Genomic DNA, 50587 nt, shown 5'->3' on the forward strand with positions numbered 1-50587 from the left:
GTGCCGGTGCCGTTGATCGTCGCCCCGTTGACCGTCAGCTTGCCGTTGGCATCGACCGTGACGTTACCGGCATTCGCAACCGTCGAGCCCTGGTCGATCGTCAGCGCACCGTTCGCCAGCACTTCGATCGTACCGGTGCTCGCGTTCGTGACCGTCTCGTGGTCCAGCGCGTTGCCGGTGCCGCTGACCTTGAAGGCCGCGTTGTTGTTCAGGATGCCACCGCTCAGCACCGCAGCGCCGGTCAAATCGATCTCGCCATTGCCGGTGACCGTGCCGGTGCCGTTGATCGTCGCCCCGTTGACCGTCAGCTTGCCGTTGGCATCGACCGTGACGTTACCGGCATTCGCGACCGTCGAGCCCTGGTCGATCGTCAGCGCACCGTTCGCCAGCACTTCGATCGTGCCGGTGCCCGCGTTCGTGATTGTTCCATGGTCTAGCGCGTTACCCGTGCCGCTGACCTTGAAGGCCGCGTTGTTGTTCAGGATGCCGCCGCTCAGCACCGCAGCGCCGGTCAAATCGATCTCGCCATTGCCCGTGACAGTCCCGGTACCGCTGATCGTGGCGCCGTTAACTGTCAGCTTGCCAGCGGAATCGATCGTGACGTTGCCGGCATTCGCGACAGTCGAGCCCTGGTCGATCGTCAGCGTGCCGTTCGCCAGCACCTCGATCGTGCCGGTGCTCGCATTCGTGATCGTCTCATGGTCGAGCGCGTTGCCGGTGCCGCTGACCTTGAAGGCCGCATTGTTGTTCAGGATGCCGCCGCTCAGAACCGCGCCGCCGGTCAGATCGATCTCGCCATTGCTGGTGACCGTACCGGCACCATTGATCGTGGCGCCGTTCACCGTCAGCTTGCCGTTGGCATCGACCGTGACGTTGCCGGCATTCGCAACCGTCGAGCCCTGGTCGATCGTCAGCGCGCCGTTCGCTAGCACTTCGATCGTGCCGGTCGTCGCATTCGTGATCGTTTCGTGGTCCAGCGCGTTGCCGCTGCCGCTGACCTTGAAGGCCGCGTTGTTGTTTAGGATGCCGCCGCTCAGCACGGCAGCGCCGGTCAGGTCGATCTCGCCGTTGCCGGTGACAGTCCCGGCACCGTTGAGCGTGGCGCCATTGACTGTCAGCTTGCCGTTGGCATCGACCGTGACGTTACCGGCATTCGCGACCGTCGAGCCCTGGTCGATCGTCAGCGCGCCGTTCGCCAGCACTTCGATCGTGCCGGTGCTCGCATTCGTGACCGTCTCGTGGTCCAGCACGTTGCCGGTGCCGCTGACCTTAAAGACCGCGTTGTTGTTCAGGATGCTGCCGCTCAGCACCGCAGCGCCGGTGAGATCAATCTCACCGTTGCCGGTGACCGTGCCGGTGCCGCTGATCGTGGCGCCGTTGACCGTCAGCTTGCCGGTGGCGTCCACCGTGACGTTGCCGGTGTTGGCGACGCCGGAGCCCTGGTCGATCGTCAGCCAGCCATTCGCCAGCACCTTGATCGTGCCGCCGGACGTGTTTGCGACGGTCTCGTGGGCGAAATCCGCCGTGCCCTTGACGTTGACCGCCCCTGAATTGTTCAGCGTGCCGTTCTTGAGGACGCTGCTGCCGTCGAGTTCCAGCGTGCCGGCGATGGTGACCGTGCCGCCGCTGATGGTGGCGGTGTCGACGATCAGCGTCGTGCCGGCATCGGCCTTCAGCGTGCCGCCGGCATTGTTAATTCCGGCGAGCGTCTTCAGCGTGCCGCCGAACAGCTCGATCGTGCCGGAATTGGTGATTGTGGTGCCGTTGGCGAAATCGCCGCCGCCCTTGAGCGTCAGGTAGCCGGCATTGGTGAGGACGCTGCTGTCCAGGAACTCAGCCTTGCCACCAACCGAGATCGTGCTTGCCGTGAAATTGGTGAGCTTCGAATCGGCCTTGAGGCTGATCTCGCCCGCAATCGTCAACGCACTCTTGTTGATGACTTCCGGCGCCTTGTGGCCGACCGCGGTGTCGTAGTCGTTCATCGTGATCGACTTGGCAAAGGCTGCCGTGTCGATCGTCACCGGATAGGACGGCGTCAGCCCATGCAGCTGGTCGGTGATGACGATGACGTCGTCATTGATGGTCGGGACCGTGCCGGTTGCCCAGTTGGCCGCATCCTTCCAGAAGCCGCCCGAGGGAGCGCCGGGCTTGTCGGTCGCGATCCACACCACGGCGGGAGCGTCGGTGCCGGTGATCGTGACGGTGATGGTCTGCTGCGAGGTGGCGCCTTGCGCGTCCTTGAGCGTCACGGTGTAGACCAGCGTCAGCACCTCACCCTTGGGGATGAAGTCGGCGAGATAGACCGGCAGGTCAGCCAGCGACCAGTTGATGGTGCCGGTGCCGTCTCCGGTGCTATCGGCGCCCGCCGCGATCGCGACCGACATCGCGCTCTGGAACGCCGCAAGCGGCCCCGGCGGAACGGTGCCGTCAGGCAGGGTCGCGCTGCTCAACGCCACCGACACCGTATGCTTGTCGGTGAGATCGACGTCGTCGAAGCTCAGCGTGCCCGACGTGGGAACATCGCTGGTGAGCGGGCCACCCGGCACGCTGGTGCCGCCTTCGAAGATGATGGTCGGAACGCTGGTGGTGATCACCGGCTTGTCGTTGGTGCCGGTGATCGTGATGGTGATGTCGATGGTCGACGTTTCGGGATTGACCGAGAAATTATTGTTGACGCGGACCTTGTAGGTCAGCGTCAACGTTTCGCCCGCCGCGAGGAAGTCGAAGACGTGGTCGGGAATCGTGTAGGTCCAGACCGCCGAGCCGTTGTTGTTGTTACCGGCGGCTGCGGCCACGCTGAGCTGGATCTGCGTTGCCGCGATGTCCTGCTTCTGGAGTGCAGAGAGCGCGCCGGTGACATCCTGCTGGCCGGCGTTCTTGTAGACAAAGTTCGGCGCATCGCCGAGGTCTATGCTCACCGTTGGCAGATCGGCCAGGTTTTGATCGACGAAGGTGATGCGACCGGAGATGGTATCGTAATGAGTTGTGTCGCCGGTCGTGCCCGCGCGCTCGATCATCTCGAACGCCGTCTTCACATTGCCGTTGAGATCGAGGCTTTGACGAACGGGCGGGCCGGGAATGCGGGTGCTGGTCGACGGATTATGGCCGGTCCCCTGCGATCCCGGCTCAGGGAGATGCGTGAAGGTCGCGGTCGCGGTGGCACCGGTATCCGTCTTGATGAAGACAATGTTGCCGGTCTGCGTGATCGAGTCGGTGAAGTTCTGGGTCAGCTTGGTGTTGCTGTTGTTGTCCGTGAACTTCAGCGTGAACACGTCCGTGATCAGCTTCTGGATGTCCGGCGACATCAGCGCATTGGAGATCGAGACGTTGCCGCCGCTGATCTGGATCATCTGGCCGGCCTGGTTGACCGTCGCGATCGGCAGCAGCGTGACCTTGTCGAACAGGATGTAGGAGCCCGTCGTGCCGTTCGGCTCGACCAGCACCTGGAAGCTTGCCTGCGGCTGCGGATCGCCGCCGCCAGCGGGAACGACGAAGTTGATCTGGCTCAGCACCGCCGTACCGCGGATGCCCATGGTGGCGACCGGCGTGTCGACCTTCATGTCGCCGTGCTTAGCGGTCTCACCGGCAACGAAAGTGATGGTGCCTGCGACCAGACTGAGCAGAGAGGAATTGTTCGACCCGTTGGGGTCGTAGACCATATCGTTCAGCACCATCCGCGCATTGGAGGACAGGCCGAACACCGTGCCGTCGATGAACGTAATGCCGAGCGTCGAGTCGCCGCCGGTCGAGACCACGTCGCCCTTCTCGACGTTGTCGCCATTGTTCAGGATGACGGAGACGCCGTTACGGACCGCGGTCGCGCTGCCGGAGAGCTTGGTGACGTGGCCGATGACCTGCGCGGCGGCAATGCCTGAGGCGGCCTGCGCGTATTGCACATGGCCGGTGAGTGCGTTGACGACGTCGCCGGTGAGGTGCGCGCCGTCGGGCGAGGCGATCGCCGCGCGCTTGTCGCCCCTGAAATAATCGTGAACGACGAAATCGTGCCCATCATGAGACAGCACGAGATCGAGACCGGCGCGCTTGAAATCGCCGTTGAAGATCAGGTTCGGGTCGGGAACCACGAATGCGCCATTGGGCACGTGGCCGTGTGCCTTCGCAGTAAAGGAATCGACATGGCCATCGGCGGGCGATCGGGAACCCAAGCCGTCCAAGGAAATCGCGGCGTCAAATTTGCCAGCGTAATTCAATCCGGGCACCAAAAAAGGAGTTAAAATCTAAGTAAGTATCGCTTGCCTAAACTTGCATATCATTACCAAGTCCTTAGCGAAACCACCTATTGCTTGTGTGATTTCGCATCACCAAGCGGTCGATGCTCTCGGACGGCTGGGCACCTGCAGGGAAGCCAAAGTAATCTTTCAAATACTCATAAGTAAAGTAGCGCTTATTTTCGCTCATTTTCAGTAACCTCATGTATTCTATTGCAGAAATCTGGCAATAGATACTTCTGTCATCTTTTGTTCGTGGTGCCCCGCACCACCCTGCGGCAAATACGGGGCCAAATCTGTGATCCAGCTAACAGAACTTGCGAAATAGCCAACCGTTAGCCATAGGGCGCAGAATCAGTTCCACGACAACTTCCGCCTGCGATTGGTCCCTCTTCGCGGCAACCGCCGCCCTCCTAGCGGGCGAATCGTAAAATTTTACGCAATATGAGCAGGCCCGTTTCAGCCTGTTGCCCGGTTTTGGGACCCCAGCCGGGCGCGTTAAGCAGAACAAAACCGCCCGCCTCGCACTATCTCCGCGAAAGCAACAAAGCCCGGCACGTGCAGGTCGAGGGGGACCTGGCGAAGCCGGAAGGGGATGTCAGATGGAGACCGCTGCTCGTTCGCGCGCTTGGCGCGCTATCCTTGTGCTGTGCGGATTGATCCTACTCGGATCGGCCGCCGAGCTTCGCGCTGGCACGCTACTATCGCCGGGAGCCGGCGTCCTCGTGCGTAAATCCGCCGAGCCGTTCGGCGTGTTCGCCTTCGCCATCTCAGCCGGCAGCCTGCAAGAGAAATGGCTCGCGCTGAGGTCCAGGCTCGACGATGACATGGTGCAGCTCGCGCTGTGCGACGGCGACCGGAACAATTGCGCTTCGCCCGCTGCGCTGAAACTGCTCGCGATCGTCGACCAGGCCCGCAGCCGTGACGGCCGCGCCCGGCTGGGCGAAACCAATCGCGCCATCAACCTCGGCATCCGCGCCGCCGATGACGGTTCTGAGGACGTCTGGAGCTCGCCGCTCGCGACCTTCGCGCGTGGCGCCGGGGATTGCGAGGACTATGCCATTGCCAAGCTCGCCGCTCTTAAGCTCGCGGGCATTGCCGCCGAAGATATCCGCATCGTCGTGGTGCGCGACCTCAGGGCCGGCGAAGAGCATGCGATTGCCGCTGCACGGCTCGACGGCCACTGGCTGATGCTCGACAACCGTCGCATGGCAATGGTCGAGGACGACGCTGCACGTAGCTACCAGCCGCTGTTCGTGCTCTACCAGTCGGCCGTGTTGAAATATGTCGACGAGCCCGTGCGGTTCTCGATGATCGCCGCCGAGGCGCGTTGATCTTGTTGTAGCCGGTAAAAAGTACGCTTACCCCACAAAGCCATTTCGCCGCGCGATTCGGGACGCTAGCATGCCCGCGGCTATGCGGGGGCGACTGGAATGCGGTTCATCGTGCTGACTATGCTTGCGCTGCTGGCCTTGCCGGCGGCTCCAGGCTTCGCGCAATCCAGCCCGTCCGACCGCTCCGTCGCCGACAGGCTGCCGCTGTTTGCCAAGAACAACTGCCAGCAGATCCGCGATCCCGGCAATCAATTGTTCTGCGGTGATGCCGAGCTTGCCGCCGCCGCCGAGAAGCTGAGCACGGGAATCGAGGCGCGGCTTGCCCGCCTGCCCGATCGCCTGCCTGGGATCGAGGAGAACGCGATCTGGATCCGCCAGCGCAATCTCGGTTGCGGCATCGTCGGCCAGACCGCGATCCGCGCCGAAGATTTCGACCGGGTGAAGGCATGTCTTCTCAAGGTGACCGATGAGCGCGCAGCGATCGTACGCGATCCGGATTTCGACTGTCTCGCCGCCAACACCGCCGCGGGCGCGCTGATCTGTGCGGACCCGTCGCTGGCGCTGGCCGAGACTGAGTTGAACAGCCAGGTTCTCGGCCTGATCGGCAAGCTCGATCCGACCGCGGCGCGCTTTGCCTTCGCCGAATACGGCCGGTGGACGCGGGAGCGCGATCGCAAATGCAATCTGGTTGGCAAGGAGAACGTGCCGCTCGGGGAGCTCGAGTCCGCGGAGGACTGTCTCGCCGGCTATCTGAAGCACAAGGCTGACGAGATTGGCACGGCGAAAGGCGATCCGAAGAAGGTGTTCGGCCGGCAGGTCGCAGCCCACTCGCCCGACACCGATGCCGTCGATTTCTGCGCCGCGCGAATCCACGCGGCCAATTCCTGCGGCAACTTCCTCCGCATCAACCGCGTCTACGCACTCGACAGCCAGGTGGGCGAGCAGGAGGCGCAGGTCACGGGCGAGATCGAGATGGCCGTGCTGGCGCCCTTCGCCACCTGCAGCAAGATCGCCACGACCTGTACGGGCACCTGCTGGGATGCCAGAACGGGTCGTCCGCAGCCCGGCGTCGGCAACAAGGAGCGCTCCACGGACGCCTTCAACGTCACACGCCGCCTGCGGATCCAGCGCACGTTTGCATTTGTCAAAGCCGCCGATGGCTGGCGCTGCCGGGAAGACGAACTGGCCCCGGTGAATTCAGGCACCGCGGGTGGAGGATCGTAGGGCTGTGTGCTCTCCCTCTCCCGCTCTTCGCAGGGAGAGGGTTGGGGTGAGCGGCTACTTCAGCGAACCCGGTGACAGTTAGATTCTTGGGAGAGCCCCCTCACCCGGATTTGCTGCGCAAATTCCCGCCTCTCCCCGCATGCGGGAAGAGGCGAAGAAATCAAAACATCAGATTGTCCTTCACCAGAACCCAGCGGCCGCCCTTGACCTGCTGCACCTGGGTGATGGTGTTGGCGAGGTGGTCGGTCTTGGAGAATTTGGTCGGCGGCGAGTTGAAGATGTCGAGGAACTTGTCGCCCGATTCCAGCGCGTCCAGCATCTTCTGGCCGGTCAGATCCTTGCCCGCCTTGTTGGCGTAAAACGCGAACGTCATCACCGCATTGTAGCCAATGATGGCCTGCGTGTTGGCATCGGTGCTGAACATCTTCTTGTAGTTGACCAGCCAGTCCTTCACCTTGCCCTTTGCGGTGTCCTCGTAGGGAATCTCGAATCCGGACGCAGCATAGAGGCCTTCGACCGCCTCCTTGCCGAGCATGGGCACCTCCATCACGTTGGTCGGCGTCGCGCCGAGAAAGGTGACCTCCCAGCCGAGCTTCTTGGCTTCCGTCATCGCGCCGATGGGCTCACGGAGCACAGCGCCGAGCACAACGAGGTCGCAGCTGTCGGACTTCATCTTGGCGATCTGCGCGCTGAAGTCGGAGGCACCGCGCTTGTAGCTCGTGATCGAGGCCGGCTGCACCTTCATGGCAGTAAGCTGCTGGTTGAAGCCGTCGAGCACGTTCTTCCCGTACTCGTCGTCCTGATGCATGATGCAGGGTTTCTTGAAGTTCTTCCACTCCATCATGTATTTCAGCGCCGCCCGCGTACTCTCGACATAGGGCAGCAGATTGTTGAACTTCAGCCGCTCCTGCGGCTTGGCGGGATCGAACTTGAACGTGAACTCCGCCGCCGTCAGCGGGAAGAGCTGAAGCACGCCGGCGTCGAGCAGGATATCCTGCGCCGCCAGCACGGTCGGCGAGCCCATTGGCCCCACCATCGCGAAGATCTTGTCGCGCTCGATCAGCTTCTGCGACGCGAGCACGGCCTTCTTCGGATCGTAGCCGCTGTCCTCGACCACAAGCCGAATCTTTCGCCCCTGGACGCCGCCGGCGGCGTTGATCTCCTCGACCGCCATCTTCATGCCGTTCGAGACTGGCACACCCCAGCCCTTGATCGGCCCCGACAGATCCTGATGGGTGCCGATGACGATCTCGGAGGCCGAGATGCCCTCATTGGTGACCTTGGTCTGCGCCGCGGCAGGCAGACAGGTGAGCACCACCGCGCCTGCCGCAAAGCCGAACGTTTTCAACGATCTCGACATTGAAGTCTCCTCTCCTTGGGGCCCTTATGATGCGAAGGGTGGGGCCTTCACTCCTTCGCTGTTATTCAAACAAGATTGTTCAAGCCACCGCCCGCGCCGGATACATCGCGTCGATCTCGGCGGCATAACGCTTGTTCACGAAGCCGCGCTTCAGCTTCATGGTTGGCGTCAGCTCTTCGTCCTCCGGGGTGAGCTGGCGTTCGATCAGATAGAATCTCTTGATGGTCTCGACGCGGGCGAAATTGGCATTGACCGTTTCGATTTCGCGCCAGATCAGGTCCTGGATCTCCGCCGCGCGGCACAGGCTGGCATAATTGGTGAAGGGGATGTCGTGGTCCTGCGCGAATTTCTCGACATTCTCCTGGTCGATCATCACGAGGCAGGTGAGGTATGGCCGCTTGTCGCCGATCACCACGGAATCCGAGATGTAGGGCGAGAATTTCAGCTGATTCTCGATCTCGGACGGCGTGACGTTCTTGCCGCCCGAGGTGATGATGATGTCCTTCATCCGGTCGGTGATGCGGACGAAGCCCTCATTGTCGATGGTGCCGACGTCGCCGGTATGCAGCCAACCGCGATGGTCGATGGTCTCGGCTGTCCTCTCCGGCTGGTTCAGGTAGCCCATGAACAGGAAGTCGCCCCTGATCAGGATTTCCCCCTCGGGTGACAGCGCGACTTCGCCCCAGGAAACCGCCTTGCCTACCGAGCCGAGCTTGATCCGCTCCGCCGGCATCATGGTGGCGACCCCGCAATTCTCGGTCTGGCCGTAGACCTCGTGAATGTCGATGCCGAGCGCGAGATACCAGCGGATCAGCTCCGGCGCGATTGGCGCCGCGCCGGTGAAGGCGATGCGGCAACGGTCGAGCCCGATCATGCGTCGGATGTTGCGGAAGACGAGCCGGTAAGCGATGCCGTTGGCGAGGCGCAACGGCAGCGGCGGCGGCTTGCCTTCAATCCTGCAATCGACCATGCGATAGCCGATGTCGATGGCGCGGCGGTAGACCCATTGCTGCAACGGCGTCGCATCCTTCAGCGCGATGGTGATCGCGGAATAGAATTTCTCCCAGATCCGCGGCACCGCGAGGAAGATGGTCGGCTGCACCTCGCGCAGATTGTCCGGCACAGTCTCCGGACTCTCGGCAAAATTCATCACCGAGCCAAGCGCGACCGAGATGTAATAGCCGCCGATCCGTTCGGCGACGTGGCAAAGCGGCAGGAAGATCAGCCGGTCCTCGTTCTCGCGCGCCGGAATGAAATCGTTGGCGTGCCGCATCTGGTGCGTGACGCTACGGTTGGCGTGCATGGCGCCCTTGGGCGGACCCGTGGTGCCGGATGTATAGACGAGGACCGCGAGATCGCTTGCGCTACGACTGTCGACCATCTCCTGCCACAGCGCCTCGCGGCCGGCCATGTGGTTGCGCCCCAGCGCGCGAAACTCGTCGAGCGACATCACCATCTCATCGGAGAAGCCGCTGAGGCCCTCCATGTCGAACACGATGATCCTTCGCAGAGACGGGCAGCGTGCGCGACAGGCCAGGATCTTGTCGAGTTGCTCCTCGTCCTCGGCGAAGATCACCTTCGTCCGGGAATCGTTGACGAGATATTCGACCTGGGATGAGGCATCGGTCGGATAGATCCCGGAAGAGACGCCGCCGGCGCACAGAATGCCCATGTCGACATGGACCCATTCCGGCACGGCGTTGGCGATGATGGAAGCAACGTCGCCAGGCCTGACGCCGATGGCATGCAGCGCGTAGGCGACCTCCTTCGAGATCTCCAGCCATTCGCGCCAGCTGGTCGGCTGCCAGATCCCGAATTTCTTCTCGCGTATAGCCGGCCTGTCGCCGCGCGTCTCCGCGGCGCGCAAAAAGCTTTTCGCGATCGTGTCAGCGACCGTCAGCACCGCCGGTCGGGCCATGCACGTCTCCTCCCTGTCGCGTTCCCCTCCGCTGCCTGCCTTGCCGGCGGTCTATATTGGCGGATGGGCATTGGTATTTAAGGCTTTTTCTAACGCCAAGTCTTCCCTTAACGCCAAGTCTTCCTCTAACGCCAAGTCTTCTTCTTTTTCCAGCGCCGCTCGCCTCGTGCGCCCGCTTCCTTGGCGCCAAGATAGAATTCCTGGATGTCCTTCGAATGCATCAAACGGTCGCAGCTGTCGTTCATCACGATCCGGCCGATCTCCAGTACATAGCCATAATGCGCCGTCTCCAGCGCCACCTTGGCGTTCTGCTCGACCAGCAGGATCGACATGCCCTGCTCCTCATTGACGCGACGGATGATCGCGAAGATTTCCTTCACCAGGATCGGCGACAGCCCGAGCGAGGGCTCGTCGAGCAGCAACAGAGTCGGCCGGTTCATCAACGCGCGGCCGATCGCGAGCATCTGCTGCTCGCCGCCGGAGAGCTGTCCGGCCGGCTGGTTGATGCGCTCCTTCAGCCGCGGGAAATAGCCGTAGACGCGCTCCAGATCGTCCGCAACGCCGTTACGATCCTTGCGCGGATAGGCCCCCATCATCAGGTTCTCGCGCACGGACAGGAACGGGAACACCTCGCGTCCCTCCGGCACGTGGCTGAGGCCCAGCCGCACGATCCTGTCCGCCTCCATGCGCTGGATCGACTTGCCCATGAACTCGATGGCGCCCTTCTGCGGATCGAGAATGCCCGAGATCGTCTTCAGCACCGTCGTCTTGCCGGCGCCGTTGGCGCCCAGCAGCGTGACGATGCGGCCGCGCGGCACTTCGAGCGAGATGCCGCGGATCGCCATGATCGGCCCGTAATAGCTCTCGATGTTGGAGAGTTTCAGGATGATATCTGGTGTCGCCACGGCATCCATCGCGTCAGGCTCCCAGATAGGCGGCGACGACATCGGGGTGCTGCTGCACTTCGGCCGGCGAGCCCATCGCCAGCACCCTGCCGTAGTTCAGCGCGATGACGCGGTCGGAGACGCGGTTGACCAGCGACATATCGTGCTCGACCATGAGCACGGTGACGCCGAGCTCGCTCTTCAGGTCGCGGATCCAGAACGACATGTCGTCGGTCTCCTCCACGTTGAGGCCGGAGGACGGCTCGTCGAGCAGGATCAGCTTCGGCTCCGAGCACAGCGCGCGCGCCAGCTCGATCACCTTGCGCACGCCGTAAGGCAGACCCGAGATCAGCTTGTCGCGGTAGGGCTCGAGATCGAGGAATTCGATGACCTGTTCGACCCTGCGGCGATGCACCTTCTCGTCGGCGCGCACGCCCGGCAGGAACAACAGCTCCTGCCAAAGCTGCGTGGTCGAATGCCGGTGGCGGCCGACCAACAGGTTCGACAACACCGTCGCATTCTCGAACAGTTCGATGTTCTGGAACGTGCGGGCGATGCCGAGCCTTGCGATGTCGTGGGGCGGCTGCTCCGTGATGTCCTGGTCTTCGAAGAAGATGCGACCCGAGGTCGGGCGGTAGATCCGCGAAATCAGGTTGAAAATCGAGCTCTTGCCGGCACCGTTGGGCCCGATGATCGAGAGGATCTCGCCCTTCTCGACCGCGAACGACACCGCATCGACGGCCTTCAGCCCACCGAAATGCAGGGACAAGTTCTCGGCGCGAAAATAGCTCATCGGTTGCGCTCCGACTTCACGTAGATCTTCTGCCGCTTGAAGGTGGCGCGCTTGTAGAGCGGGAACAGCTGGAAGAAGAGTTTGATCTTGAGCCAGCGGCCGTAAAGCCCGAGCGGCTCGAACAGCACGAACAATACGATGATGATGCCGTAGATCGCGCCTTTCAGGCCGTTGAGCGAGGCAAAGGCCGCGACCTTGGACTGGACATTGGCTGCGGCTTGCGTGCCCGCTCCGAAGGTCGCTGCAATGCCGGCGATGATGCCGGGCATGTCGTCCTTGAGGTAGGTCAGGAACGGATCGATCATCACGATGAAGATTGCCCCCAGCACCGCGCCGTGCAGGCTGAAGGTGCCGCCGATCAGGATTACGATGATGAACTCGATCGAGAGTTGGAGCGTGAACATCTCCGGCGAGATGAAGGAGAGCTTGTGCGCAAACAACACGCCGGCGAAGCCGGTGATCGCCGCGGAGATCGCAAAGGACTTCACCTTGTACAGCGCGACATTGACGCCCATGCTGCGCGCAGCGGTCTCGCTGTCGCGGATCGCGACGAAGGCGCGCCCGGTGGGCGAACGCAGCAGATTGAGCGTACCGACGATGGTCAGCACCAGCACGGCGAGGCAGAGGAAATAGAAAGTGGGGCTGTCGCGCGGCACCGCAACGCCGAGCAGCGACAGCGTCTTCACCCGCATGCCCTCGTTGCCGTGGGTCACGCTCTCCCAACGCGCCAGGATCTCCTCGACGATCAAGGCGAAGGAGATAGTGGCGATGACGAGGTAGATGCCCTGGAGCCGCAGCGCGGGAAAGCCGACCAACGCGCCAATGCAACCGGACAGAAGGCCTGCGGCGAGGAAGTAGACCGGGAACGGCACGTTGTACGTCTGCAAGTACGCCGCCGTGTAGGCGCCGATCGCGAGGAACGCCGCGTGCCCGAGCGAGGCCTGCCCGGTGAAACCGGTCAGGATCAGCAGCGCCACGCCGACGGTCGCATAGATGCAGACGAAGACGAGCTGGCTCATCAGATAGCTGGAGAGCACATAGGGCGCGATCAGCAGCACGGCCAGCAGGAGACCGTATGAGACGTAATAGCCCGAATGCGGAAACAGCCTGATGTCGTCCTCGTAGTCGGTCTTGAACAGGAAGCGCATGCGTTCAGACCTTCTTGCGGACGTGAAGGCCGAACAGGCCTTCGGGCTTGAGCAAGAGCACGGCGAGCAGCACGATGTAGGGCGCGACGTCCTTCCAGCCCTCGGCCAGATAGAAGCCCGCCATGCTCTCGATGACGCCGATCAGGACGCCGCCGACCACGGCGCCGGGGATCGAGCCGAAGCCGCCGAGCACGGCGGCCGGAAACGCCTTGAGGCCGAGCACGAGGCCGACATTAGAATGGATGAAGGTGATCGGCGCCAGCAGCACGCCGGCGCAGGTCGCGACCGCCGCGCTAATCGCCCAGACGATCGACACCACGCGCTTGACCGGAATGCCCATGTAATAGGCCGCGAGCATGTTCTCGGAACTGGCGCGCATCGCAGTGCCGAGCGTGGTCTTGTTGAAGAACAGATAGAGCAGCGTGCACAGGATCATGGTCGCCGCGATCACCGAGAGCTTGTCGTAGGCGAGCACCAGCGGGCCGATGCGCAGCACGCCCTGGCTAAACGGCGTCTCGATCTTCAGATCATCGGTCCCCCAGATCATGCCTGCGATCGAGCGCAGGAAATAGCCGAGCCCGATGGTGGCCATGATGATGGAGAATTGCGGATAGCCGAGGATCGGCCGCACCACCACGCGCTCGGCCAGCATGCCGAACAGCGCCATCGCCGCCACCGCACCGGCAAAGCCGATCCAGTAGTTCAGCCCCATCATGCCGATGAAGGTGAAGGAAAAGAAGCCGCCCAGCATCATCAAATCGCCCTGGGCGAAATTGACGACCTCGGTGGCTTTGTAGACAAGCACGAAGCCGAGCGCGATCAGGCCGTAGACGCAGCCGAGCGCAACACCGCTGACCAGCTGCTGAACGAAATCCAGCATCGTCGCGCATCCTCCCGATACAACCGGCGGTTCTTCCTGACCGCCTTGCCGCATCTTGTGTTCAGTCGCTACGCAGTCGTTTCGCTGCGTTCGCGCCATTCGTCCCTTCACCAATTCAGCCTGAACCGCCAAGCGCTGTCAACAAACGGTGACTTGCCATTAGTCCAATCCGGATGACGGAATTTGCGGCAGCGCGATTCACGGTGCCGAAACATCTTCGGGGCATGGTCGCGAGCGATGCAAAACCGCAAGGTGTGGCCGTGATGAAGCGGGACGACTCGGCGCTCGAAGTCATGGGGTTAACGAAGTGTTTTGACCGTCTGGCGGTCGATAACCTCGATCTCACCATCCATGCCGGCGAATTCTATGCGCTGGTCGGCCCCAACGGCGCCGGCAAGACCACCACTTTGCGCATGGTTGCAGGCCTTTTGCGGCCCGATGCCGGCTCGGTCTCCATCTTCGGCATCGATGCGCTCCAAAACCCCGTCGCCGCCAAGCAGGTGATGGCGTGGGTCTCCGACGAGCCCATGATCTATGACAAGCTCACGCCGCTCGAATATCTCGAGTTCATAGCCGGTCTGTGGGGCATCGCACCATCGGCCTCGGAACCGGTCGCCGCGGAGCTCCTGAACTCGCTCGGGCTCGAGCCGCACCGGCACGAACGCTGCGAGGGCTTTTCCAAGGGCATGCGCCAGAAGGTCGCCCTCGCCGGCGCCCTGGTGCACGATCCCCGCCTCATCATCCTCGACGAGCCGCTGACGGGACTGGACGCCGTCTCCGCCCGCCATGTCAAGGGACTCCTGAGCGAGCGCGTCCGCGCCGGCTGCACCGTCATCATGACCACGCATATCCTCGAGGTCGCCGAACGCATGGCCGACCGCATCGGCGTGATCGCAGCCGGCCGCCTGGTTGCCGAGGGCACGCTGACTGAGCTCCGGCAGCAAAACGGGCACGCCGATACCAGCCTGGAAGATCTCTTCATCGCGCTGGTGACCCTCCAGGAAGCCGCATGAGCTCGGCCACCGCGCTGTCCTGGTTCGCCCGCCACGAGCTCCGGCTCGCCTGGCGCGAATGGCTCGCCATGATGACCGGCGGGCGGCGCAATCGAACGCGTGCCGCGGTGATCGGCCTGCTGTTCTTCGCGGCGCTGCTGCACGTCCCGGCCTGGGCGGTGATCGGCCGCTTCGCCGACCTGCAATTGCCGCTCGACAAATCCTCGCTGATCGTGATTTCGGCGACAATTTTTCTGGCCTGGACGCTGATGCTGTCACAGGCGATCGAATCGGTGACGCGGGTGTTCTACGCACGCGCCGATCTCGACCTCATCATGTCCTCACCCGCGACGCTGGCCAATCTGTTCTCGGTGCGCATCGCCGCGATCGCGCTCGCCATCACGGTGATGGCGCTGCTGTTCTCGACACCCTTCATCGACGTGCTGGTGTTCGGGGGCGGCGCGCGCTGGCTTGCAGCGTTCGGCGTCGTCGTCGCGATGGGCCTGTCGGCCGCAGCGATCGCGATCGCCGTCACCATCCTGCTGTTCCGCCTGATCGGTCCGGCGCGGACACGGTTCGTCGCCCAGATCCTCGCCGCCATCATCGGCGCCGGCTTCGTGATCGCGCTCCAGGTGGCGGCGATCATGTCCTACGGCACGCTGTCGCGCTTCACCATCCTGACCTCGGGTAGCTTGGCCGCTTACGCGCCCGATGCCGACAGCATCTGGTGGTGGCCGGCGCGGGCGGCGATGGGGGATGCCGAAGCGCTGCTGCTGCTCCTGGCGCTCGGCCTCGTGCTGCTCGGAGGCGTCATGGCGATCTTCTCGGGCCGCTTTGCGGACACGGCGATCGATGCCGCCGCCTATGGCGCGTCCGGCCGTCGCAGCGCGAAGGAGCGCCCGTTCCGCGGCGGATCGCGGCAGCATGCCCTACGGCGCAAGGAATTTTCGCTGCTCTGGCGCGATCCCTGGCTGATCTCGCAGACGCTGATGCAGCTGCTCTATCTGGTGCCGCCGGCATTGCTGCTCTGGCGCAACTTTGCCGACAGCTCCGCGGCGCTGACGCTGATCACGCCCGTCATCGTCATGGCGGCGGGACAACTCGCCGGCGGGCTTGCCTGGCTGACGCTCTCGGGCGAGGACGCGCGCGACCTGGTTGCGACCGCGCCATTGCCGCCGTCCAGCGTCATCCGCGCCAAGATAGAGGTGGTGCTGATCGCGATCGGCGTCATCTTCTGCCCGCTGATCGCGGCGCTCGCTTTCGCCTCGGCGTTCCAGGCCGCGGTCAGCGCCGGTGCGGTCATCGTCAGTGCGGCCTCCGCCACCGCAATCCAGCTCTGGTTCCGGGTGCAAGCCCGGCGCAGCCAATTCCGCCGCCGCCAGACCTCGTCGCGGCTTGCGACCTTTGCCGAGGCGTTCTCCTCGATCGGCTGGGCTGCCAGCGCCGCGCTGGTGCTCACGCTGCCCATCGTCGGCCTCGTCAGCAGCCTGATCACCGCGAGCCTCGTCGCCCTCACCTGGAAGTTCAGCCCGCGGCGGGAGTAGTAAAGGCGCGAATCATAGGGCGGCGTGACGGTGCGACACTGACGCGCTGTTGATCGCGCGCTGTTGGCCACGCGCTGCATTGCAAGCTAGACTTTCCCCTGAAGTCATCGGGGATGAATTCATGCGACGACTGGTTTCGGCCGCTCTGGCGCTGTTCGGCGCATTCCTCTCACCTGCCATCGCCCAGCAGTCGCAGCGCAGCGAATGCTTGGCGATGGCGAATGCTGCGCCGCGCCTCATGTCGGTCGCGTTCAGGCAGGCGGCGGCTGCGCCCGAGGTCGAGATCACCTATGCCGGCCATTCCACCTATTTCATCGACACGCCGGGCGGCTTACGCATCGCCACCGACTATAGCGGGGCCTACCAGGTGGGCCGGCTGCCCGATGTCGTCACCATGAACCGGGCCCACAGCACGCACTACTCTTTATATCCCGACAAGCGCATTCCTCGTGTGCTGCATGGCTGGGGCGAGGACGGCAAGCCGGCCATCGTGTCGGAGCGCATCGGCGACACCTTCATCCGCAACGTCACGACCGACATCCGTCGCTATTTCGGCGACGATGCCGGCGCCGACATGATCCGTGACGGCAACTCCATCTTCATCTTCGAGGTGGCGGGCCTCTGCATCGGCCATCTCGGCCATCTTCACCACAAGCTCTATGACAGCCACTTCGCCCAGATCGGGCGGCTCGACATCGTGATGGTGCCGATCGACGGCACCTACACCATGTCGCTCGACGGCGTCTCCGAGATCACCAAGCGGCTGCGCGCCTCGGTGGTGCTGCCGATGCACCGCTTCGCCACCCCGCTCGACGATTTCATGCAACGCATCGGCCAGCAGTTCGAGATCGACCGGCGCATGGAACGAAGTTTCCGGATGTCCCGAGATGCGTTGCCGTCGAAGCCGACGGTGATCATCCTCGACGGGGTGTGACGCAATTTTCTCCAAGTCGGCTGCCGGCCGGTCGTGCTGATCTCCCGCAAAGGGAGATCGACATGACCGACTTTGCGAGATTATTGCACGCGGACGGACCGAACCCCCAGCACGCGGCGGCACTCCAGCTTTATGGCCGCTTCGTCGGCGATTGGGACGCCGAGATCACCGCCCATGGACCCGATGGAACGAAACACACCGCGCCCGGCGAAATCCATTTCGGCTGGGTGCTGGAGGGCCGCGCCGTGCAAGACGTCTGGATCATTCCGCGCCCGGCCGGCAGCCCGGCCTTGCCGATCGCCGGCAATTGGTACGGCACGACGCTGCGGGTCTACGATCCGACCATCGATGCCTGGCGGATTTCATGGTTCGATCCCGGCCGCTGCATATTCCGCCAGCAGATCGGCCGTCCACGCGATGCCGACATCGTGCAGGAAGGCACGACCGAAGCTGGCGACCTGACGCGCTGGAGTTTTACGGAAGTCACCGAGGATTTCTTCCACTGGCTCGGCGAGGTCAAGCCGGCCACCGCAACCGATTGGCGGCTGGTGGTCGATGTGAGGGCGAAGCGGCGCAAGGGTTGACGCCGGCGCCGCTGTACCGCGATGACGGGCGCGATTGCGCAACGCGCGTTGGTGCATGCGAGGACGAGGTGCTAGGCTCCCAAAACAAGAAGCATACATCAAGGGAGCGCACGCCGATGGCTGCAAGCGGTTTGCCCGCCAACACGAGCGGGCTATTCGTCGAGCCGCGCGAGGACTGGCTCGCGCTGCATCAGGAGGAGATCATCGATCCCTCACGGCCGATCGTCGATCCCCATCACCATCTCTGGAATCGCGGGCACCGCTATCTGATCGAGGAGATGGCGGCAGATATCGCCTCCGGCCACAACGTCATCGCCACCGTCTATGTCGATTGCCGCTCGATGTATCGCGCGCACGGGCCGGAGGCGTTCCGGCCGGTGGGCGAAGTCGAGTTCGCCAATGGCGTCGCCGCGATGAGCGCCAGCGGCGGTTACGGCAAGGCCGCGATTTGCGCCGGCATCGTCAGCCACGTCAATCTGCTGCTCGGCGATGCCGCACAACCCGTGTTGGAGGCCGAGATCGCGGCGGGCAACGGTCGCTTCCGCGGCATCCGGCATTCCTCGGCCTGGGACCAGGATCCTGCTGTCGCCGGCATGTATGCGAGCCGGCCGCAGGGATTGCTGCAGGACCCGACCTTCCGCAAGGGCTTTGCCTGCCTCGCGCCGCTCAACCTGAGCTTCGACGCTTGGCTGTTCCATCCGCAAATCGGCGAGCTGACCGAGCTCGCCCGCGCATTTCCCGACACCAGGATCGTGCTCGACCATTGCGGCGGCCCGGCCGGAATCGGCCGCTTTGCCGGGCGACGCGAGGAGGTGTTTCCGCAATGGCGCGCCTCGATCCGGGAGATCGCCAAATGCGAGAACGTGGTGGTGAAGCTCGGCGGGCTCGCGATGTGCCTGCTCGGCTACGACTTCCATTTGCGCGCGAGTCCGCCATCATCCAAGGAGCTTGCCGCGGCGTGGCGGCCTTACATCGAAACCTGCATCGAGGCGTTTGGACCCGAGCGCGCGATGTTCGAGAGCAACTTCCCGCCGGACAAGGGCCAGTGCAGCTACCAGGTGATCTTCAACACGTTCAAGCGTATCGCGGCGCCCCTGAGCGAGACCGAGAAGACGGCGTTGTTCTCGCAGACCGCGAGCAATTTCTACCGGCTCGATTTGCCTTAAAGGGATTGGCGCCATGACGAGAACAGGGGCCGGGATGTTGATCCCGGCCCCTGTTCCGTCGTGACCGCTGGGAAGCGTCCTTGAACTGTTTGAACTCTAATTTGCGCCCATCAGCGAGGCCGGACGGCGCTCGCCGGTGGCGACGAAGATCTTCTTGAGCTTGTTGACGACGCGGATCAGGAAGCCGATCATCACGGGATTGGTCTTGCGGCAGAAGGCGATCTTCTTGACGTGGCCTTCGACATGCCATTTGGCATGCGCGCCGTCGCGGAAGAAGATGACGTCGCCTGGGCCGTAGCGCTTCGGCGGCATGCCGTCGCTTTCGAGCACGATCGATCCTTCCATGATCATGATCGTCTCGTCGATATCGTAGTACCAGTTGAAGCGCCCTTCGGTGCAGGCCCAGATGATGGTCGAAGCGGTGCCGTCGGCGCTGGTGGACAGGATGTGCGAGCGCGACACCGGATTGCCTTCGATAATCCAGGACGGCTCGATCGGCCGGAGCTCGAGATCTACATTGCAATGACTGATTTCAATCAATGTGCGCGACATCTGTTTCCTCGGGGGATAAAATATGACCTGCCCGGATCTCGGCCCGGATTGTTCAAAGATGGCGGGAACGCTAGTAGCCGGTTTTTAATTCTTTCTTACGGAGGGCCCGACAATCAGCCGCAAGTTGCAGACGCGAAACGGTTAACGTCGCAATTTCCCTGCAATTTCGCGCACATGAACCCTTCTTTTCCGGGGTGCGACAAAGTGCGCGAAGCGTCTGAAGGAGCCCTGCCGATGCCCCTCACCCCGGAGGTTCTCAAAGCTCACGGCGAGGTCGTCGCCTGGCTCGGCAGCCTCGATGTCTCCTTCGCAACCGAAGAGGAGCCCTGGTTCACCGTTGACGGCATCGAAAGCCCCGGGCAGATCGGCGGTGACCTCCATGAGATGCGGCGGGCGGCGGATGCGCTCGAGGCGACACTCGACGACGAGGACGACGTCAACGAGGCCCGCGAGCGAATCCGCAGGGGCCTCGACCTGCCCGAGGCGAATGATCCGGTCGGTGCGCTCTACGATGCGGTGGCGGCCTCCGACGCCGTCGTGCGGGCCACCGACGGCAGCCCGTTCACGACGTTGTTCAACCGCTTCAGCATCGACAACAGCCCGATGCTGCGCAACCCGGCTGCGTAGTTACTTCGCCCATTCGCCCTTGCGAAACACCGGCACTTTGCTGCCGTCGGCGAGAATGCCGTCGATGTCGGTCTCGGCCGAGCCGATCATCCAGTCGATATGGATCAGGCTCTGGTTGCCGCCTTGCGCGGCGATCTGCTGCGGCGTGAGCTGCGCGCCATTGACGAAGCACTTCGAGTAGCACTGGCCAAGCGCGATGTGCGAGGCAGCGTTCTCGTCGAACAGCGTGTTGTAGAACAACAGTCCGCTCTGCGAGATCGGCGAGGAATGCGGCACCAGGGCCACCTCGCCGAGACGGCGCGCGCCCTCGTCGGTATCGAGCACCTTGTTCAGTACCTCCTCGCCGCGCGAAGCCTTCGCATCGACGATCCTGCCGTCCTCGAAACGCACCGCGATGTTGTCGATCAGCGTGCCCTGGTAGGACAGCGGCTTCGAGCTCACGACATGGCCGTAGACGCGCCGGCAATGCGGCGTGGTGAAGACCTCTTCGGTCGGGATATTGGCGTTGCAGCTGATGCCGTTCTTGGAGAGCGAAGCGCCGCCTTCCCATTCATGGCCGTCGGCGAGCCCGATGGTGAGGTCAGTGCCCGGTCCCGAGTACTGGAGCGCGCGGAAACGCTGGCCGTTGAGCCAGTTGGTGCGCTCGCGCAGCACCGCATTGTGGCTCGCCCAATTGGCCGGCGCGTCGTCGCGATCGACGCGGGACGCCGCGAAGATCGCGTCCGCGAGCTTGCCGATCGCGACCTCTTCAGGATCGTTCGGAAAGACTTGCTTTGCCCAGGATGGGCTTGGATACGCAATGATGTTCCAGTTGGTATCGAAATTGACGATCTTTTCCAGCGCCGGCTGATAGGCCATGGAATTGGCCTTGCTGGCGCGCGCGACCTTGGAAGCATCTTCGCCCGACAGCAGCATCGGATTGTCGCCGACGATGGCGAGACGGGCGGTGTTGTTGGAGAACGCCTTGGCCATGCCCTCGTAGAGCCAGTTGGCGGCGCGATCGAAGCTGTCGTCGTGGCCGTGGCGGTAGCGCGCCAGCGTCATCTCTTCGTCGGAGAGAATGGGCGTCACGATGCCGGCGCCGGCCTTGTAGGCATGCACGGCAATCCGCCGCACCAGCGGCAACGCGATCGCAGGTGCCGTCAAGAGCAGATCCTGGCCCGGCCGCAAGCCCAGGCCCACCTTCACCGCCACCTCGGCCAGCCGGTCGAGCTTCACGGGATCGATGGGAGTGGAGGTGATGCGTTGATCAGTCATGCCGGGTCCTCTGCCGAACGTCTCTTGCTCAATTTAAGTCTAGCATCGCGAGACACAAGTGCGCGAGTGCCTTGCGACACCCCAAAGATACGCAGTTTCGCGCATTTTGGTTTTCAACGCGTTGCCGATTTCAGCACCCGGTCGACCATGGCGGGAGCAAGGCCGAGGTAATTTTTCGGTGATGTCAGCGCCTCGATCGTGGCACGGTCGATTCTGACAGAGACGCGGGCGTCGGAAGACAGCGCGTCCGCCAGCGTAAGACCTTTCTCATTGGCGAGCCGGCAGGCATCATAGACCACGTCATGGGCCTCCTGCCGTCCGATCTGCGGCGCAAGCCCCATCATGACGGCTTCGGCCACGATCAGACCGCGGCTGACGGCGAGATTCTCGTTCATCTTGCTTTCATCCACGATGAGGCCGGCGAGCGCGAATTTCGCCTGGTGCAACGCGCCGGCGGTCAGCACGAAGCTCTCGGGGATCGCCATCCATTCGGCGTGCCAGGGCCCGGTGGCGCGCTCGAAATCCTGCACCATGGCATCCAGCATGAGGCCGGCATGCTGGCGCACCGCCTTGGACGCCGCGAGCATGAGTTCCGAGGAGATCGGGTTGCGCTTCTGCGGCATGGTCGAGGAAGCGCCGCGTCCCTTGACAAAGGGCTCATAGACCTCGGCGAATTCGGTCGAGGCCATGATCATGATGTCGAGCGCGATCTTGCCGAGCGAGCCGGTGACCAGCGCCAGGAAATTCACGGCCTCGGCAAAACCGTCGCGTGCGACGTGCCAGGTCGAAGCGGGGACGCCGAGCCTCAGTTCGGCGCAGAGCGCTTCCTGCACCTCGAACCCCTTGTCGCCGAGCGAGGCCAGCGTGCCGGCGGCACCGGCGAACTGACCGACCAGGACGCGCGGCTTCAACTCACTGATCCGCTCGGCGTGGCGGTCGAACATCGCGAGCCAGATCGCGGTCTTGTAGCCGAAGGTGACCGGCAGCGCCTGCTGGAGATGGGTGCGGCCCGCCATCGGCGTGTCGCGGTAGCGCCTCGATAGATCGGCGAGGATCTTGCGCAAGCCCGCGATGTCCCGTTCGACGATCTCAAGCCCTGCGCGCAGTTGCAACACCACGGCGGTGTCCATGATGTCCTGCGTGGTCGCACCCCAATGCACATAGCGGCCGGCATCGCCGCATTGCTTCACCATCTGATGCACCAGCGGCAGGATCGGATAGCCGACGACATCGGTCTCCTGCCGCAACAGGTCGAAATCCAGCGCGGCAACATCGGTCCGCGCGGCGATCTGATCGGCCGCGTCCTGCGGAATCACTCCGCATCTCGCTTCCGCCTTCGCCAGTGCCACCTCGACCTCGGCATAGCGCGCGACCGTCGCGATATCGGAAAACACCTCCCGCATCTGCGGCGTGCCGAAGGCATCGCGGAACAGCATGGAATCGAGCACGGTGGTCGACGCATGAAAAGCGGGCATGGGCGTTTCTTCGTGGTTGGTGTTTTGTGTGAGGGCAGCTTACGCACACGGAACTGTTCGGCAATGGACATTCACTATTCGTCACACATTCGATGCCGTCGCGAAGGCCAGGACAACGTCGGCAGCTGCCGCACGCCATTGCCTCAACACCGTCATTGCGAGGAGCCCTTGCGACGAAGCAATCCACGCTGGCTCCGCGGCGGCAGGCTGGATTGCTCGCAACGACGTGAGGAAATCGCGACAATCCCGCCGAAACGGCTTTATTCTAATCCAGGTTGCATTCCTCCCCGTAAACTGCATGCCTGCCATCACGCGATCGTGGTGAACCGGGCAGGCCCCTCGGCGGACTCACAGACATCAGCCGAAATCCGTTTTGCTTTCATTATTGCCCGATGTTGCCTTGAGGTCTGAGTTTTCGACGTGCAGTTTCTGTTCCGGGATCACCTGCTCGATACCGACTTGCGCGAGCTGAGCCGCGAGCAGGTTCCCGTTGCCGTGGAGCCACAGGTCTTCGATCTCGTCGTCCACCTCATGGAGAACCGCGATCGGGTGGTCAGCAAGGACGAGCTGATCGACAAGATCTGGCACGGGCGCAGCGTCTCCGAATCCACGCTGACCAGCCGGATCAATGCGGCACGCAAGGCGGTCGGAGACAGCGGCGCGAGCCAGGCGCTGATCCGCACCATCTCACGCAAGGGTTTTCGTTTCGTCGGCGACGTCGAAACCAAGCGTGGGGCAACCGCGCCGGAATCCGATTTCGAAGCGAAGCTTCTACGGGCCCCGCTGCCGCTACCGGACCGCCCCGCGATCGCGGTGCTGCCCTTCACCAACATGAGCGGCGACCGCGAGCAGGATTATTTCTCGGACGGAATCAGCGAGGACATCATCACCGCGCTGTCGAAGCTGCGCTGGTTCTTCGTCATCGCGCGCAACTCCTCCTTCGTCTACAAGGGCCGCGCGGTGCACATGAACGAGGTCGCGCGCGAGCTCGGCGTGCGCTACGTGCTCGAAGGCAGCGTGCGGCGGAGCGGCGATCGCGTGCGTATCTCCGCGCAGCTCAACGACGTCTCGACCGGCAGCCATCTCTGGGCCGAACGCTACGACCGCGAGCTTGCCGACATCTTCGCGGTGCAGGACGAGATCACCGAGGCGATCGTCGCCGCGATCGAGCCGCAGCTCTATACCGCCGAGAGTTTTCGCGCCCAGCAGAAGCCGCCGGGAAGCCTGGATGCCTGGGACCTTGTGATGCGCGCATTGTCGCATTACTGGCGCATCACCCGCGAGGACAATGCCGCCGCGCAAGGACTGCTCGAAGAGGCCGTCGCGCTCGATCCCGCCTATGGCAAGGCACTCGGCCTGCTCGCAACCAGCCACATCTTCGGCGCGCATATGGGCTGGTCCGACATGGCCCCGACCGTGCCGGTCGCCGAGCGCGCCGCGCTCGCGGCGGTGGAGGCCGATCGCGAAGATGCCTGGGCTCATCATGGTCTGGCGTATGCTTATCTATTCCGCCGCCGCTTCGACGACGCGCTGGCGGAGTTCGAACTGGCGCTGAACCTCAATCCGAACTTTGCGATGGCGCACGCCTTCTATGGCGTGACGCTGTGCTACGCGGGACGATGGCAGAACGGCGATGTCGCGGCGCGCCGCGCGCTGCGGCTGAGCCCGCGCGACCCGCTCGCAGCAATCTATTGCGGCGTCGCGGCCTATGCCCGGTTCATCGGCCGCGATTACGAAGGCGCCGCACAGATGGCGCGCGAGTCGATGCGGCAGCGCGCCGATTTCGTCGGCGCGCATCGCGTGCTGACGGCCGCCGCCGGTATGTCAGGGGATTCCGCGCGCGCGGCTTCCGCCTTGGAAGGCTTGCGCCGCGCCCAGCCCGGCATCTCGCTGGCCTGGATCACACGCGAGCTGCCGATGCTGCGGGACGAGGATCGCGAGCATTATCTCGAGGGATTGCGGCGCGCGGGGATGAGGTAGCTAATTTCTCGTCTCCCGCTTGCGGGAGAGGAGAAGGGCGCCGCTACTCCTGCATCATCTCGCCGCTGCCGCCGAATTCGGCCGGGAAATCCTTGAGCTTGGGCAGTCCGTCGCGCATTGGCAGCACCGTCTCGGCGTAATTGACGTGGACGCCTGGTGCAAACGCGAGGGTGGGGATGGTGGCAGTGAAGACGTCGATCAGGCCGAGCGGCGGATGGTTGGTCATGAGATGACCGCCGCACTTCTTGCAATATTTGCGCTGGCTGAGCGGCGTCTTCGCAAAGGTCTCGACATTCTCTGCACCTTCGCTGATGCGCACGGCTTCGGGCTTCCACAGGCTGAAGGCGTTCACCGGACCGCCCGACCACGAGCGGCACGAGCTGCAATGGCAATAGCCCATCGCCTCCGGTGCACCTGTGACCTCGATCGTGACTGCGCCACAGAAGCAGTTTCCAACATGTTTCATTAGGTCGTCTCCGTTGATGATGGTTTAGATTCCTCCCCCCGCTCCTGTTTGCCGAGAACTCGGCAAAAACGAATGCGGGGTCGCCACGAGCTTTGCTCGCACTGATAGCGTCGGGGTGAGGGGGATTCACCTCGAGAAACGTTGAAGGTTGCGTCCGGCACGATCCGTTACGCGCCTCGGCGCCGCCGCGCATCCTCCTTTCGGCGGACGCGACGGAACGACGCGCAAGCTATACCGACTTGCGCCAGGGAATAAGCATCGACACCCGTTGTTTGTACTGCCGGTACTCGTCGCCGAAGAGATCGACGAGGTCGTGCTCCTCCAGCGCGATGCCGACGAAGATGTAGGCCGTGGTCACGGCGGCGAACAGCAGATGGCCCGCGGTCATGACCGGCGCCGCCCAGAACGCGATGATGAAGCCGAGATAGATCGGATGACGGACAAACTTGTAGAGCAGCGGCGTCTTGAATCGCGGCGGCGACGCCTCCTTGCCGACGAGATGATTGGTCACCTGATGCAAGCCGAACAGCTCGAAGTGATTGATGATGAAGGTCGAGGTGAACACCAGGACCCAGCCCGCCAGCGACAGCGTGACGATCGTCACAGCGATATCCGGATTCGCGACGTCCCATATGACCGTGGGCAGCGGACGCCACTGCCAGAACAGGAGGAGCAATGACAGGCTCGCAAACAGCACATAGGTGCTGCGCTCGACCGGCTTGGGGACGTACTGCGTCCACCAGGCCTTGAATTGCCGGCGCGCCATTACGCTGTGCTGGACCGCAAACAGGGCCATCAGGAGCAGATTGATGATGATGGCCTCGGCCACGGGCGTGTCGGTCCCGGTATCGATGGTCTTCGGCACCACCAGCCCCATGACGAAACCGATGGCGTAGAGAATGGTGATGAAAAACACGAGATACGCCGCAATTCCGTACAGAAAGGCGATGAACTTGAAAATGCGTGAGCCCGCAACCGGGCCGATAGGATGAACCTGATGATCAATTTGGGTCATAAACAGCTCCGTTGTGCCAAAACGCCGGCACTTCATTGGTCGCTGCACCATGCCGCACCGGAGGTCCCAAGACTTTCGCGGACGGTTGATTTTCGCCTGAGACGACTTTGATTTTTGCTTGAGACGACAAAAACGTGCGATTTTGCTTTGAAAACAACGTGCTCGACGGCGACCTGCGGGAACTCACTTGCAGCGGAGCCGCTGTGCCGTTGCAGCCGCAGGTGTTCGATCTCCTGCTCTATCTGGTGGCGCAGCGCACGCGTGTGGTCAGCAAGGATGACCTGATCAGCCAGATCTGGAGCGATCGGATCATCTCGGATTCCGCCCTGAACAGCCGGATCAACGCCGCCCGCAAGGCGCTCGGCGACGATGGCGCAAGCCAGCGGCTGATCAAGACCATTCCGCGCAAGGGTTTTCGTTTCGTCGGCGAAGTCCGGGAAGAAGTGGCAGCCACGACTGCGCCCGCGCAGCCCGTCGCTGCCCTGCCGCGCGTCCTGACGGACCGTCCGGCGGTCGCGGTGCTCGCTTTCGAGAACATGAGCGGCGATCCCGCACAGGACTATTTCGGCGACGGCATCAGCGAGGACATCCTCACCGCGCTGTCGAAGCAGCGCTGGTTCATGGTGATCGCCCGCAACTCGTCCTTTACCTACAAGGGACGCGCGGTCCACATCCGGCAGATTGCCGAGGAACTGGGCGTCCGCTACGTCGTCGAAGGCAGCGTGCGCAAGTCGGACAACCGGGTGCGCATCACCGCGCAGCTCAACGACGCCACGACGGGCAGCCATCTCTGGGCCGAGCGCTACGACCGCGAGCTGGTCGACGTGTTCGCCGTGCAGGACGAGATCACGAATGCGATCGCTGCGGCGATCGAGCCGCAGATCCATGCGGCGGAAAGTTTTCGCGCCCATCGCAAGCCCCCCGCGAGCCTGGATGCCTGGGATCTCCTGATGCGGGCGCTGTCGCATTACTGGCGCGTGACGCGGCGGGATCACGAGACCGCACGGGCGCTGCTGGAACGCGCGGTGGGGATCGACCCGAACTACGGCCAGGCGCTGTCGGTGCTCGCGGCGAACCACATGTTCGGCGTGCATCTCGGCTGGGCCGAGCTTGCCATGGTGGCGCCAGCGGCGGAAGCCGCCGCGCTCGCCGCGGTGCGCTGCGACCATGAGGATGCCTGGGCGCACGCCGCGCTCGGCAGCGTCTACTTCTCGACGCGAAGACTTGCCGACGCACTGTCCGAGTTCGAGCAGGCGCTCGCACTCAATCCGAACTTCTCGCTGGCGCAGGGCTATTACGCACTGGCGCTGTCCTATGCCGGGCGGCCGAAGGATTCATTCGAGGCAGCGCAGAGGGCAATGCGGCTGTCGCCGCGCGATCCATCCCTGGCGATCTATCACGGCATCGCCGGCTATGCCCGCTTCACCGAGCGGCGCTATGCCGAGGCCATCGCGCTCGCGCGCGAGGCAATCCGTCATCGCGGCGACCTTACCGGCGCCTACCGCGTGCTCGCGGTTTCTGCCGGCATGACCGGAGACGGCGTGCTTGGGGAGATGGCGCTGGGCGAGCTCCGCCGCACCCAGCCCAACATCTCGCTGCACTGGATTTCGACGCAATTGCCATGGGCCAATGAGGCCGACCGCGAGCACTATCTGGAAGGATTCCGGCGGGCGGGCTTGCGCTAGACGATCCTCACGCCGGGTCCGCGTCGCGCTTGCGGCGCAGATGGACGGATCGCGCGGCGCTGCGGCGCCGGATTGGCTGCCAAACGCCATAACAGGACGCGCTGTACATTTTTTGTGCGAACACTGTCGAGACTTTCATCTTGCGGCGCCGAACGAGACTGTGTGAGCCTCGATCCCGGATGGGGACTGGGATGGGCCGGCCATAGCTTTGCGCGCCATGACGTGCGAAGCGTTTGCGGCTGGTCTCGCTTGAGAAAGATACGACATGTCAAAACGAGTGTTGCTTGGTGTCCTCCTGGCTTGCGGTCTCGCGGCCCCGGCGCTGGCGCAAGACCCGAAAGCGGGTGGAGCGATCAATGCCGTGATTCAGCCCGAGCCGCCCGGCCTGATGCTGGCGATGGTCCAGAACGGCCCGGTGCAGATGGTGTCGGGCAACATTTTCGAAGGCCTGCTTCGCTACAGCCCCAAGCTCGAACCGCAGGCCGAGCTCGCCGAGAGCTGGAGTGTCAGCGAGGACGCAAAAACCTACACATTCAAGCTCAGGAAGGGCGTGACCTGGCATGACGGCAAGCCCTTCACCGCCGCCGACGTGCTGTTCTCGCTCGAGATGCTGAAACAGACCCACGCGCGTGCCCGCAACAATCTGGCGCAGGTCGACAAGGTCGAGGCTCCCGACGACTACACGGTGGTGTTCACGCTGAAGCAGCCGTTCGGCCCGTTCCTGGGCATCTTCGAGGTCGGCTCAATGCCGATGGTACCCAAGCATCTTTATGAAGGCACCGACTGGAAGACCAATCCCTACAATAACGCCCCTGTCGGCACCGGCCCCTTCATGTTCAAGGAATGGCAGAAGGGCTCTTTCATCCGCCTGGTCAAGAACCCGAACTATTACGAGAAGGGCAAGCCCTATCTCGACGAGATCTACTGGCAGATCATTCCCGATGCCGCGGCGCGCTCGGTGGCGTATGAGACCGGCAAGGTCGACGTGCTGCCCGGCGGCTCGGTCGAGAATTTCGACGTGCCCCGGCTCTCCAAGCTGAAGGACACCTGCGTCACCGGCGCCGGCTGGGAGTTCTTCTCGCCGCTGGCCTGGCTGTGGCTCAACAACCGGCAGGGTCCGCTCGCCGACAAGCGGGTGCGGCGGGCGGTCATGTTTGCGATCGACCGCGAGTTCGCCAAGGACGTGATCTGGAACGGGCTCGGCAAGGTCGCAACCGGCCCGTCGGCCTCGACCATCAAATACTACACCGACGACGTGCCGAAGTACCCTTACGATCCCGCCAAGGCCAAGGCGCTGCTGAAGGAAGCCGGCTACAAGGGCGAGAAGATCCGCCTTCTGCCGCTCGCCTATGGCGAGACCTGGCAGCGCTGGGGTGAAGCCGTGAAGCAGAACCTCCAGGACGTCGGCATGAACATCGAGACCATCGCCACCGACGTCGCCGGCGGCAACCAGAAGATCGGCGACTGGGACTACGACATCGCCTTCACCTACCTCTACCAGTACGGCGACCCCGCGCTCGGCGTCGGCCGCAATTACGTCTCCAGCGCGATTGCCAAGGGCCAGGTGTTCAACAACGTCGAGGGTTACTCCAACGCTGAGATCGACAAGCTGTTCGCCGAGGGCGCGGTGGCAACGCCGGACTCCAAGCGCAAGGAGATCTACGAGAAGGCGCAGAAGATCCTGGTCGAGGACGTGCCGGTGGCCTGGATGCTCGAGCTGCAATTCCCGACCATCATGCGCTGCAAGGTCAAGAACCTGATCACCACCGGGATCGGAGTCAACGACGGCTTCAAGGATGCATGGCTGGACAAGTGAGAGCTGCCGCCGTCACCTCTCCCCGCTCGCGGGGAGAGGGGATCGCTCCATCTCTGTCGCTCCAGGTCACATCACCGATATGATCCTCTAGATGCTCTCCTTTGTCGCTCAGCGTGTCGCGAAGGGCGTGATCGTCCTGCTTGCGATCGTCGTCCTCAATTTCTTCCTGATCCGGCTCGCGCCCGGCGATCCCGCCGTCGTGATGGCGGGCGAGGCCGGCGCCAGCGACCAGATCTTCGTCCAGCAGCTCAGGGAGAAGTTCGGCCTGGACAAGCCGATGCCCGAGCAGCTCTTCATCTACGTCAAGGGCATTGCTACCCTCGATCTCGGCTTCTCCTTCCGCCAGCAGGCACCGGTCGCGAAGCTGATCGGCGAGCGGCTGCCCGCGACATTGCTGCTGACGCTGACGGCGTTTGCGATCTCGCTCGTGCTCGGCGTTCTCTTCGGCACCTTCGCCGCGCGCTTTGCCGGAACCTTTCTCGACACCGCGATCACCGTCTTCGCCCTGATATTCTACGCAATGCCGATCTTCTGGGTGGCGCTGATGGGCATCCTGCTGTTTTCGGTCACCATGGATTGGCTGCCGAGCTTCGGCTACGAGACCGTCGGCGCCAACCTTTCCGGCCCTGCCCATGTGGTCGACGTCGCAAGGCACCTGATCATGCCGGCGATGACGCTCGGCCTGTTCTTCATGGCGACCTACACCCGCATGACGCGCGCCTCGATGCTGGAGGTGAAGCGTCTCGACTTCGTCAAGACCGCGCGCGCCAAAGGCCTGTCCGACGCCGTGATCCAGCGTCGCCACGTCCTGCGCAATGCGCTGCTCCCCGTCGTGACGCTCGCCGGCGTCCACTCCGGCACCCTGATCGGCGGCGCCGTCATCACCGAGACCGTGTTCGCCTGGCCCGGCATCGGACGCCTGATGTACGACGCCCTGCTCCAGCGCGACTACAATCTGCTGCTCGGGGTCTTCGTGATCTGCTCCGCCATGGTCCTGATCTTCAACCTCATTACCGACCTGGTCTATCGCCTGGTCGACCCGCGCATCGAATTCACCACATGAAACAGTTCTGGAAATCGATGTTGAGGAGCCCGAGCGGCGTCATCGGGCTCATCATCCTGCTCCTTGCGATCTCAGTCGCCTTGTTCGGTCCGATGCTGTTCCCGAACTCGCCCTGGCGCATGGTGCAGCGGCCGTTCCTGCCGCCGTTCACGCTCGCGACCGTGCCGCTCGGCACCGATGCACTCGGCCGCGACGTGTTCGCCGGCATGATCTTCGGCGCACGCGTCTCGCTGCTCGTCGGCATGGTCTCCACCCTGGTGGCGCTGGTCGTCGGCGTTCCGATCGGCGCCATGGCCGGCTATTTCGGCGGCAGGGTCGACGACGCCCTGATGCGTTTCACCGAGTTCTTCCAAACCATTCCGAGCTTTGCGCTCGCGATCGTCCTGGTCGCGATCCTGCAGCCCTCGATCTATTCGATCGTCGCCTCGATCGCGCTGGTAAGCTGGCCGCCGGTCGCGCGCCTCGTCCGCGGCGAGGTGCTGTCGTTGCGCACGCGGGAGTACGTCCAGGCCGCGGTGGTCACGGGCCAGAGCAACACCTGGATCATCCTGCGCGAAATCCTGCCGAACACGCTGTCGCCGGTGATCGTGCTGGCTTCGCTGATGGTGGCGACCGCGATCCTGCTGGAATCCTCGCTGGCGTTCCTCGGCCTCGGCGATCCCAATCTGATCTCCTGGGGCTACATGGTCGGTGCCGGCCGCACCGTGATCCGCCAGGCCTGGTGGATCACCGTGTTTCCCGGCGTCGCGATCCTGATCTCGGTGCTCGGGCTCAATTTGATCGGCGAAGGCCTCAACGACGCGCTCAATCCGCGGCTGTCGCGGGAGGGCCGCTGATCATGACCGCACCGCCCGCCGTCTCCGTCAAGAATCTGCGGATCGCATTGCCCAAGGGCGCCGAGCGTCCCTTCGCGGTCGACGGCATCTCGCTCGATTTGCGGCCCGGCAAGATCGTTTGCGTGGTCGGCGAATCCGGCTCCGGCAAGTCGATGTGCGCGCATGCGCTGATGGGCCTGTTGCCGGACACGGTCACCGTCACCTCCGGCGAGATCCAGTTCGAAGGACGCGACCTGCTCAAACTCGACGACGAATGCTGGCGCGATCTGCGCGGCCGCCGGCTTGCGATGATTTTTCAGGAACCGATGACCGCGCTCAATCCGTTGATGCGGATCGGCGACCAGATGGCGGAGATGTTCGAGGCGCACGGGCTGCTCACGCCGAGGGAGCGGCGCGCAAAGGCGCTATCGCTGGCGCGCGAAGTCGGCCTCCCCGACCCCGAGCGCATCGTGCGCGCCTATCCGCACCAGCTCTCCGGCGGCCAGCGCCAGCGCGCCATGATCGCGATGGCGCTCGCGCTCGAACCGGCGGTGCTGGTTGCGGACGAGCCGACCACCGCGCTCGACGTCACCACGCAAGCGCAGATCCTGAAACTGATCCGCAACCTCCAGCGCAATCGCAACATGGCGGTGATGTTCATCACCCATGATTTCGGCGTGGTCGCCGACATCGCCGACCAAGTCGTGGTGTTGCGCCATGGCAAGGTGGTCGAGGAAGGCCCCGCCTCGGCGGTCTTCAACGCGCCGCAACACGACTACACCAAGGCGCTGCTCGCCGCCGTGCCCTCGATGGACCCACCCGCCCGCAGCCCCCTGGACGACCAGGCCAAGGCGGTCGAGGTGATCGGACTGGACAAGACCTACGTCACCTCGGGCGGCTGGTTTCGCGAGGACCGCCGCGTCGATGCCGCGCGCGGGGTTAATTTCAACATCCTCAAAGGCGAGACGCTCGGCCTGGTCGGCGAATCCGGTTCTGGCAAATCGTCGGTGGCCCGCCTTGTGATGCGGCTGATCGAGGCCGACCGCGGCACCGTGCGGATCGGCGAGACCGATCTCACAAAGCTCGCGGGCAAGGCGCTACGCGCCGAGCGCCCTCGCATCCAGATGATCTTCCAGGATCCGTTCGCTTCGCTCAATCCGCGCCGCAAGGTCGGTCATATCATCGCCGACGGCCCGATCGCGGCCGGCACCGATCCGAAAGTGGCGTTCGACCGCGCCCGCGATCTCCTCAAGATGGTCGGGCTCGATGCCGGCGCGCTCGAACGCTATCCGCATGAATTCTCCGGCGGCCAGCGCCAGCGCATCGGCATTGCGCGCGCGCTCGCGCTCGAGCCCGAGATCATCGTCGCGGACGAGGCCGTCTCCGCGCTCGACGTCTCCGTGCAGGCGCAGGTCCTAAGGCTGCTCGAAGACCTCAAGGCCCGCCTCGGCCTCTCGATGCTGTTCATCACCCACGACCTGCGAGTCGCAGCGCAAATCTGTGACCGCATCGCCGTGATGCAGCGCGGCGTCATCGTCGAGCTGAAGCCGACCGCGCAGCTGTTCGCCGCGCCCGAGCATGCCTATACACGCGAATTGCTCGCAGCAGTCCCGGGGCAGAGAGAGCGCGCGCCGGCGTAAGTCAGCCGACCGCGGTTTCTACTTCGTTCGAGGATTCGTGTTGTTCCAGGTGGGGACTGAGTTTGTTACGCCGACGGAGGGCTGGTTGGACGTTCCGATCGACGGCGCCGTCACGGTCCCGACGGTCTGCCCGGAACTTCCGATGGTCCCTTGCTGAACCGGCGCTCCGGTGCGTCCGCTCGTGCTGCCTGGTGTACCCGTCCCCGATGTTTGTGCGTTTACAGCAAGTGGCGCGGCGGCCAATCCGAGAGCAATAAGTGCAGCAATGGTGCGTTTTGTTCTTGTCATGGCTGATCCTTTCGGGCGCGGTCTCTCAATCGCAATGCCGTTCGTCGAGGCGACCGTGCACTGACTGACCTTACAACTCCACGCGCGAGAAAATGTGCCGCAGTGCCATCATCCCGTGGGCTCAACTCTTCATCACGATGCTACGAAGCGGTCCCCGCCGAACGGATGCGCCGTGCCATCGGCGCATCGCTGAAGGTACCCCGTTCCACCTCAGGAACGGAATAGTCACGGGCTTTTTATCCCTCGTGACCGCCCGCATGGCTGCAAAGCCGAAGCCGGCACCCCACATCCGCATGAAATGATTTCCATCATGTGATGGTGGATTGAAGATCTAATTGGAGCCGACATGGGCCAGATTATTCAGTTTGTCTCGAAATCCGAGCGCGAGCGCATTCGCCTCATCCAGGAAGCGCGCGCGATCTACGACAGCATCTTCCCGCCGACTGATCCGATGAGCGAGAGATCAGGCGGAGCCGCCGCACGTCGCAGCGACGGGGGCAACCTCGCGTGATCAAAATCATCGCCGTGCTCTGCAACCTCGCCTCTCCGGCGAACTGTCATGAGCAGACCGTCACCACATCCGACCTCGCCGACGTCTCGATGCAATCTTGCCTGATGGGCGCGCCGCAACTCGCCGAATGGATGAACCAGCATCCGGCCGAGCGCCTCGCCGGGTGGCGCTGCGTGATCGGCCAACAGGCCGGGCGGGGAATTTAGGATCGGACGGGCTCTCCCTGAACGATCCGCAATGTCTGGTCCACCGCCATGATCATTGCTGGTCGCACTTTATCATCTTCTTTGGCCTTGCGACCGTCACAGGTGACCGGCATTGGCTCGCCAGACAGGCGCGCCTACCTGACCGGCGGGTTGGTGTTGCTCCAGGTCGGGACTGCGTTGGTCACGCCGACCGACGGCCAGTTATACGTACCGACCGACGGCGCCGTGACCGTCCCGACCGACTGTCCGCTCGACCCGTAGGCTCTGGGCTGTGCTGCCAACGATCCGGCGCTCCCATAGCTCGGAGCCACCACGCCGGTGCTGTAAGCTCGGCTTGACCGGTGCTTCTTGGCCTCAGCCGCGATCGGCGCGGCAAGCAACCCGACGGTGACTAGGGCGGCAATGGCGGGTTTGATGCTTGTCATGGCTGATCCCTTCATTCGCTGTGGGCCCCTTGCCATCTGTTCATTCAGCCGCGGATTTCCATAGGCAGCCGTTCATAACTCCGTGCGCGGGCGGAGGCGCCGGGGAGCGGTCGCACGACTAGCACGCCCGCTCGCGTGCCTCGCCTTCGGATGGACCCGAATCAGCGCTAGTGCATTCACCTCATCGACTTCGTGTATTGAGGCGACATGACCGGTCCCGAACTGAAGCAACTCCGCAACGATCTCTCGGAGGTCCTCGAGCGCAAGCTCACCGCGGCCGACATGGCCCGGCTTTGCGGATTGCCGGAGAAGGGCGGCGCCGACACCATCCGGCGCTGGGAAGTGAGCGGCCCGACACCGTCGGCGACCAAGGTGCTGCGCGTGCTCGCGATGGCGAGCGAGCGCTATCCGATCCTGGAGAAGTTCGACGTCTTCGATCGTCATGACGTGCGCGAGGAAGACCGGCCCGCAAAGCGCGCTGCATTCCGCGAACAGATGCGCGATGAGGCGCGGCGCCGTCTTGGTTAATGAGATGCGCGCGCAAGTTACCCTGATAACGCCGAGTTAAGCTTTCCTTCAGCACTTCTTAAGCCGACATTAAGCACAAAAATCATTTACAGCCCAATAAGTTACGTTGGCTGCCGCTGTGCCATGGATGTGACAGCATTTTCGTCAAAAGCGAGCTATCTGCAAACCAACGACGGCGCGGAAAGCGCGACTGCCGGGGACTTAAGTGTTGGAGTTTGGACTATGAAGAAGATTCTGTTTGCGACCGTTGCGCTGCTCGTGGTGGGCGCTGCCGCACCGGCGGTCGGTGCCGATCTCGGTAACCGCAACTATTATAAGGCGCCCGCGCCCGCCTATGCCGCCCCGATTTACAACTGGACCGGCTTCTATATCGGCGGCCATGTCGGCGGCGCGTTCTCCAGCGACAACAATTTCAGCGGCCTCTCCACCGGCAATAACGGCAACGGCCGTTTCCTCGGCGGTCTGCAGGCCGGTGCGGACTGGCAGTTCAACCCGAACTTCGTTGTCGGCGTCGAAGGCCAGTATTCCTGGCTCTCCGGCAGCGTCGGCGCGGTGTTCCCAGCCGGCGTCGCCTACACCAACGACCAGCGCGGTCTCGGCTCGATCACCGGCCGCGTCGGCTACACCTGGGGTCCGGGCCTGCTCTACGTGAAGGGCGGCTACGCCTATTCCGACAACAACGAGAAGGTGACCGTCGGCGGCGTGCCGACCGGCTTCATCATCAGCGGCGACCACCGCAACGGCTACACCGTCGGCGCCGGCCTCGAATACATGTTCGCGCCGAACTGGTCAGCCAAGGCCGAGTACCAGTACTACAATTTCGGCGACGCCCACTTCACCGCGGGCCCGCTGGCGGGAACCGGCAACTTCACCACCGACGACCACACCATCAAGGCGGGCGTCAACTACCGCTTCAACTGGGCCAACTCGGCGGTCGCGCGCTACTGAACGGTTATCAAAGCCTTATCATGATGAAGGGCCGGCATCGTTGCCGGCCCTTCTTTTTTCGCTGTGCGGAACGCAACGCAACCAATTGAGCAACTTGCGATTTTTTAACCTGCCCCGAGGATACTCCGCCGCGAAAACATAAAGATCATGCGTGGGGGAATTTCGATGGCGATCCGTCTGGGCCTTGGCCGTTTGCTTGGTGGTATCCGGCCTCGTTTCAAAATGCCGACATGGGGCGTGCGCGGCAGCCTGTTCACGGCCTTCGCAGTGATCGCGGGCATGGGTCTCGTGATCGCGGCCGGCGCCGGCTTCGTCTTCAACCATCTCGGCAGCACTATGATGGACCTGAGCGGCCGCGATATCCCCCGCCTTTCCGCAAGCCTTCAACTCGCATCGCAAAGCGCAACGCTCGCGGCGCAGGGGCCGGGCCTGCTGGCGTCGCCGTCCGACGAGGCGCTGAACGAACGCACCAAGAAGGTGCAGGAGATCCAGCAGCTTGCCATGGCCAAGCTTGGCGAGATCATCGAGCTCGGCGCCGACAAGCAGATCGCAACCGCGTTGCGCGACACCGCCAAGAGCATCGACGAGGCGACCCAGAGCCTGGTGTCAGCCGCGCGCGAGCGGCTCGATACCGGCGCGCTGCATGACAAGCAATATGAAGCACTCCGCAAGGCGCAGCTCACCTTCGTCGGTGCGGCCGGTCCTGCCATGCTGGATGCGCAGACGCGTCTGAACGCGATCCTCGGTGCGGCGGAAGTTTCCGCTGACGATGCCACCGAAGCCGCCCGCACCGTCTCCCAGGTCGCGACCATCTCCGCCAACGGCAATCTGATGGCCGCCGACATGATGGCGGCGCTGTCGGCCAACAACAGCGATACGCTGGAGGCGATCGAGAAGGAGTTCAAGGCGACGCGCGACCGTGTCAAGTCGAACCTCGAGGACCTGCCGAACATGGCCTCGATGCAGGCGGTGCGCGACACCGTGCAAAAGCTGTTCGCCTTCGGCGAAGGCAAGTCCGGCGTGTTCAAGATCCGCCAGAAAGAGCTCGACGCGATCGACTACGGCCAGACCATCCTGGACGAGACCCGCAAGCTCAATGTCGGCCTCGGCATCAGCGTGCAGCAGCTGGTCGAGGGTGTGCAGAAGGAGACCAACGCGTCGACCTTCCAGGCGCGGCAGGAGATCTCGCTCGCGACCACCGCGATGCTGGCGCTCGGCGCACTGACGCTGGTCGGCTCGGCGCTGTTCGTCTGGCTCTATGTCGGCCGCAACATCCTGCGCCGCATTCGCGAGCTTCAACGCGCCATGCAGTTGCTCTCGGCCGGCGACCTTGACACCGAGATCGTCCGCTCCCGGCAGAACGACGAGATCGGCGCGATGAAGGAAACGCTGACGGTGTTCCGCGACAGCATGATTGAAGCCCGGGCGCTTGCGAGCGAGCAGGACAGGGATCGCATCGCCAAGGCCGAGCGTGCGGCGCAGATGGAGGCGAAGATCGCCGGGTTCGAGAGTACGGTGCGCTCCGCACTCGACAATCTCGCGCAGTCGGCCAATTCGATGCAATCGACCGCGCAGAGCATGTCGACCACGGCAGACCAGTCCAACGCGCTGGTGAACGCGGTTGCCTCCGCAGCCGAAGAGACCTCGGTCAACGTGCAGACCGTATCGTCAGGCACCGAGCAGCTCTCGTCCTCGATCGAGGAAATCAGCAAGCAGGTCGTCACCTCGGCCGCGATCGCCAGGAAGGCGGTCGACGAAGCGGGGGCGACCGACGCCACCGTGCAGAGCCTCGCCGACAGCGCGAGCCGCATCAGCGTGGTGGTCGACCTGATTCAGACCATCGCCTCGCAGACCAATCTGCTGGCGCTCAACGCCACCATCGAGGCGGCGCGCGCGGGCGAAGCCGGCCGCGGCTTCGCGGTGGTCGCCTCCGAGGTGAAGAGCCTCGCGAGCCAGACCGCCAAGGCCACGGAGGAGATCCGTAGCCAAATCGCCAGCATGCAGTCAGTGACGACGTCGGCGGTCGGCGCCATCCAGGGCATCGGCCGGATCATCGGCGAGATCAACGACGTCACTACGACGATCGCCGCCGCCGTCGAGGAACAGGGCGCGGCGACACGCGAGATCGCCCGCAACATCCAGCATGCGGCCGGCGGCACCAGCGAGGTTTCCAGCAACATCGTCGGCGTCTCCACGGCTTCGGCGGAAGCCGGCGCAGCGGCGAACGAAGTGCTCGGCGCCTCCGACGCGCTCCGCCGCGAAGCCGACATGCTGCGCGGAGAGATCGACGCGTTCCTCAACAACATGCGGGCTGCGTAAGGCGCCGTTCCGTAGCCCGGAATGACCGCTATGCGGGCCGCGCCAGCGTTCTTTTTCGGCTGGCGCGCCGTGACGGGCGGGTTTAAGCCGGTAGGATGAACGCAAAGACCGACACCGTGCAGTCCTCCGCCGACGCCCTGCGCTATCCCTGGGAACAGCATCCCGGCCCCGAACAGGTCGTCGAGGTGAAGCCAGGCGTGTTGTGGGCGCGGCTGAAGCTGCCGTTCCGCCTCAACCATGTGAACATCTACCTGCTCGCCGATGGTGACGGCTATGCCATGATCGATGCCGGCTTCGGCAATGAGGAGACGATCGAAGCCTGGACGAAGCTGTTCGACGGGCCGCTGAAGGGCGTCAACATCACGCGCCTGATCGTGACCCATTCCCATCCCGATCATGTCGGTCTGGCCGGGTGGATCGTCGAGCGGTTCAACTGCCCGCTCGTGATGTCGCAGGTCGAATATCTGCAATCGGTCTATCACCAGAACCGCGGCACCGAGGAGCGGCAGGAAGCGCAGCGGCTGTTCTTCCGCCGCCATGGCATGGACGAGTCGCTCACCGAAAAACTGCTCGGCCGCGGTCAGGACTATCTCAAGCGCGTCTCGGTGCTGCCGCCGTCCTACCGCCGCATCTCGCATGGCGAGGACGTCGTGATCGGCACGCGCCGCTTCAAGGTGATCACCGGCGGCGGTCACGCACTCGACCAGGTGATGCTGTACTGCGCCGACGACAAGCTGTTCCTCTCGGCCGACCAGGTGCTGAGCAAGATCTCGCCGAACGTCAGCGTGTGGGCGGTCGAACCCGACCAGAACTCGCTCGGCGAATATCTGGCCTCGCTCGCCAGCCTCACCACGACTCTCCCCTATGACGTGCTGGTGCTGCCTGGCCACGGCGTGCCGTTCTACGGGCTCAAGACCCGCATCAAGCAGCTCGCCGATCACCATGAGGAGCGCTGCCGCCTGATCGCGGAAGCCTGCCGCGAGGTGCCGCAGACCTCGCGCGCCCTGGTGCCCGTGGTGTTTAACAAGCACGTTCTGGACGAACATCAGATGGGTTTCGCTGCCGGCGAACTGGTCGCCCACGTCAATTACATGATCGTCGAGGGCCGGCTGACGGCCGAGACGCAGGACGGCGTGTTGCAGTTCAGGACGACCTGAGCGCTGACTTCAATTCAGCGGATGGTGCAGAGCAACATTGCATCTCGCGCGAACTTGATCCGGATCAAGTTTCAAATCGCACGATAGGGCATTTTGCCCAAATGCCCCGCAGGTCCAAATGTGGGATAGCGCATAGACATTGGAGCTGGAAAAGCTCTAAGGATATGCGGATCTTTGGTCGGTTCCGCTGCAGGTTTGACGATGGATTACGCCCAGTTTTTCAATTCCGCCCTTGATCGTCTCCACACCGAGCGGCGCTACCGCGTGTTCGCCGATCTCGAGCGCATTGCCGGCCGGTTCCCGCATGCGCTCTGGCACTCGCCCAAGGGCAAGCGCGACGTCGTGATCTGGTGCTCCAACGATTATCTCGGCATGGGCCAGCACCCGAAGGTGGTGGGCGCGATGGTCGAGACCGCGACCCGCGTCGGCACCGGCGCCGGCGGCACCCGCAACATCGCCGGCACGCATCATCCGCTGGTGCAGCTCGAGGCCGAGCTCGCCGATCTCCACGGCAAGGAAGCCTCGCTGCTCTTCACGTCCGGCTACGTCTCGAACCAGACCGGCATCGCGACCATCGCAAAGCTCATTCCGAACTGCCTGATCCTGTCCGACGAGCTCAACCACAATTCGATGATCGAGGGCATCCGCCAGTCCGGCTGCGAGCGGGTCGTGTTCCGCCACAACGACCTCGCCGATCTCGAAGCGCTGTTGAAGGCTGCGGGCCCGAGCCGGCCCAAGCTGATCGCCTGCGAGAGTCTTTATTCGATGGACGGCGACATCGCCCCGCTCGCCAAGATCTGCGACCTCGCCGAGAAGTACGGCGCGATGACCTATGTCGACGAGGTCCACGCCGTCGGCATGTACGGCCCGCGCGGCGGCGGCATCGCCGAGCGCGACGGCGTGATGCATCGCATCGACATTCTCGAAGGCACGCTTGCCAAGGCGTTCGGCTGCCTCGGCGGCTACATCGCCGCCAACGGTCAGATCATCGACGCCGTGCGCTCCTATGCGCCCGGCTTCATCTTCACCACCGCGCTGCCGCCGGCGATCTGCTCGGCCGCGACCGCCGCGATCAAGCATCTGAAGACGTCAAGCTGGGAGCGCGAGCGTCACCAGGACCGCGCCGCCCGGGTCAAGGCGATCCTCAACGCCGCCGGCCTGCCGGTGATGTCGAGCGACACCCACATCGTCCCGCTGTTCATCGGCGATGCCGAGAAGTGCAAGCAGGCTTCCGACCTCTTGCTCGAACGGCACGGCATCTACATCCAGCCGATCAACTATCCGACGGTCGCCAAGGGCTCCGAACGCCTGCGCATCACGCCCTCGCCCTATCACGACGACGGCCTGATCGATCAACTCGCCGAAGCCCTGCTGCAGGTGTGGGACCGCCTGGGTCTGCCGCTCCGCGAGAAGTCGCTGGCGGCGGAATAGGCTTCTTCGCCTTCTCTTTCGATCTAAGTTTCACCGTCCCGGAGCTTCCCCCTCCCCACCCTCCCCCACAGGGGGAAAGGGAGCGAGAGAGTTGCGCCTCCCTTACGTCGGGGGAGCCCCACAGCGTAGCGGTCGGTCTCGAATTTCCTGCAACGCGGACGGTCTCTCCGTTCCCTCCCTCCTTGTGGGGGCGGGTCAGGGAGGGGGGTACCACGCGGGGACTCTCTCGGTAAGCCAGAAGCAGCGCAGCTTAAAGACTGCGCACCGCTTAACGACAACTCCGGTTCCCGCCGTGGCACGGCATTTCGCTGTCGCCTCCACCCGTCCAACGCGCTAGATTTACAGGGAAAATGAGATTGGGCGCGGCCAGCGCGCGCCCCGGGAGAAGCACGCTCGCCATGCTGCACGATTGGGGCGTGATCGCCGCCGCCTTCGGCTATATCGGCTTTCTGTTCCTGGTGGCGAGCCATGGCGACCGCCGCTCGCCGGCCGGGCGCGGCCGCGCCTCGGGGCTGATCTATCCGCTGTCGCTGGCGATCTACTGCACCTCCTGGACCTTCTTCGGCTCGGTCGGCTTCGCCACCCGCACCTCCACCGACTTCCTCGCGATCTATGTCGGCCCGATCCTGATGATCGGGTTAGGGGCCGGCGTGCTGCGCCGCGTGATCCAGCTCGCGAAGGCCCACAACATCACCTCGATCGCCGACTTCATCGGCGCGCGCTACGGCAAGAGCCAGGCAGTGGCGGCAACCGTCGCGCTGATCGCCATCATCGGCTCGGTGCCCTACATCGCGCTCCAGCTCAAGGCGGTCGCCTCCTCGCTCGAAACCATCCTGAGCGAAGACCAGGCCTTCTCCCACATCCCGATCATCGGCGACGTGGCGCTGATCGTGACGCTGGCGATGGCGGCCTTCGCGGTGCTGTTCGGCACGCGGCAGACGGACGCCACCGAGCACCAGCACGGCCTGATGCTGGCGGTCGCAACCGAATCCATCATCAAGCTCGTCGCCTTCCTCGCTGCGGGCATCTTCGTCACGTTCTGGATGTTCTCGCCGCACGAACTGATCGAGCGCGCGATGAAGACACCGGAGGCGGTGCGCGTCATCAACTATTCGCCGTCGATCGGCAACTTCCTGACCATGACGCTGCTGTCGCTGTGCGCGATCATGCTGCTGCCGCGCCAGTTCCACGTCAGCGTGGTGGAGAATTCCTCGGACGCCGAGGTCGGTCGCGCGCGCTGGCTGTTTCCGCTCTATCTCGTCGCCATCAATCTGTTCGTGATCCCGATCGCGCTCGCCGGCCTCGTCAGCTTCCCGTTCGGCGCCGCCGATCCTGACATGTACGTGCTGGCGCTGCCGATGGAGGGCGGCGCGGATCTGCTCAGCGTCGCCGTCTTCGTCGGCGGGCTGTCGGCGGCGACCGCGATGGTGATCGTCGAATGCGTCGCGCTCTCCATCATGGTTTCGAACGACCTCGTGGTGCCCCTGGTGCTGCAACGACGGCCGGAGGGGCGCACCGGCGGCGCCGATTTCAGCGACTTCCTGTTGCGTTCGCGCCGGCTCGCGATCTTCGCCATCATGGTGATGGCCTATTTCTACTACCGCGCGCTCGGCAACACCCAGCTCGCGGCGATCGGCCTGCTGTCTTTTGCCGCCATCGCCCAGCTTGCACCAAGCTTCTTCGGCGGACTGCTGTGGCGGCGCGCGACCGCGCGCGGCGCGATCGGCGGCATGCTGGTCGGCTTCGCAGTGTGGCTCTACACGCTCTTCATCCCGAGCTTCATGGATACCTCGACGGCGGGCATCCTGCTGCTCCAGCACGGCCCGTTCGGGATCGAGGCGCTGCGGCCGCAAGCGTTGTTCGGCGCCGATTTGCCGCCGCTGATGCACGGCGTGGTCTGGTCGCTGTCGCTCAACATCCTCACCTACGTGCTGCTGTCGCTGGCGCGCCGGCCGTCTTCGATCGAGCTGGTCCAGGCCGATCTGTTCGTCCCGAACACGCTCGCGCCGATTTCCCCGAATTTCCGCCGCTGGCGCACCACGGTCACGGTGCAGGACATCCAGACCACGGTAGCGCAATATCTCGGGCCTGACCGCGCGCGGCATTCGTTCGAGGCCTTATCCGCGCGGCGCAATGTGCGGCTGGAGTCCGGGGCGCCCGCCGATTTCGAGCTGCTGCAGCACGCCGAGCACCTGATCGCCTCCTCGATCGGTGCAGCCTCCTCGCGTCTCGTGATGTCGCTGCTGCTGCGCAAACGGACGGTGTCGGCGAAGGCTGCGCTAAAACTGCTCGACGATTCCCATGCGGCGCTGCATTTCAACCGCGAGATCCTCCAGACCGCGCTTAACCATGTGCGCCAGGGCATCGCGGTGTTCGATGCCGATCTGCAACTGATCTGCTCCAACCGGCAGTTCGGCGATCTCCTCAACGTTCCTCCGCATTTCATCCAGTTCGGCACGCCATTGCGTGAAATCCTGGAATTCATGGGCGTGAGCGAGCCGGCCGATCCGATCGAGCGCGAGGCCATGCTGGAGCGCCGGCTGGTGGCTTACACCACCGACGGCGAGCCTTATCTCGAGCGCCTGCCCGACCGCCACATGGTGATCGAGATCTTGACCAACCGCATGCCCGGCGGCGGCTTCGTCATTACCTTCACCGACGTCACGCCCACGTTCGAGGCGGCCGAAGCGCTGGAGAGGGCCAATGCGACGCTGGAAAAGCGGGTGCGCGACCGCACCGAGGAGCTGACCCGGCTGAATTCCGAGCTGGCGCTGGCCAAGAGCGCGGCCGAAGACGCCAGCATCTCCAAGACCCGCTTTCTCGCCGCCGCAAGCCACGACATTCTCCAGCCGCTGAACGCGGCGCGGCTCTATGTCACGAGCCTGGTCGAGCGTCAGCACAGCGGCGAGGAGACACGGCTGGTCGAGAACATCGACGAATCGCTCCAGGCGATCGAGGAAATTCTCGGCGCGCTGCTCGACATCTCCAGGCTCGACGCCGGCGCGATGACGACCTCGATCTCGAGCTTCAAGATGGCCGATCTGATGCGCTCGCTGGAGATCGAGTTCGCGCCGATCGCACGCGCGAAGAATCTGGCGCTCGTGTTCGTGCCGTGTTCGCTGCCCGTCGAGTCGGATCGTCTCTTGCTGCGGCGGCTGCTCCAGAACCTGATCTCCAACGCGATCAAATATACTCCACGCGGGCGCGTGCTGGTCGGCTGCCGCCGCCGCGGCGCCACGCTGAAGATCTGCGTCTACGACACCGGCGTCGGCATCCCGACGGTCAAGCGCGGCGAGATCTTCAAGGAATTTCACCGCCTCGAGCAGGGTGCGCGGATCGCCCGCGGCCTCGGCCTGGGCCTGTCGATCGTCGAGCGGCTGGCGCGCGTGCTCAAGCACGACATTGCCATCGATTCCAATGTCGGCGGCGGCTCGGTGTTTTCCGTGACGGTGCCGACGGCGAAGGCGATCACCCACACCGCGGCCGTGACCAGTGCGACGCCGCTCGCACGCACCTCGATCTCGGGTACCCTGATCGTCTGCATCGAGAACGACGCCGCGATCCTCGACGGCATGCGCACGCTGCTGAAAGCCTGGGACGCCGAAGTGATCGCGGTCGCCGATCCCGAGGCCGCGATCGCCGCAATCGAGACTGCGGGCCGCCGCGTGACCGGCCTGCTGGTCGATTACCATCTCGACCGCGGCAACGGCATCGCCGCGATCCGCGACATCCGCCGCCGCTTCGGTGACGGCATCCCCGCGATCCTGATCACCGCCGACCGCAGCCCCGCCGTGCAAATGGCTGCGCGCGACGAAAAGGTTGCGGTGCTCAACAAGCCGGTCAAGCCGGCTTCGCTGCGCGCCCTGCTCGGCCAGTGGCGCACGCAGCAGATGGTGGCTGCGGAGTGAAACTCCGCACTCAGGGCGCAAGCCTTGTAAACACGTAGTCGCGACACTTCACACGAGCTTCGTGGCACGCGAAGCAGGTGCGATGCTGGGCCTCGTCGACCGGCTTGCCGTTGATGAAGCGACCAAATCCCCAGCCGCCGGTCGAGGCATATTTTTTGGAATCCTTGACCATCACCTGGACGGTGGTGGCTTCACCGGGAATCGTCGCGGACGCAAATTCGGGCGACTGTTTCCGCTTCCAGGCCCGCTTGACCAGAATTGTGCCGTCCGGGAACGGAAGCTTGTTGTCTTGATAAGCATCGATCGCGGTCCTGTTGCCGACGACGGCACGCAGCTCGTCCAGGGGAGCCGCCTCCTCGGCCGGCGCGATCAGCTCCCACTGCTTGTAGCCCTCCGGCACAGTGACGCCGAAGATGGGCGAGGCATCCGCCGGGCCCTGCGCGAAAGCGATCGTGACCAGATAGGGCACGCAGGTCAGGACAACGACGAGGAGGAGCACGGCAAGCACGATCATCGTCGTAGAAGACGGAACTTTTGACTTTTCGGATTTCATTTTCGCTGACGCTTCATTGAACTGCGTTCGCATGTCAGGCCTCGGTCCGGCCTTGCCGGACCGAGGCGCTGCCAAAATCCTCAGGCGCCGCCGTCGGCGTCGATGACGGCCTTGGCAAAGGCTTGCGGTGCTTCCTGCGGCAGATTGTGGCCGATGCCCCCGGTGATCAGGCGATAGTCGTACCGGCCCGAGAATTTCTTGGCATAGGCGCTTGGATCGGGATGTGGCGCGCCGTTGGCATCGCCTTCCATCGTGATCGCCGGGACGCTGATGACGGGAGCTGCGGCAAGCTTCTTTTCGAGCTCCTCGTACTTCGCCTCGCCCTGGGCGAGTCCGAGCCGCCAGCGGTAATTGTGGATGGTGATCGCGACGTGATCCTTGTTGTCCAGCGCCGCCGCGCTGCGCTCGAAAGTGGCGTCGTCGAACTTCCACTGCGGCGAAGCGAGCTTCCAGATCAGTTTTGCGAAATCATGCGTGTACTTCTCGTATCCGGCGCGGCCGCGCTCGGTCGCGAAATAAAACTGGTACCACCATTGCAGCTCGGCCGACGGCGGCAGCGGCGCGTTGCCCGCGGCCTGGCTGGAGATCAGATAGCCGCTGACCGAGACCAGCGCGCGGCAGCGCTCCGGCCAGAGCGCGGCGATGATGTCGGCGGTGCGCGCGCCCCAATCAAAACCGGCGACCACCGCTTTCTTGATGTCGAGCTTGTCCATCAGCGCGATGATATCGGCTGCCATTGCCGCGGGCTCGCCGTTGCGCGGCGTCTCGGCGGAGAGGAAGTGGGTCGAGCCGTAACCACGGAGATAGGGAATGATGACGCGATAGCCGGCCTTTGCCAGGATTGGCGCGACGTCGACGAAGGCGTGAATGTCGTAGGGCCAGCCGTGCAGCAGGATCGCGACGGGGCCGTTCGCAGGACCGGCCTCCGCGTAGCCGACGTTGAGGACGCCGGCATCGATCTGCTTGATCGCGCCGAACGACGCATTCCTTGCGGAAGAGCGCGTCGCTTGCGATTCGGCGCGGGCGAGGCCGATCACGCCGAGGCCGGCGGCGACAGTTCCCGCGGCGATGCCGAAAAACTGGCGGCGGTGCTGATCGATGATCTGTTTCATGATGCTGCTACCTTTCTGATAGTTGGAGGTGGTGCGTCAGATCAGTGCGACCGTGACGTCGATGTTGCCGCGGACGGCCTTGGAATAGGGACAGGTCTGATGCGCCTCATCGACGAGGCCGCGCGCGATCTCGCGATCGAGGCCGGGCAGGCTGACATCGAGGCGTGCCCTGAGCGAATAGGCGCCCTCGTCGAGCACGAGGTCGATCTCCGCATCGATCGCACATTTCCTGGGGAGCTCGATCTTCCGCTTGCGGGCCGCGATTTCCATCGCGCCTTCGAAGCAGGCCGACCAGCCGGCCGCGAACAATTGCTCGGGATTGGTACCGATGCCGTTGCCGCCCGGCGGCGACAGCTTGACATCCAGACGGCCGTCGGAACTGCGCGATATCCCGTCCTGCCGCCCGCCACTGGTGCGGGTCCGGGCCGTGTAGAGCAATTTTGCCGCTTGGGTCATGAATGTCTCCTTGCCATCGCGCAACTCACTAGCAGCGGCTGCCGCGACACACCCGTTGGGACTTGTGAGAAGTTGTGAGGTCTCGGTTCGCGCGCCTCACAGGACCTGCATCCGCGGTCCGATCGCGGCGTGGGACGGCCTTGCCGGATTGCGATCATCTGGCTATCCGGTCCGTTCCAAAAGATCAGGATTCCGCCATGACCGAGCCGGCCGGCACCGCAACGGGAACCCTCTCGTTTGGGCCATTCACTGTGACGCCGCACGAAAGACTCGTCATGCGCGACGGCGTCGCGCTGCCGCTCGGTGCAAAGGCCTTCGACACGCTGCTCGCGCTGATGTCGCGGCCGAACCAGGTCGTCAGCAAGTATGATCTGATGGCGCTGGTGTGGCCCGGCATGACAGTCGAGGACGCCAATCTGCGCTTTCACGTCGCGGCGCTTCGCAAGGCCCTTGGCGACGGCAGGGACGGTGCCCGCTACATCACGACGCTCTCCGGCCGCGGCTATTGCTTCGTGGCGCCGATCTCGCAGGCGGCTATCGCGGCAGATCGGCGCACCGTAGCGCGAACGGAATTGCCGCCCGTCAAACTGCCGAACCGGCTGCAACGAATGGTCGGGCGCGACGATGCGGTCGCCGCCGTCTCCGACAGGCTGATCCGCTCGCGCTTCGTCACGATCGTCGGCCCGGGCGGTGTCGGCAAGACCGCCGTTGCCGTTGCCATCGCTCACGATCTGCTCGCGACATTCTCCGACGCCGCACATTTCGTCGATCTTGCCGCGCTGAGCGATCCCGATCTCGTGATCACCTCGATCCTGCTGATGCTGGGCTTGCCGGCGCAAACCGACGATCCCCTGCCTGCGCTGCTCGCGCATCTCCGGGACAAGCGGATGCTGCTGATCCTCGACAATTGCGAACACGTCATCGCAGCCGCGGCCCCGCTGGCCGCCGAGATCTTCCACGCCGCACCGAATATCTACATTCTGGCGACGAGCCGCGAAGCCCTGCGGGTCGAGGGCGAGCAGGTGTATCGGCTGGCGCCGCTTGCCGTTCCGCCCGACCATCCCGGTCTGACGGCGGCCGCGGCGCAGACTTATCCTGCACTTCAACTCTTCCTCGAACGTGCCACGGCCGGTGGCGCGCAGATCGCGCTCGACGATGCCAATGCAGCGATCGTCGCCGGGATCTGCCGCAAGCTGGACGGCATGGCGCTGGCAATCGAACTCGCCGCCGGCCGGGTCGAAGCCTACGGCCTGGAGCAGACCGCGGCACTGCTCGACGAGCGCCTCAATCTGCTCTGGCAGGGCCAGCGCACGGCGCCGCCGCGACAGAAGACGTTGCAGGCGACGCTGGCATGGAGCTACGGGCTCTTGTCCGATATCGAACGTCTCGTGCTGCGCAGGCTCGCGGTTTTCGCCGGTCACTTCACTATCGACGCCGCACTCGAGATCGTGCCGGACGAACGCGTCGACCGCTCCCGCCTGTTCGATGCCATCGACGGCCTGGTGGCCAAGTCGATGGTCGCGGCGCGGCCGATTGGCGCCATGATGCGTTACCGTCTGCTCGACACGACGCGCGCCTATCTGCTCGAGATCGAACCTGATGACGCGGCGCTCGCCGCCCGCCACGCGACCTATTACCGGCAATGGCTGGAGCAGGCCGGCACGACATGGGCCACGGTGCCGAGCGCCGACGAGCGCGCGATCCACTTCTCCGCGCTTCACAACGTGCGCGCGGCGCTGGACTGGTGTTTTGGCACGGACGGCGATGCCAGCATCGGCATTGCACTGGCCGCAGCTGCAGCGCCAATTTTTCTCGCGATGTCGTTGCTGGTCGAGTGCCGGCGCTGGTCTGAACGGGCGCTGCTTGCGCTCGATCCTTCCTCGCGCGGCGGCGCCGAGGAAATGCACATCCAGGCCGCGCTCGGACTGACCTTGATGTTCACGCGCGGCGGCAGCGAAGCGGCGCGTGCCGCGTTGAGCCGAAGCCTTGCGATCGCCGAGGCGCGCGGCGACGCGCCGAACCAGCTCCAGCTGCTCGGGCGCATGCATATCTTCCACGAGCGGATGGGACAGTTCGACGCCGCGCTCGGCTATGCGCAGCAAAGCCTCACGGTCGCCGGGACACTCGGCGATGCCGCCTCCCTCGCCCTCGCCCATTCGCTCCTCGGTGTCTCCTTGCATCTTGCCGGCGAGCATCGCGACGCGTTGACGATGCTGGAGACCGCCTGGCATAAGCCGGGCACGGAACGGATCAGCACCGTCTATGGCTTCGATCACCGCAACCGGGCCGGCATCTCGCTCGCGCGCGAGTTTTGGTTGCAGGGCCGCCCCGCGGATGCGATGCAACTGGCCCGGCAGACGGTCGTCGAGGCCGCCCAGATGGACCATCCGATCACGCTCTGCATTGCGTTGATCTGGGCGGTCTCGATCGATCTCTGGAGCGGAGACCTCGATGCCGCGGAAGAGAACATCGACCGCTTCATCGCCCATGCCGAATCGCGCTCCATGGGGCCCTATCTTGCGGTCGGCCGCGGCGTCAAAGGCGAGCTGGCGATCCAGCGCGGCAATGCCGCCGAAGGCGTCGAGACGATCGGGACGTGTCTGCGTGAGCTCCACGATGCCGGTTACGAGTTGCTCACCACGACGTTCAACATCGCGCTTGTTCAGGGCTTGATGACGCTTGGGCAGATCGAGCGGAGCGCGCGCCTGCTCGACGACGCGATCCGCCTCGTCGAGCAAAGCGGCGATCATCTGTACATGCCCGAGCTGCTGCGCATGAAGGGCAGGGTTCTCTTGGCCAGAGCCCAGCCCGAGGCCGATCAAGCGGAAGCCCATTTCGTGCAATCACTGGCATTGAGTCGTCGCAAAGGTGCCAAGGCCTGGGAGCTGCGGGCCGCGATCGATCTCGCCGGTCTCCTTGTCGAACGCGGCCGGCGCGAGGAAGCGAAGCGGTGGCTTCAATTGGCGTATGAAGGCTTCGCCCAGGGCTCGGAAACAGCGGATATCAAGGCTGCCGAGAAGTTGTTGCAAACATTGTGACGCGGACTCTGGTGCGGAGTGAGGCGCGCACTCTCTCAAAGCGTCATTGCGAGCGCAGCGAAGCAATCCAGAATCTCTCCGCGGTAGGACGCTGGAACGCTTCGCTACGCTCGCAATGACGGAGCAAAGGGCAGCATCGCCATCCTCCAATTCAGGTTCAACTTGCAGACATGCCTTCGCGTCCTCGCGGCGCGTTTCGCCCGAGCTTTGCCTGGTCATTCCACCCTCAAAGCCAAGAGGGCGCAGGGAAGGCCGGGTGCCGGCTGGCACCCGCGGTCCGCTGCGCGAAAATGTAGCGCAAGGAAACCGCACAGCAGCATACAGGTGTA

General features: G+C 63.9%; 40 protein-coding genes. 23 read left to right on the plus strand and 17 right to left on the minus strand.

Going from position 1 to position 50587, the window contains the following annotated elements; translation table 11 throughout:
* Positions 1-4208 (minus strand): beta strand repeat-containing protein (locus tag AC0L3B_RS34320; protein ID WP_473381916.1); only part of this gene is annotated, 4208 nt, incomplete at its 3' end.
* Between the two features lie 620 nt (positions 4209-4828).
* Here AC0L3B_RS34320 and AC0L3B_RS34325 point away from each other — a divergent pair.
* The gene (locus AC0L3B_RS34325) at positions 4829-5560 is read left to right on the plus strand and encodes a transglutaminase-like cysteine peptidase (RefSeq protein ID WP_085349301.1); all 732 of its coding nucleotides are present in this window, start codon (positions 4829-4831) and stop codon (positions 5558-5560) included.
* 99 nt (positions 5561-5659) lie between these two features.
* The gene (locus AC0L3B_RS34330; RefSeq protein WP_085349300.1) at positions 5660-6784 is read left to right on the plus strand and encodes a lysozyme inhibitor LprI family protein; all 1125 of its coding nucleotides are present in this window, start codon (positions 5660-5662) and stop codon (positions 6782-6784) included.
* Positions 6785-6944: 160 nt separating this feature from the next.
* On the opposite strand, the gene AC0L3B_RS34335 is transcribed toward AC0L3B_RS34330, so the two are convergent.
* The 6 genes from AC0L3B_RS34335 to AC0L3B_RS34360 form a co-directional block, all read right to left on the minus strand.
* On the minus strand, positions 6945-8144 hold the full coding sequence (locus tag AC0L3B_RS34335; RefSeq protein WP_026233521.1) for an ABC transporter substrate-binding protein: 1200 nt from the start codon (positions 8142-8144) through the stop codon (positions 6945-6947).
* A gap of 79 nt (positions 8145-8223) precedes the next feature.
* Entirely contained in the window at positions 8224-10062 is a 1839-nt protein-coding gene (locus AC0L3B_RS34340; RefSeq protein ID WP_204513224.1) for an AMP-dependent synthetase/ligase, read from the minus strand.
* A 125-nt stretch (positions 10063-10187) separates the two neighbouring features.
* Positions 10188-10976, minus strand: a complete 789-nt coding sequence (locus tag AC0L3B_RS34345; RefSeq protein WP_085349342.1) for an ABC transporter ATP-binding protein — start codon at positions 10974-10976, stop codon at positions 10188-10190.
* Positions 10977-10980: 4 nt separating this feature from the next.
* Positions 10981-11739: an ABC transporter ATP-binding protein gene (locus AC0L3B_RS34350; RefSeq protein ID WP_018458187.1), complete on the minus strand. Its 759-nt coding sequence runs from the start codon at positions 11737-11739 to the stop codon at positions 10981-10983.
* Positions 11736-12887, minus strand: coding sequence for a branched-chain amino acid ABC transporter permease (locus AC0L3B_RS34355; protein ID WP_018458186.1), 1152 nt, complete (start codon positions 12885-12887; stop codon positions 11736-11738). Before AC0L3B_RS34355 ends, AC0L3B_RS34350 begins: the two co-directional genes overlap by 4 nt.
* 4 nt (positions 12888-12891) lie before the next feature.
* The gene (locus AC0L3B_RS34360) at positions 12892-13767 is read right to left on the minus strand and encodes a branched-chain amino acid ABC transporter permease (RefSeq protein WP_473381917.1); all 876 of its coding nucleotides are present in this window, start codon (positions 13765-13767) and stop codon (positions 12892-12894) included.
* A 263-nt stretch (positions 13768-14030) separates the two neighbouring features.
* Here AC0L3B_RS34360 and AC0L3B_RS34365 point away from each other — a divergent pair, with 263 nt between their 5' ends.
* The 5 genes from AC0L3B_RS34365 (at position 14031) to AC0L3B_RS34385 (ending at position 18987) form a co-directional block, all read left to right on the plus strand.
* Positions 14031-14780, plus strand: coding sequence for an ABC transporter ATP-binding protein (locus tag AC0L3B_RS34365; protein WP_473381918.1), 750 nt, complete (start codon positions 14031-14033; stop codon positions 14778-14780).
* Complete coding sequence (locus tag AC0L3B_RS34370; RefSeq protein WP_473381920.1) at positions 14777-16303, plus strand: permease; 1527 nt, start codon at positions 14777-14779, stop codon at positions 16301-16303. The genes AC0L3B_RS34365 and AC0L3B_RS34370 overlap by 4 nt, the downstream gene beginning before the upstream one ends.
* Before the next feature lie 121 nt (positions 16304-16424).
* Positions 16425-17237: an MBL fold metallo-hydrolase gene (locus tag AC0L3B_RS34375; protein ID WP_473381922.1), complete on the plus strand. Its 813-nt coding sequence runs from the start codon at positions 16425-16427 to the stop codon at positions 17235-17237.
* A 62-nt stretch (positions 17238-17299) separates the two neighbouring features.
* Positions 17300-17821, plus strand: a complete 522-nt coding sequence (locus AC0L3B_RS34380) for a hypothetical protein (protein WP_018458181.1) — start codon at positions 17300-17302, stop codon at positions 17819-17821.
* Positions 17822-17937: 116 nt separating this feature from the next.
* A complete protein-coding gene (locus AC0L3B_RS34385; RefSeq protein ID WP_085358037.1) occupies positions 17938-18987 on the plus strand; it encodes an amidohydrolase family protein in 1050 nt (349 codons plus the stop codon).
* A gap of 96 nt (positions 18988-19083) precedes the next feature.
* Here the strand turns inward: AC0L3B_RS34385 and AC0L3B_RS34390 are convergent, their stop codons facing one another.
* The gene (locus AC0L3B_RS34390) at positions 19084-19539 is read right to left on the minus strand and encodes a cupin domain-containing protein (RefSeq protein WP_018458179.1); all 456 of its coding nucleotides are present in this window, start codon (positions 19537-19539) and stop codon (positions 19084-19086) included.
* 234 nt (positions 19540-19773) lie between these two features.
* On the opposite strand from AC0L3B_RS34390, the gene AC0L3B_RS34395 reads away from it, so the two are divergent.
* Positions 19774-20166, plus strand: a complete 393-nt coding sequence (locus AC0L3B_RS34395) for a hypothetical protein (RefSeq protein WP_473381925.1) — start codon at positions 19774-19776, stop codon at positions 20164-20166.
* On the opposite strand, the gene AC0L3B_RS34400 is transcribed toward AC0L3B_RS34395, so the two are convergent.
* Together AC0L3B_RS34400 and pcaB are read right to left on the minus strand one after the other, a co-directional pair.
* The gene (locus tag AC0L3B_RS34400) at positions 20167-21423 is read right to left on the minus strand and encodes an aminopeptidase (RefSeq protein WP_063994582.1); all 1257 of its coding nucleotides are present in this window, start codon (positions 21421-21423) and stop codon (positions 20167-20169) included.
* Positions 21424-21536: 113 nt separating this feature from the next.
* Positions 21537-22898, minus strand: a complete 1362-nt coding sequence (pcaB, locus tag AC0L3B_RS34405) for a 3-carboxy-cis,cis-muconate cycloisomerase (protein WP_085358045.1) — start codon at positions 22896-22898, stop codon at positions 21537-21539.
* A gap of 420 nt (positions 22899-23318) precedes the next feature.
* On the opposite strand from pcaB, the gene AC0L3B_RS34410 reads away from it, so the two are divergent.
* Entirely contained in the window at positions 23319-24878 is a 1560-nt protein-coding gene (locus AC0L3B_RS34410) for a winged helix-turn-helix domain-containing tetratricopeptide repeat protein (RefSeq protein ID WP_018458174.1), read from the plus strand.
* Positions 24879-24921: 43 nt separating this feature from the next.
* Here AC0L3B_RS34410 and AC0L3B_RS34415 read toward each other — a convergent pair whose 3' ends face one another.
* Together AC0L3B_RS34415 and mddA are read right to left on the minus strand one after the other, a co-directional pair.
* The gene (locus AC0L3B_RS34415) at positions 24922-25344 is read right to left on the minus strand and encodes a GFA family protein (RefSeq protein WP_026233518.1); all 423 of its coding nucleotides are present in this window, start codon (positions 25342-25344) and stop codon (positions 24922-24924) included.
* 229 nt (positions 25345-25573) lie between these two features.
* Positions 25574-26359: a methanethiol S-methyltransferase gene (gene mddA / locus AC0L3B_RS34420; RefSeq protein ID WP_018458172.1), complete on the minus strand. Its 786-nt coding sequence runs from the start codon at positions 26357-26359 to the stop codon at positions 25574-25576.
* Between the two features lie 134 nt (positions 26360-26493).
* On the opposite strand from mddA, the gene AC0L3B_RS34425 reads away from it, so the two are divergent.
* From AC0L3B_RS34425 to AC0L3B_RS34445, 5 genes are all read left to right on the plus strand, one after another.
* On the plus strand, positions 26494-28044 hold the full coding sequence (locus AC0L3B_RS34425) for a winged helix-turn-helix domain-containing tetratricopeptide repeat protein (protein WP_026233517.1): 1551 nt from the start codon (positions 26494-26496) through the stop codon (positions 28042-28044).
* Positions 28045-28309: 265 nt separating this feature from the next.
* On the plus strand, positions 28310-29860 hold the full coding sequence (locus tag AC0L3B_RS34430) for an ABC transporter substrate-binding protein (protein ID WP_473381930.1): 1551 nt from the start codon (positions 28310-28312) through the stop codon (positions 29858-29860).
* A gap of 91 nt (positions 29861-29951) precedes the next feature.
* On the plus strand, positions 29952-30923 hold the full coding sequence (locus tag AC0L3B_RS34435) for an ABC transporter permease (protein ID WP_085358053.1): 972 nt from the start codon (positions 29952-29954) through the stop codon (positions 30921-30923).
* A complete protein-coding gene (locus AC0L3B_RS34440; RefSeq protein ID WP_018458168.1) occupies positions 30920-31759 on the plus strand; it encodes an ABC transporter permease in 840 nt (279 codons plus the stop codon). Before AC0L3B_RS34435 ends, AC0L3B_RS34440 begins: the two co-directional genes overlap by 4 nt.
* A gap of 2 nt (positions 31760-31761) precedes the next feature.
* The gene (locus AC0L3B_RS34445) at positions 31762-33378 is read left to right on the plus strand and encodes an ABC transporter ATP-binding protein (protein WP_204513214.1); all 1617 of its coding nucleotides are present in this window, start codon (positions 31762-31764) and stop codon (positions 33376-33378) included.
* Between the two features lie 18 nt (positions 33379-33396).
* On the opposite strand, the gene AC0L3B_RS34450 is transcribed toward AC0L3B_RS34445, so the two are convergent.
* Positions 33397-33666 (minus strand): hypothetical protein, encoded by a 270-nt coding sequence (locus AC0L3B_RS34450; RefSeq protein ID WP_083926507.1) that lies wholly within the window; start codon positions 33664-33666, stop codon positions 33397-33399.
* A 346-nt stretch (positions 33667-34012) separates the two neighbouring features.
* Here AC0L3B_RS34450 and AC0L3B_RS34455 point away from each other — a divergent pair, with 346 nt between their 5' ends.
* Both AC0L3B_RS34455 and AC0L3B_RS34460 read left to right on the plus strand, forming a co-directional pair.
* Positions 34013-34177 (plus strand): hypothetical protein, encoded by a 165-nt coding sequence (locus AC0L3B_RS34455; RefSeq protein WP_018458166.1) that lies wholly within the window; start codon positions 34013-34015, stop codon positions 34175-34177.
* Entirely contained in the window at positions 34174-34383 is a 210-nt protein-coding gene (locus AC0L3B_RS34460; RefSeq protein ID WP_473381936.1) for a hypothetical protein, read from the plus strand. The genes AC0L3B_RS34455 and AC0L3B_RS34460 overlap by 4 nt, the downstream gene beginning before the upstream one ends.
* A gap of 134 nt (positions 34384-34517) precedes the next feature.
* Here the strand turns inward: AC0L3B_RS34460 and AC0L3B_RS34465 are convergent, their stop codons facing one another.
* Positions 34518-34808, minus strand: coding sequence for a hypothetical protein (locus AC0L3B_RS34465; protein ID WP_018458165.1), 291 nt, complete (start codon positions 34806-34808; stop codon positions 34518-34520).
* 207 nt (positions 34809-35015) lie between these two features.
* Between AC0L3B_RS34465 and AC0L3B_RS34470 the strand changes: the two genes are divergently transcribed.
* The 6 genes from AC0L3B_RS34470 to AC0L3B_RS34495 all read left to right on the plus strand — a co-directional run bounded on the left by AC0L3B_RS34470 (position 35016) and on the right by AC0L3B_RS34495 (position 45099).
* Positions 35016-35336 carry a hypothetical protein gene (locus tag AC0L3B_RS34470; protein ID WP_027570057.1) on the plus strand — a complete coding sequence of 107 codons (321 nt, stop codon included), beginning with the start codon at positions 35016-35018 and terminating at the stop codon, positions 35334-35336.
* 222 nt (positions 35337-35558) lie between these two features.
* Positions 35559-36284 (plus strand): outer membrane protein, encoded by a 726-nt coding sequence (locus AC0L3B_RS34475; protein WP_018458163.1) that lies wholly within the window; start codon positions 35559-35561, stop codon positions 36282-36284.
* Between the two features lie 165 nt (positions 36285-36449).
* A complete protein-coding gene (locus tag AC0L3B_RS34480) occupies positions 36450-38603 on the plus strand; it encodes a methyl-accepting chemotaxis protein (RefSeq protein ID WP_018458162.1) in 2154 nt (717 codons plus the stop codon).
* Between the two features lie 95 nt (positions 38604-38698).
* Positions 38699-39760, plus strand: coding sequence for an MBL fold metallo-hydrolase (locus AC0L3B_RS34485; RefSeq protein WP_446481509.1), 1062 nt, complete (start codon positions 38699-38701; stop codon positions 39758-39760).
* A gap of 201 nt (positions 39761-39961) precedes the next feature.
* Positions 39962-41191: a 5-aminolevulinate synthase gene (hemA, locus tag AC0L3B_RS34490; protein ID WP_085349285.1), complete on the plus strand. Its 1230-nt coding sequence runs from the start codon at positions 39962-39964 to the stop codon at positions 41189-41191.
* 398 nt (positions 41192-41589) lie between these two features.
* On the plus strand, positions 41590-45099 hold the full coding sequence (locus AC0L3B_RS34495; protein WP_085348234.1) for a PAS domain-containing hybrid sensor histidine kinase/response regulator: 3510 nt from the start codon (positions 41590-41592) through the stop codon (positions 45097-45099).
* Positions 45100-45109: 10 nt separating this feature from the next.
* Here the strand turns inward: AC0L3B_RS34495 and AC0L3B_RS34500 are convergent, their stop codons facing one another.
* The 3 genes from AC0L3B_RS34500 to AC0L3B_RS34510 form a co-directional block, all read right to left on the minus strand.
* Positions 45110-45613: a cytochrome P460 family protein gene (locus AC0L3B_RS34500; protein WP_018458158.1), complete on the minus strand. Its 504-nt coding sequence runs from the start codon at positions 45611-45613 to the stop codon at positions 45110-45112.
* Positions 45614-45732: 119 nt separating this feature from the next.
* Positions 45733-46764, minus strand: a complete 1032-nt coding sequence (locus tag AC0L3B_RS34505) for an alpha/beta fold hydrolase (protein ID WP_018458157.1) — start codon at positions 46762-46764, stop codon at positions 45733-45735.
* A gap of 36 nt (positions 46765-46800) precedes the next feature.
* Positions 46801-47220 carry an organic hydroperoxide resistance protein gene (locus tag AC0L3B_RS34510; protein ID WP_018458156.1) on the minus strand — a complete coding sequence of 140 codons (420 nt, stop codon included), beginning with the start codon at positions 47218-47220 and terminating at the stop codon, positions 46801-46803.
* A 197-nt stretch (positions 47221-47417) separates the two neighbouring features.
* Here AC0L3B_RS34510 and AC0L3B_RS34515 point away from each other — a divergent pair, with 197 nt between their 5' ends.
* A complete protein-coding gene (locus AC0L3B_RS34515; RefSeq protein ID WP_018458155.1) occupies positions 47418-50258 on the plus strand; it encodes an ATP-binding protein in 2841 nt (946 codons plus the stop codon).
* Positions 50259-50587 lie beyond the last annotated feature (329 nt).

The sequence above is a fragment of the Bradyrhizobium sp. Kon56 genome (assembly GCF_055807635.1).

What these genes read in the sequence shown, in the direction of transcription:
- AC0L3B_RS34325 (WP_085349301.1), top strand. Translation starts at nt 4,829, where the DNA reads ATGGAGACCGCTGCTCGTTCGCGCGCTTGGCGCGCTATCCTTGTGCTG.
- AC0L3B_RS34330 (WP_085349300.1), top strand. Translation starts at nt 5,660, where the DNA reads ATGCGGTTCATCGTGCTGACTATGCTTGCGCTGCTGGCCTTGCCGGCG.
- AC0L3B_RS34335 (WP_026233521.1), bottom strand. Translation starts at nt 8,144, where the DNA reads ATGTCGAGATCGTTGAAAACGTTCGGCTTTGCGGCAGGCGCGGTGGTG.
- AC0L3B_RS34340 (WP_204513224.1), bottom strand. Translation starts at nt 10,062, where the DNA reads ATGGCCCGACCGGCGGTGCTGACGGTCGCTGACACGATCGCGAAAAGC.
- AC0L3B_RS34345 (WP_085349342.1), bottom strand. Translation starts at nt 10,976, where the DNA reads ATGGATGCCGTGGCGACACCAGATATCATCCTGAAACTCTCCAACATC.
- AC0L3B_RS34350 (WP_018458187.1), bottom strand. Translation starts at nt 11,739, where the DNA reads ATGAGCTATTTTCGCGCCGAGAACTTGTCCCTGCATTTCGGTGGGCTG.
- AC0L3B_RS34355 (WP_018458186.1), bottom strand. Translation starts at nt 12,887, where the DNA reads ATGCGCTTCCTGTTCAAGACCGACTACGAGGACGACATCAGGCTGTTT.
- AC0L3B_RS34360 (WP_473381917.1), bottom strand. Translation starts at nt 13,767, where the DNA reads ATGCTGGATTTCGTTCAGCAGCTGGTCAGCGGTGTTGCGCTCGGCTGC.
- AC0L3B_RS34365 (WP_473381918.1), top strand. Translation starts at nt 14,031, where the DNA reads ATGAAGCGGGACGACTCGGCGCTCGAAGTCATGGGGTTAACGAAGTGT.
- AC0L3B_RS34370 (WP_473381920.1), top strand. Translation starts at nt 14,777, where the DNA reads ATGAGCTCGGCCACCGCGCTGTCCTGGTTCGCCCGCCACGAGCTCCGG.
- AC0L3B_RS34375 (WP_473381922.1), top strand. Translation starts at nt 16,425, where the DNA reads ATGCGACGACTGGTTTCGGCCGCTCTGGCGCTGTTCGGCGCATTCCTC.
- AC0L3B_RS34380 (WP_018458181.1), top strand. Translation starts at nt 17,300, where the DNA reads ATGACCGACTTTGCGAGATTATTGCACGCGGACGGACCGAACCCCCAG.
- AC0L3B_RS34385 (WP_085358037.1), top strand. Translation starts at nt 17,938, where the DNA reads ATGGCTGCAAGCGGTTTGCCCGCCAACACGAGCGGGCTATTCGTCGAG.
- AC0L3B_RS34390 (WP_018458179.1), bottom strand. Translation starts at nt 19,539, where the DNA reads ATGTCGCGCACATTGATTGAAATCAGTCATTGCAATGTAGATCTCGAG.
- AC0L3B_RS34395 (WP_473381925.1), top strand. Translation starts at nt 19,774, where the DNA reads ATGCCCCTCACCCCGGAGGTTCTCAAAGCTCACGGCGAGGTCGTCGCC.
- AC0L3B_RS34400 (WP_063994582.1), bottom strand. Translation starts at nt 21,423, where the DNA reads ATGACTGATCAACGCATCACCTCCACTCCCATCGATCCCGTGAAGCTC.
- pcaB (WP_085358045.1), bottom strand. Translation starts at nt 22,898, where the DNA reads ATGCCCGCTTTTCATGCGTCGACCACCGTGCTCGATTCCATGCTGTTC.
- AC0L3B_RS34415 (WP_026233518.1), bottom strand. Translation starts at nt 25,344, where the DNA reads ATGAAACATGTTGGAAACTGCTTCTGTGGCGCAGTCACGATCGAGGTC.
- mddA (WP_018458172.1), bottom strand. Translation starts at nt 26,359, where the DNA reads ATGACCCAAATTGATCATCAGGTTCATCCTATCGGCCCGGTTGCGGGC.
- AC0L3B_RS34430 (WP_473381930.1), top strand. Translation starts at nt 28,310, where the DNA reads ATGTCAAAACGAGTGTTGCTTGGTGTCCTCCTGGCTTGCGGTCTCGCG.
- AC0L3B_RS34435 (WP_085358053.1), top strand. Translation starts at nt 29,952, where the DNA reads ATGCTCTCCTTTGTCGCTCAGCGTGTCGCGAAGGGCGTGATCGTCCTG.
- AC0L3B_RS34440 (WP_018458168.1), top strand. Translation starts at nt 30,920, where the DNA reads ATGAAACAGTTCTGGAAATCGATGTTGAGGAGCCCGAGCGGCGTCATC.
- AC0L3B_RS34445 (WP_204513214.1), top strand. Translation starts at nt 31,762, where the DNA reads ATGACCGCACCGCCCGCCGTCTCCGTCAAGAATCTGCGGATCGCATTG.
- AC0L3B_RS34450 (WP_083926507.1), bottom strand. Translation starts at nt 33,666, where the DNA reads ATGACAAGAACAAAACGCACCATTGCTGCACTTATTGCTCTCGGATTG.
- AC0L3B_RS34455 (WP_018458166.1), top strand. Translation starts at nt 34,013, where the DNA reads ATGGGCCAGATTATTCAGTTTGTCTCGAAATCCGAGCGCGAGCGCATT.
- AC0L3B_RS34465 (WP_018458165.1), bottom strand. Translation starts at nt 34,808, where the DNA reads ATGACAAGCATCAAACCCGCCATTGCCGCCCTAGTCACCGTCGGGTTG.
- AC0L3B_RS34470 (WP_027570057.1), top strand. Translation starts at nt 35,016, where the DNA reads ATGACCGGTCCCGAACTGAAGCAACTCCGCAACGATCTCTCGGAGGTC.
- AC0L3B_RS34475 (WP_018458163.1), top strand. Translation starts at nt 35,559, where the DNA reads ATGAAGAAGATTCTGTTTGCGACCGTTGCGCTGCTCGTGGTGGGCGCT.
- AC0L3B_RS34480 (WP_018458162.1), top strand. Translation starts at nt 36,450, where the DNA reads ATGGCGATCCGTCTGGGCCTTGGCCGTTTGCTTGGTGGTATCCGGCCT.
- AC0L3B_RS34485 (WP_446481509.1), top strand. Translation starts at nt 38,699, where the DNA reads ATGAACGCAAAGACCGACACCGTGCAGTCCTCCGCCGACGCCCTGCGC.
- hemA (WP_085349285.1), top strand. Translation starts at nt 39,962, where the DNA reads ATGGATTACGCCCAGTTTTTCAATTCCGCCCTTGATCGTCTCCACACC.
- AC0L3B_RS34495 (WP_085348234.1), top strand. Translation starts at nt 41,590, where the DNA reads ATGCTGCACGATTGGGGCGTGATCGCCGCCGCCTTCGGCTATATCGGC.
- AC0L3B_RS34500 (WP_018458158.1), bottom strand. Translation starts at nt 45,613, where the DNA reads ATGATCGTGCTTGCCGTGCTCCTCCTCGTCGTTGTCCTGACCTGCGTG.
- AC0L3B_RS34505 (WP_018458157.1), bottom strand. Translation starts at nt 46,764, where the DNA reads ATGAAACAGATCATCGATCAGCACCGCCGCCAGTTTTTCGGCATCGCC.
- AC0L3B_RS34510 (WP_018458156.1), bottom strand. Translation starts at nt 47,220, where the DNA reads ATGACCCAAGCGGCAAAATTGCTCTACACGGCCCGGACCCGCACCAGT.
- AC0L3B_RS34515 (WP_018458155.1), top strand. Translation starts at nt 47,418, where the DNA reads ATGACCGAGCCGGCCGGCACCGCAACGGGAACCCTCTCGTTTGGGCCA.